The 57671-nt window shown below is 30.9% G+C and carries 49 protein-coding genes and 1 pseudogene (1 of these 50 cut by a window edge); 39 read left to right on the top strand and 11 right to left on the bottom strand.

What is annotated here, in order from left to right:
* The 8 genes and pseudogenes from HMPREF2930_RS05665 to HMPREF2930_RS05700 all read left to right on the top strand — a co-directional run.
* A pseudogene (locus HMPREF2930_RS05665) lies at nucleotides 1-471 on the top strand (glucose-6-phosphate isomerase); the annotation flags it as partial.
* Nucleotides 472-839: 368 nt separating this feature from the next.
* The gene (locus HMPREF2930_RS05670; RefSeq protein WP_029376805.1) at nucleotides 840-1415 is read left to right on the top strand and encodes a TVP38/TMEM64 family protein; all 576 of its coding nucleotides are present in this window, start codon (nucleotides 840-842) and stop codon (nucleotides 1413-1415) included.
* A 4-nt stretch (nucleotides 1416-1419) separates the two neighbouring features.
* Nucleotides 1420-1944: a signal peptidase I gene (lepB, locus tag HMPREF2930_RS05675; RefSeq protein ID WP_017175840.1), complete on the top strand. Its 525-nt coding sequence runs from the start codon at nucleotides 1420-1422 to the stop codon at nucleotides 1942-1944.
* A 14-nt stretch (nucleotides 1945-1958) separates the two neighbouring features.
* Entirely contained in the window at nucleotides 1959-2525 is a 567-nt protein-coding gene (gene lepB, locus HMPREF2930_RS05680; RefSeq protein ID WP_017175839.1) for a signal peptidase I, read from the top strand.
* A 128-nt stretch (nucleotides 2526-2653) separates the two neighbouring features.
* Nucleotides 2654-6142: a helicase-exonuclease AddAB subunit AddB gene (gene addB / locus HMPREF2930_RS05685; RefSeq protein WP_017175838.1), complete on the top strand. Its 3489-nt coding sequence runs from the start codon at nucleotides 2654-2656 to the stop codon at nucleotides 6140-6142.
* On the top strand, nucleotides 6135-9800 hold the full coding sequence (gene addA / locus HMPREF2930_RS05690) for a helicase-exonuclease AddAB subunit AddA (protein ID WP_017175837.1): 3666 nt from the start codon (nucleotides 6135-6137) through the stop codon (nucleotides 9798-9800). The genes addB and addA overlap by 8 nt, the downstream gene beginning before the upstream one ends.
* 126 nt (nucleotides 9801-9926) lie before the next feature.
* Entirely contained in the window at nucleotides 9927-10829 is a 903-nt protein-coding gene (locus HMPREF2930_RS05695; RefSeq protein WP_017175836.1) for a fumarylacetoacetate hydrolase family protein, read from the top strand.
* 129 nt (nucleotides 10830-10958) lie between these two features.
* Complete coding sequence (locus HMPREF2930_RS05700; RefSeq protein WP_017175835.1) at nucleotides 10959-11360, top strand: YisL family protein; 402 nt, start codon at nucleotides 10959-10961, stop codon at nucleotides 11358-11360.
* Nucleotides 11361-11400: 40 nt separating this feature from the next.
* Here HMPREF2930_RS05700 and HMPREF2930_RS05705 read toward each other — a convergent pair whose 3' ends face one another.
* Together HMPREF2930_RS05705 and HMPREF2930_RS05710 are read right to left on the bottom strand one after the other, a co-directional pair.
* Nucleotides 11401-12723: a CoA-disulfide reductase gene (locus HMPREF2930_RS05705; protein WP_017175834.1), complete on the bottom strand. Its 1323-nt coding sequence runs from the start codon at nucleotides 12721-12723 to the stop codon at nucleotides 11401-11403.
* Between the two features lie 82 nt (nucleotides 12724-12805).
* Nucleotides 12806-13627: a Cof-type HAD-IIB family hydrolase gene (locus tag HMPREF2930_RS05710; protein WP_017175833.1), complete on the bottom strand. Its 822-nt coding sequence runs from the start codon at nucleotides 13625-13627 to the stop codon at nucleotides 12806-12808.
* A 119-nt stretch (nucleotides 13628-13746) separates the two neighbouring features.
* Between HMPREF2930_RS05710 and HMPREF2930_RS05715 the strand changes: the two genes are divergently transcribed.
* The 3 genes from HMPREF2930_RS05715 to clpB all read left to right on the top strand — a co-directional run bounded on the left by HMPREF2930_RS05715 (nucleotide 13747) and on the right by clpB (nucleotide 19256).
* Nucleotides 13747-14055 (top strand): metal-sulfur cluster assembly factor, encoded by a 309-nt coding sequence (locus HMPREF2930_RS05715; RefSeq protein WP_002448080.1) that lies wholly within the window; start codon nucleotides 13747-13749, stop codon nucleotides 14053-14055.
* 485 nt (nucleotides 14056-14540) lie between these two features.
* The gene (locus HMPREF2930_RS05720; protein ID WP_017175832.1) at nucleotides 14541-16355 is read left to right on the top strand and encodes an acyltransferase family protein; all 1815 of its coding nucleotides are present in this window, start codon (nucleotides 14541-14543) and stop codon (nucleotides 16353-16355) included.
* A gap of 291 nt (nucleotides 16356-16646) precedes the next feature.
* Nucleotides 16647-19256, top strand: coding sequence for an ATP-dependent chaperone ClpB (gene clpB / locus HMPREF2930_RS05725; RefSeq protein ID WP_017175831.1), 2610 nt, complete (start codon nucleotides 16647-16649; stop codon nucleotides 19254-19256).
* Nucleotides 19257-19357: 101 nt separating this feature from the next.
* Here clpB and HMPREF2930_RS05730 read toward each other — a convergent pair whose 3' ends face one another.
* Nucleotides 19358-19558, bottom strand: coding sequence for a DUF2929 family protein (locus tag HMPREF2930_RS05730; RefSeq protein WP_017175830.1), 201 nt, complete (start codon nucleotides 19556-19558; stop codon nucleotides 19358-19360).
* Between the two features lie 225 nt (nucleotides 19559-19783).
* Here HMPREF2930_RS05730 and HMPREF2930_RS05735 point away from each other — a divergent pair, with 225 nt between their 5' ends.
* Together HMPREF2930_RS05735 and fabF are read left to right on the top strand one after the other, a co-directional pair.
* Nucleotides 19784-20725: a beta-ketoacyl-ACP synthase III gene (locus tag HMPREF2930_RS05735; protein WP_017175829.1), complete on the top strand. Its 942-nt coding sequence runs from the start codon at nucleotides 19784-19786 to the stop codon at nucleotides 20723-20725.
* A 13-nt stretch (nucleotides 20726-20738) separates the two neighbouring features.
* A complete protein-coding gene (fabF, locus tag HMPREF2930_RS05740; RefSeq protein WP_017175828.1) occupies nucleotides 20739-21983 on the top strand; it encodes a beta-ketoacyl-ACP synthase II in 1245 nt (414 codons plus the stop codon).
* A 52-nt stretch (nucleotides 21984-22035) separates the two neighbouring features.
* On the opposite strand, the gene HMPREF2930_RS05745 is transcribed toward fabF, so the two are convergent.
* Nucleotides 22036-22413, bottom strand: a complete 378-nt coding sequence (locus tag HMPREF2930_RS05745) for a DUF3899 domain-containing protein (RefSeq protein ID WP_017175827.1) — start codon at nucleotides 22411-22413, stop codon at nucleotides 22036-22038.
* A 231-nt stretch (nucleotides 22414-22644) separates the two neighbouring features.
* Here HMPREF2930_RS05745 and opp3b point away from each other — a divergent pair, with 231 nt between their 5' ends.
* The 10 genes from opp3b (at nucleotide 22645) to opp4C (ending at nucleotide 34147) form a co-directional block, all read left to right on the top strand.
* Complete coding sequence (opp3b, locus tag HMPREF2930_RS05750; RefSeq protein ID WP_017175826.1) at nucleotides 22645-23571, top strand: oligopeptide ABC transporter permease; 927 nt, start codon at nucleotides 22645-22647, stop codon at nucleotides 23569-23571.
* Complete coding sequence (gene opp3C, locus HMPREF2930_RS05755; RefSeq protein WP_002448155.1) at nucleotides 23571-24635, top strand: oligopeptide ABC transporter permease; 1065 nt, start codon at nucleotides 23571-23573, stop codon at nucleotides 24633-24635. Before opp3b ends, opp3C begins: the two co-directional genes overlap by 1 nt.
* A gap of 17 nt (nucleotides 24636-24652) precedes the next feature.
* Nucleotides 24653-25738 (top strand): ABC transporter ATP-binding protein, encoded by a 1086-nt coding sequence (locus HMPREF2930_RS05760; RefSeq protein ID WP_017175825.1) that lies wholly within the window; start codon nucleotides 24653-24655, stop codon nucleotides 25736-25738.
* On the top strand, nucleotides 25725-26675 hold the full coding sequence (locus HMPREF2930_RS05765; RefSeq protein WP_017175824.1) for an ABC transporter ATP-binding protein: 951 nt from the start codon (nucleotides 25725-25727) through the stop codon (nucleotides 26673-26675). Before HMPREF2930_RS05760 ends, HMPREF2930_RS05765 begins: the two co-directional genes overlap by 14 nt.
* A 27-nt stretch (nucleotides 26676-26702) precedes the next feature.
* Nucleotides 26703-28370, top strand: a complete 1668-nt coding sequence (locus HMPREF2930_RS05770) for a peptide ABC transporter substrate-binding protein (protein ID WP_037541182.1) — start codon at nucleotides 26703-26705, stop codon at nucleotides 28368-28370.
* Between the two features lie 165 nt (nucleotides 28371-28535).
* Complete coding sequence (gene opp4A, locus HMPREF2930_RS05775; RefSeq protein ID WP_017175822.1) at nucleotides 28536-30248, top strand: oligopeptide ABC transporter substrate-binding protein; 1713 nt, start codon at nucleotides 28536-28538, stop codon at nucleotides 30246-30248.
* A gap of 48 nt (nucleotides 30249-30296) precedes the next feature.
* Nucleotides 30297-31268 (top strand): ABC transporter ATP-binding protein, encoded by a 972-nt coding sequence (locus HMPREF2930_RS05780; protein WP_017175821.1) that lies wholly within the window; start codon nucleotides 30297-30299, stop codon nucleotides 31266-31268.
* A 14-nt stretch (nucleotides 31269-31282) separates the two neighbouring features.
* Complete coding sequence (locus tag HMPREF2930_RS05785) at nucleotides 31283-32251, top strand: ABC transporter ATP-binding protein (RefSeq protein WP_017175820.1); 969 nt, start codon at nucleotides 31283-31285, stop codon at nucleotides 32249-32251.
* A 1-nt stretch (nucleotide 32252) separates the two neighbouring features.
* The gene (opp4B, locus tag HMPREF2930_RS05790) at nucleotides 32253-33215 is read left to right on the top strand and encodes an oligopeptide ABC transporter permease (protein ID WP_037541184.1); all 963 of its coding nucleotides are present in this window, start codon (nucleotides 32253-32255) and stop codon (nucleotides 33213-33215) included.
* A gap of 20 nt (nucleotides 33216-33235) precedes the next feature.
* Nucleotides 33236-34147, top strand: coding sequence for an oligopeptide ABC transporter permease (gene opp4C / locus HMPREF2930_RS05795; protein ID WP_017175818.1), 912 nt, complete (start codon nucleotides 33236-33238; stop codon nucleotides 34145-34147).
* 43 nt (nucleotides 34148-34190) lie between these two features.
* Here opp4C and trpS read toward each other — a convergent pair whose 3' ends face one another.
* Nucleotides 34191-35180 (bottom strand): tryptophan--tRNA ligase, encoded by a 990-nt coding sequence (gene trpS, locus HMPREF2930_RS05800; protein WP_017175817.1) that lies wholly within the window; start codon nucleotides 35178-35180, stop codon nucleotides 34191-34193.
* A gap of 268 nt (nucleotides 35181-35448) precedes the next feature.
* On the opposite strand from trpS, the gene spxA reads away from it, so the two are divergent.
* The 4 genes from spxA (at nucleotide 35449) to pepF (ending at nucleotide 39706) form a co-directional block, all read left to right on the top strand.
* A complete protein-coding gene (gene spxA / locus HMPREF2930_RS05805) occupies nucleotides 35449-35844 on the top strand; it encodes a transcriptional regulator SpxA (RefSeq protein WP_002448146.1) in 396 nt (131 codons plus the stop codon).
* Nucleotides 35845-36042: 198 nt separating this feature from the next.
* Nucleotides 36043-36762 (top strand): adaptor protein MecA, encoded by a 720-nt coding sequence (gene mecA, locus HMPREF2930_RS05810; RefSeq protein WP_002455531.1) that lies wholly within the window; start codon nucleotides 36043-36045, stop codon nucleotides 36760-36762.
* Nucleotides 36763-36874: 112 nt separating this feature from the next.
* Complete coding sequence (locus HMPREF2930_RS05815) at nucleotides 36875-37852, top strand: competence protein CoiA (RefSeq protein WP_037541188.1); 978 nt, start codon at nucleotides 36875-36877, stop codon at nucleotides 37850-37852.
* A gap of 45 nt (nucleotides 37853-37897) precedes the next feature.
* Nucleotides 37898-39706, top strand: coding sequence for an oligoendopeptidase F (gene pepF / locus HMPREF2930_RS05820; RefSeq protein ID WP_017175815.1), 1809 nt, complete (start codon nucleotides 37898-37900; stop codon nucleotides 39704-39706).
* Between the two features lie 267 nt (nucleotides 39707-39973).
* Here the strand turns inward: pepF and yjbH are convergent, their stop codons facing one another.
* From yjbH to HMPREF2930_RS05835, 3 genes are all read right to left on the bottom strand, one after another.
* Nucleotides 39974-40771, bottom strand: coding sequence for a protease adaptor protein YjbH (yjbH, locus tag HMPREF2930_RS05825; RefSeq protein WP_002488369.1), 798 nt, complete (start codon nucleotides 40769-40771; stop codon nucleotides 39974-39976).
* Between the two features lie 23 nt (nucleotides 40772-40794).
* Entirely contained in the window at nucleotides 40795-41148 is a 354-nt protein-coding gene (locus HMPREF2930_RS05830) for a truncated hemoglobin YjbI (RefSeq protein ID WP_070597281.1), read from the bottom strand.
* A gap of 93 nt (nucleotides 41149-41241) precedes the next feature.
* The gene (locus HMPREF2930_RS05835; RefSeq protein WP_019835657.1) at nucleotides 41242-41817 is read right to left on the bottom strand and encodes a CYTH domain-containing protein; all 576 of its coding nucleotides are present in this window, start codon (nucleotides 41815-41817) and stop codon (nucleotides 41242-41244) included.
* Between the two features lie 209 nt (nucleotides 41818-42026).
* Here HMPREF2930_RS05835 and HMPREF2930_RS05840 point away from each other — a divergent pair, with 209 nt between their 5' ends.
* The 7 genes from HMPREF2930_RS05840 (at nucleotide 42027) to fabI (ending at nucleotide 48941) form a co-directional block, all read left to right on the top strand.
* Nucleotides 42027-42374: a UPF0738 family protein gene (locus tag HMPREF2930_RS05840; RefSeq protein WP_002448177.1), complete on the top strand. Its 348-nt coding sequence runs from the start codon at nucleotides 42027-42029 to the stop codon at nucleotides 42372-42374.
* Between the two features lie 16 nt (nucleotides 42375-42390).
* The gene (locus HMPREF2930_RS05845; RefSeq protein WP_017175811.1) at nucleotides 42391-43020 is read left to right on the top strand and encodes a GTP diphosphokinase; all 630 of its coding nucleotides are present in this window, start codon (nucleotides 42391-42393) and stop codon (nucleotides 43018-43020) included.
* Between the two features lie 14 nt (nucleotides 43021-43034).
* Nucleotides 43035-43841, top strand: a complete 807-nt coding sequence (locus HMPREF2930_RS05850; protein ID WP_017175810.1) for an NAD kinase — start codon at nucleotides 43035-43037, stop codon at nucleotides 43839-43841.
* Entirely contained in the window at nucleotides 43841-44707 is an 867-nt protein-coding gene (locus HMPREF2930_RS05855) for an RluA family pseudouridine synthase (RefSeq protein WP_017175809.1), read from the top strand. Before HMPREF2930_RS05850 ends, HMPREF2930_RS05855 begins: the two co-directional genes overlap by 1 nt.
* A gap of 18 nt (nucleotides 44708-44725) precedes the next feature.
* Complete coding sequence (mgtE, locus tag HMPREF2930_RS05860) at nucleotides 44726-46111, top strand: magnesium transporter (protein WP_017175808.1); 1386 nt, start codon at nucleotides 44726-44728, stop codon at nucleotides 46109-46111.
* Nucleotides 46112-46120: 9 nt separating this feature from the next.
* On the top strand, nucleotides 46121-47965 hold the full coding sequence (locus tag HMPREF2930_RS05865; RefSeq protein WP_019835653.1) for a monovalent cation:proton antiporter family protein: 1845 nt from the start codon (nucleotides 46121-46123) through the stop codon (nucleotides 47963-47965).
* A 205-nt stretch (nucleotides 47966-48170) separates the two neighbouring features.
* A complete protein-coding gene (gene fabI, locus HMPREF2930_RS05870; protein WP_019835652.1) occupies nucleotides 48171-48941 on the top strand; it encodes an enoyl-ACP reductase FabI in 771 nt (256 codons plus the stop codon).
* Nucleotides 48942-49292: 351 nt separating this feature from the next.
* On the opposite strand, the gene cozEa is transcribed toward fabI, so the two are convergent.
* Nucleotides 49293-50378, bottom strand: a complete 1086-nt coding sequence (gene cozEa, locus HMPREF2930_RS05875; protein ID WP_017175806.1) for a lipoteichoic acid biosynthesis protein CozEa — start codon at nucleotides 50376-50378, stop codon at nucleotides 49293-49295.
* 270 nt (nucleotides 50379-50648) lie between these two features.
* Between cozEa and HMPREF2930_RS05880 the strand changes: the two genes are divergently transcribed.
* The gene (locus tag HMPREF2930_RS05880; protein ID WP_017175805.1) at nucleotides 50649-51392 is read left to right on the top strand and encodes an esterase family protein; all 744 of its coding nucleotides are present in this window, start codon (nucleotides 50649-50651) and stop codon (nucleotides 51390-51392) included.
* 122 nt (nucleotides 51393-51514) lie between these two features.
* The gene (locus tag HMPREF2930_RS05885; protein ID WP_017175804.1) at nucleotides 51515-52024 is read left to right on the top strand and encodes a 2'-5' RNA ligase family protein; all 510 of its coding nucleotides are present in this window, start codon (nucleotides 51515-51517) and stop codon (nucleotides 52022-52024) included.
* A gap of 49 nt (nucleotides 52025-52073) precedes the next feature.
* Here the strand turns inward: HMPREF2930_RS05885 and ltaA are convergent, their stop codons facing one another.
* Together ltaA and HMPREF2930_RS05895 are read right to left on the bottom strand one after the other, a co-directional pair.
* Entirely contained in the window at nucleotides 52074-53270 is a 1197-nt protein-coding gene (ltaA, locus tag HMPREF2930_RS05890) for a lipoteichoic acid biosynthesis MFS flippase LtaA (protein ID WP_017175803.1), read from the bottom strand.
* Nucleotides 53245-54423 carry a diglucosyl diacylglycerol synthase gene (locus tag HMPREF2930_RS05895; RefSeq protein ID WP_017175802.1) on the bottom strand — a complete coding sequence of 393 codons (1179 nt, stop codon included), beginning with the start codon at nucleotides 54421-54423 and terminating at the stop codon, nucleotides 53245-53247. The genes ltaA and HMPREF2930_RS05895 overlap by 26 nt, the downstream gene beginning before the upstream one ends.
* Nucleotides 54424-54803: 380 nt before the next feature.
* Here HMPREF2930_RS05895 and HMPREF2930_RS05900 point away from each other — a divergent pair, with 380 nt between their 5' ends.
* The 3 genes in view from HMPREF2930_RS05900 to HMPREF2930_RS05910 are tightly spaced (each overlapping or abutting the next) and all read left to right on the top strand, a layout consistent with a single transcriptional unit that may run on beyond the window.
* Nucleotides 54804-56288 (top strand): UDP-N-acetylmuramoyl-L-alanyl-D-glutamate--L-lysine ligase, encoded by a 1485-nt coding sequence (locus HMPREF2930_RS05900; protein WP_017175801.1) that lies wholly within the window; start codon nucleotides 54804-54806, stop codon nucleotides 56286-56288.
* Nucleotides 56278-56535 carry a YueH family protein gene (locus HMPREF2930_RS05905; protein ID WP_017175800.1) on the top strand — a complete coding sequence of 86 codons (258 nt, stop codon included), beginning with the start codon at nucleotides 56278-56280 and terminating at the stop codon, nucleotides 56533-56535. The genes HMPREF2930_RS05900 and HMPREF2930_RS05905 overlap by 11 nt, the downstream gene beginning before the upstream one ends.
* Nucleotides 56532-57671 carry the 5' portion of a peptide chain release factor 3 gene (locus tag HMPREF2930_RS05910; RefSeq protein WP_017175799.1) on the top strand. It continues 423 nt past the right edge of the window, so 1140 of the gene's 1563 nt are visible here — the first part of the coding sequence; the start codon lies at nucleotides 56532-56534; its stop codon lies beyond the right edge, outside the window. The genes HMPREF2930_RS05905 and HMPREF2930_RS05910 overlap by 4 nt, the downstream gene beginning before the upstream one ends.

Consider the following 57671-nt stretch of genomic DNA (forward strand, 5'->3'; position numbering starts at 1 on the left):
GGTAAAGACTTTAAAGGTATTTATCCTTCAAGCGCAAACTATACTACTGATTTACATTCATTAGGTCAGTACGTTCAAGAAGGACGCCGTTTCTTATTTGAAACTGTTGTAAAAGTAAATCAACCTAAACATGATATTACAATTGAAAAAGATGATGACGATTTAGATGGCTTAAATTATTTAGCTGGAAAAACAATCGATGAAGTTAATACAAAAGCATTTGAAGGTACGTTATTAGCTCATACTGATGGTGGCGTTCCTAATATCGTTGTGAATATCCCACGTTTAGATGAAGAAACATTCGGTTATGTTGTTTACTTCTTTGAATTAGCTTGTGCGATGAGTGGCTATCAATTAGGTGTTAATCCATTTAACCAACCTGGTGTAGAAGCTTATAAACAAAATATGTTTGCTTTACTTGGTAAACCAGGTTATGAAGATAAGAAAAAAGAATTAGAAGAACGTTTATAATATCAACATAAATTTAAATAAAATGATAGTTTAAAGCCTAGGACATGATGAGCTGTCTTAGGCATTTTTTATATATTGGCAGTCAATGACTCAATTGAATATATACTTATATCAATCTTTTTCAACATACTAGACTTTCATAAAAAGAAGTTTTTGTTTAACGTAAGATGGGGTCAAGAGAAGGAAACTGAATTCGTTTTGAATTCAGTCTCACTCTCTTTTAAATGATTAATATGACTAATGTTAAATCTGTTATCTAGTACTTGTGACTGATTTCTTATTGAATTAATAGTTTTTTTAAGAAAAGAGTGTAAAATAATTTTATACTCAATAGAGAATGATGAAATTTCAAGAAAGGATTTGATGATATAGTGTTTCATCAAATTGAACATTGGTTTAATGTGTTACAACAATTAGGATACTTTGCAGGTTTTATTATTCTCTATTTAAGAGCTATGATTCCTGTTTTTCCTTTAACTCTATATGTCATCTTAAATGTTCATGCTTATGGTTTTATTACAGGAACCATTATTAGTTGGTTAGGGATCGTCGCTGGGACATTTACTGTATTTTATTTTTTTAGGAAATTCGTTGATTCATCTTTTATGCAAAGAGTTAAAGCAAAAAAAGGTGTGAAAAAACTTACACATTTTATAGATAAACAAGGACTTGTTCCTATTTTTATATTAATGTGTTTTCCATTTACACCTAATACAGTAGTAAACTTTGTAGCTAGTTTTTCTCATATTAAAATGAAGAATTATTTTATTATTTTATTATTTTCAAAGTTTATTTCCATCTCATTTTTAGCAGTGATGGGTAGAGAAGTGACTACATTTTTAACCCATCCTATAAGAGCAATTATTTTAATTATTGTTACTATAGTCATATGGTTTATTGGAAAAAGAGTTGAAAAACATTTTATGGGAACACATGAGGAGTGACATTTTGCGTCGAATTATAAGTACGAGTATCTCCATTATTTTAGCAATTATTTTTGTGATATTTATCCAAAATTTTTTACTAAGAAGTGCAATTGTTCATACTAATGAGATGGCCCCCACTCTAAATAAAAATGATTATATAATGATTAATAAATTGAAAGTGACATTTAATTTATTAAATGAAGGCGATATTATTATGTATCGCCATCATGATCAAATTCATTTTAGCCGTATTATTGGGAAAGCAGGCGAATCGGTAGAAATAAGGCATGGTAAATTATATAAAGATGATAGACAAGTGAATAAATATTATGCTAAAAATAGAGATATTAATGATTTCGCATTACGAGATTTAGAAAATACTGATGGGGATATTATTCCACCTGACTCATTTTTAGTGTTGAATGATAATAGTAATACATTAACTGATTCGAGAAAATATGGATTAATTAAAAAAAGTGATGTTATAGGAAATGTATGTCTAAGGTATTATCCTTTTAGATCATTCAACTATGAGTTTAATAAATAGATGAGGTGTTATATTTGAAAAAAGAAATAACAGAATGGATTGTTGCGATAGCTGTAGGCTTATTGCTCGTATGGCTTGTAGTCACTTTTGTTGCCAAATCCTATACAATAAAAGGCGACTCTATGGATCCAACATTAAAAGATGGACAACATGTAATGGTTAACATTTTAGGTTATAAGGTAGGAAACATAAAAAAAGGAAATGTTATTGTTTTCCATGCTAATAAATCTGATGACTATGTTAAAAGAGTGATAGGCGTACCAGGAGATAGTGTGACATATAAAAAAGATCAGCTATATGTTAATGGAAAAAAAGTAAATGAGCCTTACTTAGACTATAATGAAAAACATAAACAAGGAGAGTACATTACAGGATCTTTTGAAACTAAGGATCTTCTTAATGCTCATCCTAAGTCTAACGTTATTCCTAAAAATAAATACTTAGTATTAGGAGATAATCGTGAAGTTAGTAAAGATAGTAGAGCGTTTGGATTAATAGATAAACAACAAATCGTCGGTAAAGTATCATTTAGATTTTGGCCACTAAATGATTTTAAATTTAATTTTAATCCAGATAAGTAGGATATCAATTTAAAAATGAAAGTAGAATGTCAATTCAGGTGAATTCACATTCTACTTTTATTTTATCTACTTTACTTTTTAAGAACGTATGTTCCGTGGTAAAATGAGTTTAAAGGAGTGTGTAGATAATGGAATTAAATACATATCTTGGAAGAGCTGGTACCGGTAAATCGTATCATATGATTAAAAATATTAAACAACAAATGAAAGAAAATCCTCTTGGAGATCCTATCATTTTGATTGCACCTACCCAAAGTACGTTTCAATTGGAGCAATCTTTCGTAAATGATCGAGAGTTAAACGGGAGTTTAAGAACGGAAGTTTTACATTTTGAACGTTTGAGCTATAGAATCTTTCAAGAACTCGGAGGATTAACTGAAACACGTTTAACTAAAGCAGCTATTGAAATGATGATATTCAATATCGTTCAACAACACAAATCAGAAATGAAATTATATCAATCTCAAGCAGATTATTATGGTTTTAGTGAAAAATTAAGTGAACAAATCCAAGATTTTAAGAAATATTCTGTAACACCTCATCAACTTGATTCATTTTTAGAAGATAATGAATTACAAACAAGAACCCGACATAAACTAGAAGATATTTCGCTTATTTATCATTATTTTGAAGAACGATTAAATGGAGAATTTATTACCGCTGAAGACAGTCTTAATTATTTTATTGAAATAATGCACAAATCTGAGTGGATTAAGCATGCTGATATTTATATAGATGGATTTTATAACTTTTCAACACTTGAATATCAAATTATTAAAGCATTAGTACAAAATGCTAAACAAGTTACTATATTATTAACTACAGATGGTAATGAAGATCACTTTAGTATGTTTAGAAAACCTTCTGACGTACTTATTCACTTAAAAGAAATTGCAAATGAATTACATATACCTTTAAATGAACATTATTTTACAACACCATATCGTTTCAAAAATAAAGATTTATTACAATTAGAACAACAATTTGACGCACTTCAAGTTAATCCAACTCAATCACATGGTTATATTGATTTACTTGAGTCATCGAATATGAGAGAAGAAGTTAATGAAATAGCACGACGTATTATTAAAGATACACGTGATAAACACTTTAGATATCAAGATATTGCAATTTTATATAGAGATGAAACATATGCCTATCTATTTGAATCTATTTTGCCACAATACGATATTCCTTATAATATTGATACTAAAAAATCGATGACACATCATCCTATAATGGAAATGATACGTTCTTTATTAGAAGTTATCCAAAGTAATATGGGGCTTAGTCCAATGATGAGACTATTTAAAACCAATATTTTATCTCATCAATTTAAAAATAGTAGTTACTTAATTGATCTATTAGAAAACTTTGTCATTGAACGAGGTATTTACGGTAAAAAATGGTTAGATGATAAATTGTTTAATATCGATAATTTTACAAAAATGGGACGTAAAGCGCATCAATTAACTGAAGAAGAAAAAGAAGCATTTGAAGACGTCGTACGCTTAAAGGATGATGTTGTAAATAAAATACTTCGTTTTGAACAAGCCATGCTTCACTCTAAAAATGTTAGAGATTATGCAACTGCATTTTATGAAACAATGGAAGCTTTTGATTTACCTAAATATTTAATGGCTCACCGTGATGAACTAGATTTAAAAGGGGACCATGAGAAAGCAGAAGAAATTGACCAATTATGGAATGGATTAATACAAATACTAGATGATTTAGTCACAGTATTTGAAGAAGAAGAAATGAGTATAAATCGATTCTTAGAAGTATTTGACATTGGACTTGAACAACTCGAATTTGTAATGATTCCTCAAACATTGGATCAAGTGAGCATAGGGACTATGGATTTAGCAAAAGTTGATAATAAAAAACACGTTTATATGGTTGGGATGAATGATGGAGTGATGCCACAGCCCATGTCATCTTCAAGCTTAATCACTGATGAAGAAAAACGTTTGTTAGAGGAACAGGGAAGTGTTGAATTAAGTCCAACCTCTGATATCTTACAAATGGATGAAGCATTTGTATGCTATATTGCTATGACACGTGCATGTGAACAAATGACTTTTTCATATAGTCTTATGGGGATGCAAGGAGATGAAAAAGAGAAAAGTCCATTTTTAAATCAGATTCAAGCATTGTTCAGTAATTTGGATATCCAAAATATTCATTATCTGCATCATGCTTATCCTCTTACATTAATGGAACATCCACATCAAACTAAAATTCATTTATTTGAAGCATTGAAATCGTGGTTGGAAGAAGAAGCGGTAGCAGATACGTGGCTTGATGCTTATAAAGTTATAAGTGAAAATGAAGAATTAAATGACAGTATAAACTATTTATCAACAGCATTAACATATGATAATGAAACCATTCAACTCACACCACAATTGTCAGAAGCATTATATGGAACGTCTATTAATGCTAGTGTTTCACGATTTGAAGGTTATAATGATTGCCCGTTCCAACATTATACTACTTACGGTCTTCGTTTAAATGAACGTACCAAATATCAACTTGAAAGTTTTGATTTAGGTAATATTTTTCATAATGCTTTAAAATATATTTCGGATAAAGTAAACGGAGAATTTAGTCAACTGGATAATCAGAAAATCCATGCACTTACAGAAGAAGCTCTACAACATGTTTTACCACAAGTGCAATTTAATTTAATGGATTCCAATGCATATTATCGTTATGTATCTAAACGTATAGGTGTCATTGTTGAAAGTACTTTAAAGGCACTTCGTTATCAAAATGAGAATACAAAATTTAGACCAAAACGTTTTGAAACTGCTTTTAGAAAGAAACCAAGAACTGAAGAAGAGTTGATTGCACATCCCTTAATGACGACACAAGGGGTTCCGATTCATATTCGTGGACAAATTGATCGTATCGATACTTATACAAAAAATAATACAAGTTTTGTAAATATTATTGATTATAAATCATCTAATCATAGCGCCAATTTAAATTTGAAAAAAGTTTATTATGGTAAACAGATGCAAATGATGACGTATATGGATATCGTATTACAAAATTCAGAGCGACTTGGTTTAAGTTCAGAGGTTAAACCAGGTGGATTGTTATATTTCCACATTCATGATGAACGTTTGAAATTTGAAAAATGGGGCGATTTAACTGAAGAGGCATTAAATAAGAAAAATATTCATCAAGCTATTCTAAAAGAATATAAATTAAAAGGATTAATCAATAGTGATGCTGAAGTTATCGATGCTATGGATATAAGACTTAACGAGATATCTAAATCAGATATTGTACCCGTGACATTAAAAAAAGATGGAGGTATTAGTGCACGGGGAAGCCAAGTTGCTGATGAAACAACGATTCATAAATTTATTCAACACAATAAAAATAATTTTATTGAGACTGCTTCAAATATTATGGATGGTCATACAGAAGTAGCTCCACTTAAATTTGAAGACAAATTACCATGTGAATTTTGTAGTTTCCAGTCAGTATGTCACGTAGATAGCCTTATTGATAGTAAACATTATCGCCATGTAGATGAATCGATTAATCCAATTCAAGCAATTCAAGAGGTCGAATTAGAAAGCGGTGAGGACAATGAATAATATTCCGATAAAACCTAAAGACGCACAATGGACGGATGCACAATGGAACAGTATATATGCAAAAGGACAAGATATACTAGTTGCAGCAGCTGCTGGCTCAGGAAAAACAGCTGTTCTAGTTGAACGTATTATTCAAAAAATCTTAAGAGATGAAGTAGATGTTGATAAATTACTTGTAGTAACATTTACGAACTTAAGTGCTAGAGAGATGAAACATCGTGTAGAACAACGTATTCAACAAGCTTCATTAGAGGATCCTAAGAATGAACACTTAAAAAGTCAACGTATAAAAATACATCAAGCTCAAATTTCTACACTGCATAGTTTTTGTTTAAAGGTGATTCAACAACATTATGATGTTATCCAACTAGACCCTAATTTTAGAACGATTAGTGAAGTAGAAAACGTACTTTTATTGGAGCAATCAATTGATGAAGTACTAGAACATCATTATGAAAATCCTGATATTGAATTTTTGACTTTAGTCGAACAACTATCAAATGATAGAAATGACGATGGATTTAGAGAAATGTTAAAGCGATTTTATTATTTTAGTATAGCTAATCCTTCACCATTTAAATGGTTAGATTCATTAGTTGATCCTTACGAGAATGATGAGAAGCAACAAGACTACCTTAAAGAATTAAAAATACTTGCAGAAATATATATGAAAGCAGCATTTGACTCACTTCTTGAAGCAGAAAATCTTTTATCCTATTGTAATGCTGTTGAAAAACATTTAGAAGTTGTCCAAAGAGAGAAAATGATATGTCAAAGCATATTAGAAGATGGTGTTTTGAATAGAGATGCACTTCTTAATCATACACCTGAAAAATTTCCACAAATGTCATCAAAAATAAAAAAAGAAAATGAAGATTTAGAGACACTTGAAGATATTAAATCTTTCTATAAAGAATATAATGAAACCATTCAAGATGTAAAAAATAAATATTTAATGCGGTCAGTAGATGAACTTAAAGACGATATGAAACAGTTAGCGCCTCGGATAAAATATTTAGTTCAAATCATTAAAGATATCATTAATGATTTTGCTAAGAAAAAACGTAGTAGAAATGTACTAGACTTTGCAGATTATGAACATTTTGCCTTACAAATATTAACAGATGAAAACGGGATGCCTTCTACTATCGCTAAAGATTATCGTCATCAATTTGAAGAAATACTTATTGATGAATATCAAGATACCAATCAGGTACAAGAGGCAATTATATCTACTATCAAACGTGGTGATGAATTAGATGGCAACTTATTTATGGTGGGAGACGTAAAGCAATCTATTTATAAGTTTAGACAAGCGGATCCTACATTGTTTATGAGTAAATATCATCGATTCACTAAAGAAGGGCAACAAACGGGACTTCGAATTGACTTATCTAATAACTTCCGCTCAAGAAAGGAAGTACTTTCAACGACTAATTATCTTTTTGATCATATGATGGATGAAGCGGTTGGAGAAATTAATTATGATGTCGATGCGCGTTTATATTTCGGCGCTCATTATTATCCAGAAAAACCAATGCCACTCGAATTACATGCGCTGATTAAATCTGAAAATGAGGACACAGACTTAGATAGACAGGAACAAGAAGCATATTATGTAGTTGAACAAGTAAAGCATATCCTTGATAATAAACTCGTTTACGATGCGAAAAACAATGCCTATCGTAAAGCAACTTATAAAGATATTGTTATTTTAGAACGTGGAATGAGTAATGCTAGACGTTTGCAAAAAGTATTTAAAGATAATAATATTCCGTTCCATGTTAATAGTAAGGAAGGTTATTTTGAACAAACGGAAGTACGACTAGTACTATCGTTTCTTAGAACGATTGATAACCCATTGCAAGATATTTATCTAGTTGGGTTAATGCGCTCTGTTATTTATCAATTTACTGAAGATGAACTTGCTGAAATTCGAGTAGTCAGTTCAAATGATGATTACTTTTATCAATCAATTTTACACTATATAAAATATGATCAAGCTAACACACAATTAGTTGATAAATTACGTCGTTTTATTGAAGATATACATTTATATCAAGATTATGGGCAAACACATCCTGTGTATCAGTTAATTGATAAGTTCTATAATGATCATTATGTCATTCAATATTTTAGCGGACTGATTGGTGGTAAAGGCAGACGTGCTAATCTTTTTGGATTGTTTAATAAAGCAATAGAATTTGAAAACTCTACGTTTAGAGGACTTTATCAATTTATAAGATTTATCGATGAATTGATAGAGCGTAAAAAAGATTTTGGTGAAGAAAATGTGATAGGACCTAATGATAATGTAGTTCGAATGATGACAATTCATAGTAGTAAAGGTTTAGAGTTTCCATATGTTATTTATTCTGGTCTTTCTAAGAATTTTAATAAAGAAGATATTCGGAAACCTTTAGTATTAAATCAAAAATATGGTTTAGGAATGGAGTACTATGATTTAACAGATAATATTTCTTATCCATCACTTTCATCTGTAGTTGTTAAATCGTTAACAGAAAAAGAATTGATTTCTGAAGAGATGCGTTTAATGTATGTGGCATTAACTCGTGCAAAAGAACAGCTCATTCTAATTGGAACGGTAGATAAAGAAGAAAAGTTAAGAAAGTATGAACGTTTGCCTATTTCAAATCAACTCATTGCACTTCATAAAAGATTATCAGTAGAACGACCTTTTAATCTGGTATATAGTATTTTAGCGAAACACTTATCTCAATCTATCACATCCGATTATCAATTTGAGACATCTATCAATCAATTAGATGACAGTTTGAAACCATATGTAGATTTGAAAATCATTCATTTTGATGAATTATCTTTAATAAGTGATTCAAATGAGACATTACATCGAACTATCAATGATATTGAAGAAGAGGCTCCGAATAATAAAGAAAACGAACAACAAATGATTCATCAATTAACGTTTAAGTATCCATTTATAAAAAATACTCAAAAGCCATCAAAACAATCTGTATCTGAATTAAAACGTCAATTAGAAACTAAAGAAGATGGAACAAGTTACGATAGAGTAAGACAATATCGCATTGGTGCTTATACTTATGAACGTCCTAAATTCTTAAGACAAGAAAGAAAACGTAAAGCTAATGAAATTGGTACATTGATGCATACCGTTATGCAGCATCTTCCATTTAGAGAACAACGATTAACTGAAATAGAGTTAGATGACTATATTCATATGTTAATTGATCAACACATTATTGAAGAAGACGCTAAAAAAGATATCCAATTTGAAAGAATTATGGAATTTATTCGTAGTGACTTATATATGAAAATTGCACAAGCTGATGAAGTATACAGAGAGCTACCATTTGTAGTTAATCAAGCACGTGTAGATGAAATACCAGATTTAGATGAAGATGTCTCCATTATCCAAGGTATGATTGATTTGATTTTTATTAAAGATAATCAATATTATTTTGTAGATTACAAAACAGATGCTTTTAATCGAAGAAGAGGGCTGACGGATCAAGAGATTGGAATACAATTACGTGATAAGTATAAAATTCAAATGAAATATTACAAAAACACCTTAGAAACAATACTAAATAAAAGAGTGAACGGCTATTTATATTTCTTCCAATTCGGTGAGATGAGCATTGAAGATGCTTTATAATATCAATCTTATTTTATTTTAGAAAAGATGCGTCAAATTTCTAAAATTTCAGACATATATATTTGTTATTTATTAATAATTAAAGTTATAATATGAAATAAGATATAGATGAGGAGTTGATAATGAATGAAATTTTTATCATTCAAATACAATAACGCTGAATCATATGGCGTTAAAGTAAAGCGTGAAGACGCTGTATGGGATTTAAAACAAATTTTTGCTGAATTTGGTGAAGGAGACTTCCATCCACAAACGCTACTTGAAGGTTTACAACAAAACCAAACACTTGATTTCCAAGAACAAGTACGTAAAGCAATAGTAGCTGTTGAAAATAGTGGAAAAGCAGATCAGTATAAATTCTCATTTAATGATATTGAATTTTTACCTCCTGTAACACCACCGAATAATGTTATTGCTTTTGGTCGTAACTATAAAGATCATGCCTCTGAGTTAAATCATGAAGTGCAACGTTTATATGTGTTCACTAAAGCAGCTTCTTCTTTAACTGGTGATAACGCAACAATTCCAAATCATAAAGATATTACAGATCAGTTAGATTACGAAGGTGAATTAGGAATTGTGATCGGTAAATATGGCGAAAAGATTCCTAAAGGCTTAGCATTAGATTATGTCTATGGCTATACTATCATTAATGATATTACAGACCGCACTGCTCAAAATGCACAAGATCAAGCATTCTTATCTAAAAGTTTAACAGGTGGTTGCCCAATGGGACCATATATTGTTACTAAAGATGAATTACCTACTCCAGAAAATGTTAATATTGTCACTAAAGTGAATAATGAAATTCGCCAAGATGGAAACACTAGTCAAATGATTAATAAAATTGATGACTTAATTCAAGAAATTTCTAAATATGTTGCTTTACATCCTGGTGATATCATTGCAACCGGTACTCCAGCGGGTGTAGGAGCTGGATTACAACCACCAAAATTCTTACAACCAGGTGATGAAGTTAAAGTAACTATTGATAACATTGGTACTTTGACAACTTATATTGCCAAATAATAATGCTAGTTATGTTTAAAAGGAGAGAAGCTAAGGCTTCTCTCCTTTTTAAATTTTAATACTTAAAAAGTGGAAATATGTTATGATAATTAAAAGAAAGTGATTATAAATATTGGAGGTAATCAAGTCTTGTTACATATGCATATTGTGAGTTGGGTTTTAACCATTGTGTTATATATTATTGCATTTTTACACATTTCAAAATCACAGGGGCCAACACCAACTTTTAAATCATTACATATGGGGCTTAGAGTCTTTATGCTCCTTACAATATTCTCAGGATTTTGGGAATTAATTGAAGAGTTTATGGCAGCGAGTCATGGTGAAGGTGGCAACCACATGCTTCTTACTTTAAAAATGTTATGTGGCTTAGGTGTTGTTGCTTTAATGGAAGTATCATTAGCTAAAAGAAAAAAACATGCACCTAGTCATGGCTTATTTTGGGCAACAATTATTTTAATTATTATTACTATGGCTCTTGGAATTATCTTACCATGGGGTCCATTATCTAAAATGTTCGGTTTAAGTTAAGTAAAAAGAATCGTTTGAGTGTCTACTCAAACGATTCTTTTTATATATTGCGTGCTTTGTAACCAATCATATTGATTAAATCTTTAGGATGACTATAAGGAGGCGCATAGGCAACTTCAAATTCAGCCAATTCATCTACTGTAAGTTGATTCATCATAGCCATTGATAAAATATCAATACGTTTATCGGCGCCTTGTTTTCCAACTGCTGCGGCGCGTATTAATTGTCTATTGTCTTTATTAAAATAGACACGTAAGTGTAGGGGTGTATTACCTGGGTAATATCCTGCGTGTGCACCAGACTTAATTTCAACCATCTCATAATTAAATAGACTTAATTCTTCAGGTTTTATTCCTACGCTCGCAAAAGTGTAGTCAAAAAATTTTACAATATTTGAACCAAGAAAACCTTTAAATGTAATATGTTTATTACCTGAGAGTTGTTCTGCTATAATACTTGCTGCACGATGAGCACCCCAAGCTAAAGGTACTTGAGCATTCATATTTACATGGCGATAATGTGAGGTGATGACATCACCTAGAGCATAAATATCAGGTATATTTGTTTTAAAGCAATCATCAACAGGAATAAAACCTTGTTTATCTATATGAATATTTGATGAACGTAAAAATGATGAATTAGGATGAGTTCCTATACCTTCAATAATGATATCGAAATCTTCATGTATACCAGATTTAAAATAAACAGTATGCGCTTGAATTGATTCAATTTCTTCATTTAATCTATATGAAATGTTTCTTTGATCAATTTCGCTAAAAATGGCTGCATTCATATCTTGGTCCATTAATTTATTGACTTTATCTGAACGATGAATCCATGTCACATCAAGACCACGTTGATAAAGGTTTTCTAATACTTCTAATGAAATGTAACCAGCACCGACAACTAATGCTCGCTTAGCTTTATGACGAGAAATATATTGATCGATTTGGTCCATATCTTCTGCATTTCTTAGAGTGAAAGTAAAATTATTAGTAAATCCAAGAGTATTCGCACTAGCGCCAGGACTTAAGATTAATTTGTCATAAGTTTCGTCGAATGTTTCGCCTGTTTGATGATTTAATACACGTACGACATGTTGTTGATCGTTTACTTCAATTACTTCATGATGTGTTTTAACTACAATATTTTTCTTCTCTTTAAAAATGTCTGGTGTAATAGGCAATATTTGATGACGATCAGAAACGAGATGTCCAATATAGTAAGGTAAACCACAATTAGCAAAACTCATATCTCGATCTTTTTCAAAAATGATAATGTCGCTTTCTTTATCTAAGCGACGAATTTGACTTGCACATGTTGCGCCTCCAGCAACAGCACCAACTATAATAATTTTAGCCATACATATCCTCCATAACTAAGAAGTAAACAAGTAAGATACAATTATAATTTTTAGAATCTTACTTTAAGTACTCTCATTTTTATTATTGATAAGGTATTTCTAGTTTGAAAAATTCATTTAGGTAACGCCCAATTCCATCTTCGTTATTGGAATAAGTGATATGATTAGCGATATGTTTTAAATCATCTAAACCATTGTCCATAGCAATTCCGTATTGAGCATATTTAATCATTTCTAAATCATTATCTTCATCTCCAAATGCAATAATATTAGAAGAATCTATATTTAAATATGATTTAACATAGTCAATGCCACGAGCTTTACTAATACCTCGTTTTACGATTTCAATAACAGGAAAAGGTGCACCCCAACGACGATGTTCAATATTTTCAGCATAAAAACGAGTTAACATTTGTTTAATACGTGTGATATTCACTTCTTCAGCTTCCACTAATATGGAAGTTGGAGATTCATCAAGTTTTTCTAATAAATTGCCTGTTTGGATTTTAGGATTGCCCATTGAAAAACCTTCAAATAATCGAGGATCATGGTCATTGATAAAGACACTGTCTCTCACTTCAGCAATAATGTTTGTAACATTAGCTTTTTGAAGTGCCTCTATCATACTTCTAGCGATGTCTACATCTAATACCTCATGTTTGGTTTCAAAGTCATCTGCTTTTGGATGATGAACATAGGCACCATTAAAATTAACAATAGGTGTATTCATGTTAAGTTCATGATAATATATTTGGCTTGCACGATAAGGACGTCCAGTTGCAATCATCAAGTAATGACCTTGTTTTTGTAAGGAAGTTAAAACTTTTTTTGTATAATCACTAATTTCTTTATTATCATTTAATAATGTTCCATCTAAATCTAAACAAATTAAATAAGGTTTCATAAATATCTCCTTGCATTACAGTTCATAAATATTAGTTTATTTGTATCATAGCATTTTATTGGCGTTTTGTCGGATATTTGATATATTAGTGTAAAGATAATTATTGAGAGGTGATACTAATGGAAGAAGCATTAAAAGATAGTATCCTTGGCGCTTTGGAAATGGTAATTGACCCTGAATTAGGTATAGACATTGTTAATTTAGGTTTAGTATATAAAGTAAATGTTGATGATGAAGGATTATGTACTGTAGAGATGACACTTACATCTATGGGCTGTCCACTTGGACCACAAATCATCGATCAAATTAAGACAGTATTAGCCGAAATTCCAGAGATTCAAGATACAGAAGTTAATATTGTTTGGAATCCGCCATGGAATAAAGATATGATGTCTAGATATGCAAAAATCGCATTAGGCGTTGGATAAATTTAAGTGAGCTCGACAGCATTAATTGTATGAAGCTCTTTATTATGAAGAGCTTCATACAATATTTAATAGAGAGTAGGGGATGAATTTTTCTTCTACTCTCTTTTTTAATATATAAGAATGTGACAATTTTATTTTTAAATGAGTAAAAAAGAAATGACACAATTGTAATATAAATTGAATTTACTTCTAGGTTATACTACAATACATAAGACTTATATCTTAAGAAAAGTATAATTTTCAACAATTAAGAATTAATCAATGAAAATGAATTTATATTTTATTTAATTGTATATCAAATTTTCAGTCAACTTAGTATAAAACACAGAATCATATTATACAGTATATTAAATTCATAGACTATAGAATGACCAATCATACATACAAATTTCTATAATTAACTTTATTGTTATTCTGATTTTAGTGCTTTTATATCTAATGAATTTATTGAAAATTTATTATTTAATAGGGAAAGAATGTGAACAATGAAACAAAATTTAGAAAAGGGCGTTCATGATAAAATAAAAATGCGCTATATGCCTGGTTTAGATGGTCTAAGAGCAATTGCCGTATTAGGCATCATTATATATCATTTGAATAGAAAGTGGCTAACTGGAGGTTTTATTGGCGTAGATACTTTCTTCGTCATTTCAGGATACTTAATTACAAGTTTACTTTTGAGAGAGTATGAAGAAAAAGGAATTATTAATCTTAAACAATTTTGGATTAGACGCATAAAACGTCTACTGCCAGCGGTGATAGCTTTATTAATAACAGTAGGTATTGCGACCTTATTATTTGAACCTCAACAAATTATTAGAGTTAAACATGATATTATTGCGGCGTTATTTTATGTTTCAAATTGGTGGTATATCGCTAAAGATGTTAACTATTTTGAACAATTTTCATTCATGCCTCTTAAACATTTATGGTCTCTTGCTATCGAAGAACAATTTTATTTATTTTTCCCATTCGTTTTAGTGATATTATTACTTACGATTAAAAAATATCGTAATGTGACACTTATATTTTGGATAGTATCATTGGCCTCTTTATTAGAAATGGTCATTATATCACAACCAAATGTGGGATATTCACGTGTTTATTTTGGTACAGATACTCGTTTACAAACATTATTATTAGGCGTCATATTAGCATTTGTTTGGCCACCATTTAAATTAAAAGCTAATCCACCACAACGATTACGTCGTGCAATAGATGGTATTGGTATAGGTAGCCTACTTATCTTAATTATTTTATTCTTTACAGTTAATGACGATAGTGATTGGATATACAATGGTGGGTTTTATTTGATATCTTTAGTGACATTATTTGTTATTGCAAGTGTCGTTCACCCATCTACAATGATTGCTAAATTTTTAGGACATCCTTTGTTAGTGTATATCGGAAAACGTTCATATAGTTTATACTTATGGCATTTCGCCGTCATTAGTTTTCTACATATACATTTTGTTGATGGTCAGTTACCAATATATGTATATATCTTAGATATACTATTAACTGTGGTGTTTGCGGAATTATCTTATCGTTATATTGAAACACCATTTAGACGTGAAGGATTAAGTGCATTTTCTTTTGACCGATTACGTAAACCTAAATTTATAAGAACAATCGTTACTATCATAGCTGTGATTCCATTGTTATTAATATTTATGGGTGCATTTGATCGATTTGGAAAAGATGAAATTGCAAATAAAGCAAACAGTTTTAATACAAGTACTGCTGATAAATATTTAGTCAAAATGATGCCCGGTGAAAATATTAAGTTAAATGGACAAACAAGTAAGAGTGAGAATAAAGATAAAGTTTACACAAATATCAGCCCATTACTTATTGGCGATTCAGTTATGGTAGATATTGGTGAAGAATTTAAATCTCAAGTTCCTAAAGCAACTATAGATGGTAAAGTAGGTCGTCATTTACAAGAAGCCCTGATAGTTGCAAATAATTATACTAATTATAATAAACCATCAAATCAAGTTGTATTAGAACTTGGTACAAATGGAGATTTTACTCAAGATGAGCTTGATCAACTTATTAGTAAATTTGGTAAAGCTAAAATATATTTAGTTAATACAAGGGTACCGAGAAGCTGGCAAGATAATGTAAATAAACAACTTTCAGACGCAGCTAAGCGACATAAAAATGTTGTTTTAGTAGACTGGTATAAACGTTCTGCCGGTCACACTGAATATTTTGCATCTGATGGTGTGCACTTAGAACATAGTGGGGTACAAGCATTATCGGATGAAATACTAAAAAATATGACTAAAAAATAAATAATTAAAAAGGATTAACTAGTTGAGGATGCTCACAAAGTTAATCCTTTTTTAGCATTTAAGAAAAAATTAAGGTAACAATGTTTAAATAGTAAGGTAATATGATAAGTAATGAATGAAACGTAAATGAATGCTTGATATGATAGGATTTATTGAATTGTTAAAAAGATGAGTAAAAGTGTTGATTAATTAGTAAAGAAGGTCTATAATGTAATTAAGGTCAAAGAAAGTCAAAGTCAAATGAAGAAGTATTTGACCATACTCTTATACAAAAAGTAGGGGTGAATACATTTGGATATCAATCAAATGACTTATAAAGTACAAGAAGCTTTGCAAAAAGCAATTGAATTAAGTAAAGAAAATGAATTACAAAATATTGAAATTGAAGCAATACTAAAAGGAACTTTAGAAGAAGACGAAAGCTTGTTTAAAAGTATTTTAGAACGTGCAAATATAGACACTGATCAATTAAATCAAGCGTATAGTGAAAAATTAAAACACTATCCATCAGTACAAGGTGATAATGTTCAATATGGACAATATATTGGCTCAAAAGCAAACGAATTATTAAATAAAGCTGAGTCATATATGAAAGAATATGAAGATGAATATATCTCAATGGAACATATTTTACGTGCTGCTATGGACATTGATGAAACAACACAACAATTTGTAGGAAATAAAGAAGAAGTAGTCAAAGAAATTATTACTAAAGTTAGAGGGGGAAATCATGTGACTTCACAAAATCCAGAAGTAAATTATGAAGCTTTAGAGAAATATGGTAGAGATTTAGTAGAAGAAGTTCGCCAAGGCAAAATGGATCCAGTTATTGGTAGAGATGAAGAAATCCGTAATACCATTCGAATTTTAAGCCGTAAAACTAAAAATAACCCAGTATTAATTGGAGAGCCTGGTGTAGGTAAAACTGCAATTGTAGAAGGATTAGCACAACGTATTGTACGTAAAGATGTGCCGGAATCATTGCTAGATAAAACTATTTTTGAATTAGATTTAAGTGCATTAGTTGCAGGTGCAAAATTTAGAGGCGAATTTGAAGAACGTCTTAAAGCAGTACTTAAAGAAGTGAAAGAATCAGATGGACGTATTATCCTATTTATCGATGAAATTCACATGTTAGTTGGTGCTGGTAAAACAGATGGTGCAATGGATGCTGGTAATATGTTAAAACCAATGTTAGCTCGTGGTGAATTGCATTGTATCGGTGCTACAACATTAAATGAATATAGAGAATATATTGAAAAAGATTCAGCCTTAGAACGTCGATTCCAAAAAGTAGGTGTAAGTGAACCTGACGTAGAAGATACAATTTCAATCTTACGTGGTTTAAAAGAACGCTATGAAGTTTATCATGGTGTGCGTATTCAAGACCGTGCTTTAGTAGCAGCAGCAGAATTATCAGATCGTTATATTACTGATCGATTTTTACCAGATAAAGCAATTGATTTAGTCGACCAAGCTTGTGCAACTATCCGAACAGAAATGGGATCAAATCCAACTGAATTAGACCAAGTTAATCGCCGTGTTATGCAATTAGAAATTGAAGAAAGTGCATTAAAAAATGAATCAGATAATGCAAGTAAACATCGATTAGAAGAATTACAAGAAGAACTTTCAAATGAAAAAGAAAAACAAGCGTCATTACAATCTCGTGTAGAACAAGAAAAAGAAAAAATCGCGAAAGTTCAAGAAAAACGTGCTGAATTAGATCGTAGTCGTCAAGCTTTAGAAGATGCGCAAACAGAAAGTAATTATGAAAAAGCAGCAGAATTACAATATGGTACGATTCCACAATTAGAAAAAGAATTAAAAGAATACGAAGAAGCTTTCCATGATGAACAAGGCGATAATGAACGCATGATTCGCGAAGTTGTTTCTGATGAGGAAATTGGAGATATTGTAAGCCAATGGACAGGTATTCCAGTTTCTAAATTAGTCGAAACAGAAAGAGAAAAATTATTAAACTTAAGTGATATCTTACATGAACGTGTCGTAGGGCAAGATAAAGCGGTTGATCTTGTGTCAGATGCTGTAGTGAGAGCGCGTGCAGGTATAAAAGATCCTAATCGTCCAATAGGTAGTTTCTTATTCTTAGGTCCAACTGGTGTAGGTAAAACAGAGTTAGCTAAATCACTCGCTTCATCATTATTCGACTCTGAAAAACATATGATTCGTATTGACATGAGTGAATATATGGAAAAACATTCTGTTTCTAGATTAATTGGTGCGCCTCCTGGTTATGTAGGCCATGATGAAGGTGGTCAATTAACTGAAGCGGTAAGACGTAACCCATATTCAGTTATTCTACTCGACGAAGTTGAAAAAGCACATAGTGATGTATTCAACGTGTTACTTCAAATTTTAGATGAAGGGCGTTTAACTGATTCTAAAGGTCGTAGCGTAGATTTCAAAAATACAATTATTATCATGACAAGTAATATTGGTTCACAAATATTATTAGAAAATGTTAAAGATTCTGGTGAAATTACTGAAAGCACTGAAAAAGCAGTTATGGATAGTTTACATGCATTCTTTAAACCAGAAATTTTAAACCGTATGGATGATATTGTATTATTTAAACCATTATCTATAAATGATATGAGTATGATTGTAGATAAAATTTTAACTCAATTAAATATTCGATTAATGGATCAACGTATTTCAATTGAAGTATCAGACGAAGCTAAAAAATGGTTAGGTGAAGAAGCATACGAACCACAATTTGGTGCTAGACCACTTAAACGTTTTGTACAACGTCAAATTGAAACACCACTTGCTCGTATGATGATTAAAGAAAATATGCCAGAAGGTACAAAAGTAAATGTTGATCTTAACGATAGTCAAGAATTAACATTTGATGTACAAAAATCTTCAGCTGAATAGTATATAAAAAGGCATTGGAAAGCAAAGCTTTCCAATGCCTTTTCTTATTATTAAACTTGTTAAGAGCGTTATATTACTCCAAACACGTAATACAATACCATTTAGACGTCTCTATTCCCTTTACGAGCGAAATCATTAGGTTTAATCATAGCACCTAAAATGGCAATAGCAATGGTAATGATGATTGCAATAATAATTGGTTTAATCACATCTAAACTGCCGCCACCATTTAAACTATTAAGTACAAAGTTAACCATTTGTGTTAAGATTAACGCCCAAATAAAAGTTACGAGGTATTTCATATATATGACCTCCAATTTATATATATTATCATTTTAAAGTAAAGTGAATTATTTGTATAGTATTAGTAGAGAATGTATAAAAATTTGTGCCATTTTTTATATGAATTATTGGCTCGTGACTGTTTAACAAAATCGTCTAATAAAGTGTAACTACTTGAGTTAGATTTAAAAAGTATGTTAAATTAATACCTGGTATTAAAAAATGAAGTGAGAAGGTGTACGTTCATGAACGTAGGTATAAAAGGTTTTGGTGCTTATGCACCTGAGAGAGTAGTCGATAACGCCTATTTTGAAGGTTTTTTAGATACGTCTGATGAATGGATTTCAAAAATGACTGGCATTAAAGAAAGACGTTGGTCTCGTGACGACCAAGATACGTCAGATTTAGCATATGAAGCAAGTAAGAAAGCAATTGAAGATGCTGGTATTAAACCGAATGATATAGATATGATTATTGTAGCTACAGCAACTGGAGATATGCCATTTCCATCTGTAGCTAATATACTACAAGAAAAATTAGGTACTGGTAAAGTGCCTACTATGGATCAACTTGCTGCATGCTCAGGTTTCATGTATTCAATGATTACTGCAAAACAATATGTTCAATCTGGAGACTATAAAAATATTTTAGTAGTGGGTGCGGATAAATTATCCAAAATCACTGACTTAACTGATCGTTCAACTGCTGTACTATTTGGAGACGGTGCAGGTGCAGTAGTAATTGGTGAAGTCTCAGAAGGACGAGGTATTATTAGCTATGAAATAGGCTCAGATGGGTCAGGTGGAAAATATTTATATTTAAATAAAGAGACTGGTAAACTAGTAATGAATGGACGCGAAGTTTTTAAATTCGCTGTAAGAATTATGGGCGAAGCGTCTACACGTGTAGTTGAAAAAGCGGGTTTAGAATCTGATGATATTGATATGTTTATACCACATCAAGCAAATATCAGAATTATGGAATCAGCACGTGAAAGATTGGGTATTGAAAGAGAAAAAATGAGTGTTTCAGTTAACCGTTTTGGAAACACGTCAGCTGCTTCGATTCCTTTAAGTATTCAACAAGAGTTAGAAAACGGAAGAATTAAAGATGATGACACTTTAGTACTCGTAGGTTTCGGTGGTGGCCTAACCTGGGGCGCTATGGTAATCAAATGGGGTAAATAGGAGGATTTAATGTATGACTGAAAACAAAAGAGTGGTAATTACTGGTATGGGTGCATTATCACCTATTGGAAACGATGCCCAAACAAATTGGGAAAATGCCTTAAAAGGTGTCAATGGAATTGATACAATTACACGCGTTGATACTGAAGAATATAACGTTCACTTAGCAGGTGAATTAAAAGACTTTAATATTGAAGATCATATTTCGAAAAAAGATGCGCGTCGCATGGATCGTTTTACACAATATGCAGTAGTAGCGGCAAGACAAGCTGTAGAAGATGCTAATTTAACTATCAATGATGATAATGCTAATCGTATCGGTGTTTGGATTGGTTCAGGTATTGGGGGAATGGAAACATTTGAAGTTGCACATACAATACTGAAGAATAAGGGACCAAGAAGAGTTAGTCCTTTCTTTGTTCCAATGCTTATTCCTGACATGGCTACTGGGCAAGTTTCAATTGATTTAGGTGCAAAAGGACCTAATGGTTCAACTGTTACTGCTTGCGCAACAGGTACAAATTCTATCGGTGAAGCATTTAAAATCATTCAAAGAGGTGCTGCTGATGCTATGATTACTGGTGGTACTGAAGCACCTATTACGCATATGGCACTTGCAGGATTCAGTGCAAGTCGTGCATTATCAACAAACGATGATAAAGAAACAGCATGTCGTCCTTTCCAAGAAGGACGTGACGGATTTATCATGGGTGAAGGCGCTGGTATCTTAGTCATTGAATCATTAGAATCAGCACAAGCACGTGGCGCACAAATTTACGCTGAAATTGTAGGATATGGTTCAACTGGAGATGCTTATCACATTACTGCACCAGCACCTGAAGGCGAAGGTGGTTCTCGTGCAATGCAAGCGGCTTTAGATGATGCAGGTATTGAAGCTAAAGATATTCAATACTTAAATGCACATGGTACAAGTACGCCAGTAGGTGACTTGTATGAAATTAAAGCGATTAAAAATACATTTGGAGATGCAGCTAAAAACTTAAAAATTAGCTCAACTAAATCGATGACAGGACATTTATTAGGTGCTACTGGGGGAATTGAAGCAATTTTCTCTGCATTATCTATTCGTGACTCTAAAGTTGCACCGACGGTTCATGCAGATTCACCAGATCCAGAATGTGACTTAGATATTGTTCCAAATGAAGCACAAGATTTAGAAATTGAATATGCAATGAGTAATAGTCTAGGTTTCGGTGGGCATAACGCAGTATTAGTATTTAAAAAGTTTAAAGATTAAAAATTAAGTTAAGAGTAGAAAACCATGCAATAAGATGCATGGTTTTCTTATATTATAGAAAAAGTGAAATGAGAATAGTCAAAATGAAGTAAAATGCACATAGTATTAGAGCAGGTAGTAACCATGTTGAAATGGTATAATGCTCTTTTTTTACTTGTTTTGGATTGAAAAAGTCATCGTTCTCTAAAGTTTTTTTCTTAGAGCGAGAAGCGAGTTGATAACGCATGCGTCTAAAACCAAAACTTGTAGCATCAAATATACCTTCTTGTACAAGGAGAATTAAAAATAACAATATAAATAATACAAGTGATATATAAAATAAGATATTAATAAATGAGACAAACGAATGTTGAGTTACGAACATCCAAAGTAAAAAAGTACATATGAGTGGCAAAAAGAGCCATATAAACCAAGTTTTAATATTGTTCATGTATACCTCCGACTTTTTTATCTATATAGTCTAATTTACTGTAAACTTACTATAAATAAAATCTAAAATTTATATTCTTTTAAATAATATATATAAAAATTACACTTATATTAAGAAAATGTAAAATTATATTGCAATTTTATGAAAATAGTATATATAATATGTATAAATATTTCTGAAAATTTTGAAGGGAATGTTAATTTTGAATATTTAGTAAAGGGGGACTATATGATGACGCGATATATATTAAAACGTTTGGGATATATGGTTTTATCGTTATTTATTATCATCACAATTACATTTTTCTTAATGAAAATGATGCCTGGATCACCATTTAATGATGCTAAATTAAGTGCTGAACAAAAAGCAATTTTAAACGAAAAATATGGATTAAATGATCCAGTAGCAGTGCAATATCTTCATTATTTAAAAAATGTAGTAACTGGAGATTTTGGCTATTCGTTCCAATATCATAATCAACCAGTTTGGTCATTAATTAAACCGAGATTGATTCCTTCTATGGAAATGGGTATTACTGCAATGATTATTGGAGTGATTTTAGGTTTAATTTTAGGCGTAGCTGCTGCTACGAAACAAAACACTTGGGTAGACTATACAACTACTGTTATTTCAGTTATAGCAGTATCAGTACCTTCATTCGTCTTAGCAGTACTATTACAATACGTTTTTGCAGTACGTTTAAGATGGTTTCCAGTGGCAGGATGGGAAGGATTTTCAACAGCAGTATTGCCTTCCTTAGCATTATCAGCAAGTGTAATGGCCACAGTAGCTCGTTATATTCGAGCTGAAATGATAGAGGTACTAAGTTCTGATTACATATTATTAGCAAGAGCTAAAGGTAACTCGCCGATAAGAGTCCTTTTTGGACATGCATTAAGAAATGCATTAATTCCTATTATTACAATTATTGTTCCAATGTTAGCCGGTATTTTAACAGGGACTTTAACTATTGAAAATATCTTTGGTGTACCTGGTTTAGGGGACCAATTCGTTAGATCGATTACAACAAATGATTTCTCAGTTATTATGGCTACTACAATTTTATTTAGTACATTATTTATCGTTTCAATTTTTATCGTAGATATTCTTTATGGTGTAATTGATCCAAGAATCCGTGTACAAGGAGGTAAAAAATAATGCCTGAAAATTTTAATAAACCATTTGATGACCATTCAAATGCAGCGATGTCACATACCTCTGAGGGAGCGGTTGGGACGGATTTTGTTATTAGAGAACTCGATTTAAATAAAGAACCAGAAATACAACGTGAAAGTAAAAACTTCTGGCAAGATGCTTGGACACAGTTGAAAAGAAATAAACTAGCTATTGTCGGTTTGATTGGACTCATTTTAATTGTCATTCTTGCATTTGTAGGACCAGCATTTAGTAAACATGATTATGCTGAACAAGATGTTACTAGACGAAATTTACCTGCTAAAATTCCAGTACTAGATCAAGTACACTTTTTACCTTTTGATGGAACAGGGGCAGATGGTAAGAGCGCTTATAAAGAAGCGGGCGTGAAAGAAAATTTTTGGTTTGGTACAGACCAATTAGGTCGTGATCTTTGGACTAGAACATGGAAAGGTGCTCAAATTTCATTATTTATTGGCATTGTAGCTGCTGCACTAGATATCTTTATAGGAGTCGTTTATGGTGCTATTTCAGGATTTTTTGGGGGACGTGTTGATAATGTGATGCAACGTATTTTAGAAATTATAGCATCTATTCCTAACCTTATTATTGTTATTTTATTTGTATTGATATTTGAACCATCTATTTGGACGATTATTTTAGCTATGTCTATCACCGGATGGTTAGGTATGAGTAGAGTAGTGCGTGGTGAATTTTTAAAACTAAAAAGTCAAGAATTTGTAATGGCTTCAAGAACATTAGGGGCTTCAAAATTTAAATTAATTTTTAAACATATTTTACCGAATACACTAGGTGCCATTGTAGTAACATCTATGTTTACTGTACCAAGTGCAATTTTCTTCGAAGCATTTTTAAGCTTTATTGGTATAGGGGTGCCTGCACCGAAAACATCACTTGGTTCACTCGTAAATGATGGACGAGCAATGTTGTTAATACACCCACACGAATTATTTATTCCAGCTACAGTATTAAGTTTATTAATTTTATTCTTTTACTTATTTAGTGACGGATTACGCGATGCATTTGATCCAAAAATGCGTAAATAACAAAGGAGGCAAAATCTATGTCAGAAAGAGTGTTAGAAGTCAACAACTTGCATGTTTCCTTTGATATTACTGCTGGGGAAGTGCAAGCGGTTAGAGGAGTAGATTTCTTTTTAAATAAAGGGGAAACATTAGCGATTGTCGGAGAATCAGGTTCTGGCAAATCTGTAACAACAAAAGCAATTACAAAATTGTTTCAGGGTGATACAGGGAGAATTAAAAAAGGGACAATTAATTTTTTAGGGGAAGATTTAGCAATTAAATCTGAAAAAGAATTAAACAAACTTCGTGGTAAAGATATTTCTATGATATTTCAAGATCCTATGACGTCATTAAATCCTACGATGCAAATTGGTAAGCAAGTTATGGAACCTTTAATAAAACATCGTCATTATAGTAAATCTGAAGCTAAAAAACGTGCACTTGAGATTTTAAATTTAGTAGGACTACCTAATGCAGAAAAAAGATTTAAAGCATATCCTCATCAATTCTCTGGGGGTCAACGTCAAAGAATTGTTATTGCAACTGCCTTGGCATGCGAACCTAAAATTTTAATTGCAGATGAACCAACGACAGCACTTGATGTAACAATGCAAGCACAGATTTTAGATTTAATGAAAGAATTACAACAAAAAATTGAAACATCTATTATTTTTATTACACATGACTTAGGGGTAGTAGCAAATGTGGCTGATAGAGTGGCTGTTATGTATGGAGGGCAAATGATTGAGACTGGAAATGTCGATGAAATCTTTTATGATCCAAAACATCCATATACATGGGGATTATTATCTTCAATGCCTAATTTAACAACAAGTAACGAGACAGAATTAATTGCAATTCCAGGTACTCCGCCTGATTTATTACATCCACCAAAGGGTGATGCATTTGCAAGACGTAGTCAATATGCACTAGACATTGACTTTAAAGAAGTTCCACCATGGTTTAAAATATCACCTACTCATTATGTAAAATCATGGTTATTAGACGAACGCGCTCCAAAAGTTGAACCGCCAGAGATGGTACAAAAGAGACAACGTCAAATGCCTAATAATTACGACAAGCCACGTCGAGTAGAAAGGGTGTCGTTCGATGGAGAAGAATAAAGAAATATTATTAGAAATTAAAAACTTAAAGCAGTATTTTAATGAAGGTAAACGTAATGAAGTTAGAGCAATAGAAGATATTTCATTTAATATTTATAAAGGGGAAACATTAGGATTAGTAGGAGAATCTGGATGTGGAAAATCTACGACTGGAAAAGCGATTATTAAATTAAATGATATTACTGATGGTGAAATTCTTTATGAAGGACAAGATATTCAGAAGATTGCTAAAAGAAAAGATTTATTAAAATTTAATAAGAAAATTCAAATGATTTTTCAAGATCCATATGCTTCTTTAAATCCTCGTCTAAAAGTCATGGATATTGTAGCAGAAGGTATTGATATTCATAAGTTAGCAAGTGATAAAAAAGATCGTAAACGTCGAGTATATGATTTGCTAGAAACAGTAGGTTTAAGTAAAGAACATGCGAACCGTTACCCTCACGAGTTCTCTGGTGGACAACGTCAACGTATAGGAATTGCTCGTGCTTTAGCTGTAGAACCTGAGTTTATTATTGCAGATGAGCCAATTTCTGCATTAGATGTTTCTATTCAAGCTCAAGTAGTAAATTTAATGCTGAAATTACAAAAAGAACGAGGTATTACTTTCTTATTTATTGCCCATGATTTATCAATGGTCAAATATATTTCTGATCGTATAGCAGTAATGCATTTTGGAAAAATTGTAGAATTAGGATCGTCTGACGAAATTTATTATCATCCTTTACATGATTATACTAAATCACTATTATCTGCTATCCCTCAACCTGATCCTGATAGTGAAAGAACAAGAAAACGAATTGTGTATGAAGAAGATGAATCTAAAAATGCAGAACGTAGACTGCAAGAAATTAGACCTAATCATTACGTTTTTGTAACAGATGAAGAAGCAGTACGTTTAAAAGAACAAGATCAAATTCATCTTCAACATAATTAAGTCTGAGGAAGGGAGGACAAGATTAAGATGAAAAAGATAAATTTTAAAGTGATTTTAGGATTAATCGTGACAACTTTGCTACTTAGTGCATGTGGGAAAGGTGGCGGATTATATGATGATAGTGGTCAGACTTATCGAGTAGCAACATCATCAGATATGAATACTTTGGATACCGTTTTAGCAACTGATACCGTTTCTTTTACAATTTATAATCAAGTTTTCGAAGGATTATATACATTAAATGGAAAAGATGAAGCAATTCCAGGAATAGCTAAAGGTGATCCAAAAGAATCTAATAATGGAAAAACATTAACGATTAAATTACGTAAAAATGCAAAATGGTCAAATGGAGATCCAGTTACAGCACATGATTTTGTATTTGCTTGGAGAAAAGCTGTAGATCCAAAAACGGCTTCAGAATATGCATACATAATGTATGATATTAAAAATGCAGAAGATATTAATTTAGGTAAACACGGAAAAAAACCAAAGGATCTAGGTATTAAAGCCTTAGATGATTACACATTAAAAATTGATCTTACTAAACCTATTCCATATTTTAAACAAATGCTAGCATTTGGTACATTTATGCCACAAAATGAAAAAGCAGTTAAAAAATATGGTGATAAATATGGAACAACTGCTGAAAAAGTAGTATATAATGGTCCGTTTAAAGTGAGTAAATGGGCAGTAGAAGATAAAATTATGCTGACCAAAAATGATAATTATTGGGATAAAAAGGCTGTTAAATTAGATAGAGTAAATTATAAAATTTTAAAAGATACTCAAGCTGGGGCATCACTATATGATACCAATTCGGTAGATAGTGCAGGTATCACGTCTGAACAAGTCGATAAATATAAAGATGATCCAGGTCTATTCAAACGTTTAATAGCATCTACTTTCTTCTTGAAAATGAATGAAAAACAGCAACCAGAGTTCAAAAATAGAGATATGCGTTTAGCAATCGCACAATCTGTAAATAAAAGAGATTATGTTAATGAAGTTCTAGGAACAGGTGCTAAACCTTTTGATGGTTTCACTGCACGAGATACTGTTAAAACACCTGAAGGAAAAGATTATGCGAGTACTGTTAAATCACCTTTAAAATTTAACCCTAAAGAAGCCAAACAACATCTGAATAAGGCGAAAAAAGCTTTAGGAAAAGATAAATTCACTTTTACTTTAAATACTGAAGATACACCAGATTCAAAAATTTCTGCAGAATTTATTAAATCTCAAATTGAATCTAATTTACCAGGTGTAACAGTTAAAATTAAACAATTACCATTCAAACAAAGAGTAGAAGCAGAGTTATCAATGAATTATTCAATGTCATTATCAGGTTGGGGTCCTGACTATCCAGATCCAACTACATTTTTAGATACAATGACTACTGGCAATGCCCAAAATAATACTGGATGGGGAAGTAAAGAGTACGATAATTTATTAAAAAAAGCGAATGGAGAATTATTGCAAAAACCTAAAGAACGTTTTGCGACGATGAGACAAGCTGAGGAGCTATTTTTAAACGATGCACCCGTAGCTCCAATTTATCAAAAAGGAACAGCTACATTAAGAAATCCACAAGTAAAAGGTATAGAATATCATCAAATCGGTGGAGATTATTCACTTAAACATGTATATATCGATAAATCAATTGATCGTGAAACAGGAAAAAAGAAAGATAACTAATTAAATATTCAAAAAAGTAATCTCAAGTTATAATACTTGGGGTTATTTTTATTTAAAAATTTAAATAATATAATTATCAGAAAATTCTTAAAATATATTTGTTAAATTTTATTTTAGAAGTAAAATAAGAAAAACATCATAGAATATACAGGAGGCTTGATATTAATGAAAGTAATTGGAAAGTATTTAATTCTTTTATTAGTAGCAATATTAGTATTGAGTGGATGTGGAAAAGGCGGAGGAAATTCTAAAGACGCTACTACATCTAAAACCGAAACATCTAATCATAAGGGTGGAGTATTAAATGTAGCTCTAAATGCTGCACCTTCAGGAACTTTATCATCTTTATTAAGTTCTGACGCTTCGGACTCATCAGTAGAAAATTATTTTAATGAGGTACTTATTAAACTTGATAAAAATTTAAAACCTAAGCCATATATTGCATCTTGGAAAGACATTGATCCAGGCAAAAAAATTAAATTTTCAATTAAAAAGGGAATTAAATGGCATGATGGTAATGAATTAACGATTGACGATTGGATTTATTCTTTAAATGTGTTAGCAGATAAAGATTATAATGGAAATTATTATCCAGTAGTTGAAAATATCGAGGGATCTAAAGAAAAACATGAAGGCCAAGCAGATTCAATTAGTGGTATTAAAAAAGTAGATAAATACACTATGGAAGTGACTTTCAAAGATAAAAAAGTTAATTATCTAGAAAGTTTCTTTGCTGGACCTTTATTAAGTAAGAAATATTTAAGTGATGTTCCTGTAAAAGACCTAGCTAAGTCAGATAAGGTTAGAAAACATCCAATAGGTATTGGACCATACAAAGTTAAAAAGGTAGTTCAAGGTGAAGCGGTACAATTGGAAAAATTTAATGACTACTGGCAAGGAAAACCAGGGTTAGACAAAATAAATTTAAAAGTAATTGATCAAACACAAATCGTTAAAGCTATGAAAAATGGTGAAATCGATATGACTGATAGTACTACTGGTAGTATTGCTCAAGAAGCTAAAAAATCAGGAGATGGAAAACTTAAAGTATTGTCAACTCCAGGCACAGATTATGCAGTAATAGGATTTGTATCTCATGATTATGATAAAGATAAAAATAAAACTGGAGCAGAACGTCCAAAATATAAAGAAAAAGAGCTTAGACAAGCAATGTTATATGCAATTGATAGAAAAAAATGGATAAAAGCGTTTTATCAAGGATATGGTAAAGAACTAAATAGCTTTGTACCATCAATTCATTGGATTGCAGCTAATCAAAAAGATTTAAATGACTATAACTATGATCCAGAAAAAGCTAAAAAAATATTAGATAAATTAGGATATAAAGATAGAAATGGTGATGGGTTCAGAGAAGACCCTAATGGTAAACCATTTGAAATTAATTTAAAACACTATTCTGGATCAAATCCAACATTTGAACCTAGAACTGCAGCAATTAAAGATTTCTGGGAAAAAGTCGGTTTGAAAACGAATGTGAAAATGGTGGAATTTGGTAAATATAATGATGACTTAGCTCAAGCTTCTAAAGATATGGAAGTTTACTTTAGAACATGGACAGGTGGTTCTGATCCAGATCCTTCTGATTTATATCATTCTGATAGACCACAAAATGAAATGCGTACTACAGATAAAACTTCTGATAAATTATTAGATGATGCATTGGATTTCTCAAAAGTAGGAAATAATGATAAAAAACGTAAAAAAATATATCTAGAATGGCAAAAACATACTAATGATACACTACCAGCATTACCTATTGTTCAATTAGACACTCTAACTGTCGTTAATGACAAAGTGAAAAATGTGGACATTAAAATAGGATCAGATATGGATTTATATAAATTAACCAAAGAATGATTAGGATAAACCTCGACTTTAGTCGGGGTTTATTGATTGGAGTAAGCGATGGATAAATATTTATTAGAAATTAAAGATTTAGAAACTTCGATTAAAATTGAAAATAAATGGTATCCGACAATTGATCAGATATCTTTAAACTTAGAAAAAAATGAAATATTAGGTGTTGTGGGGGAATCGGGTTGTGGAAAATCTATACTTAATAAATCGGTTATTAGATTATTGCCTGATAGAATTTCAAAAATAACAAATGGAAAAGTCATATTTGATAGTAAAGATTTAACGAAAATAACAGAAAAAGAATATCAAAATATTCGTGGCAAAGAAATAGGTATGATCTTTCAGGAACCAATGACTGCATTAAACCCAGTTTTTAAAATTAAGGAACAAATTATTGAACCTATAATTTTACATTTAAAAAAGAATAAAAAAGAAGCATATCAATTAGCAAAACAGTTATTAGAAGACGTTGGTATAGCAAGAGTAGAAGAAGTATTAAATAGTTATCCCCATCAACTATCAGGTGGAATGCGTCAAAGAGTGATGATTGCTATTGCAATTTCATGTAATCCTAAATTATTAATTGCAGATGAACCTACAACTGCCTTAGATGTTACGGTTCAAGCACAAATTCTAGATTTACTGAAGAAATTACAACGAAAAAATAAAATGTCTATTATTTTAGTAACTCATGATTTAAGTGTTGTATCTGAATTTTGTGATTCAGTCATGGTCATGTATGCTGGCCAAATTGTTGAATATGGAAATTTGAAAGACGTAATAGTAAATTCTAAACATCCATATACAAAAAAATTATTAAATACAATTCCAAAATTAGATGAAGATACTGAATATCTTGAAGTTATAGAGGGACTAGTTCCAAATATAACAGAATTTAATAATAAGCAATGTCGTTTTGTTAATAGATGCCCTAAAAAAATGAATATCTGTAGTCAATGCGAACCTAAGCTTCTAAATATAAATAATAGTAAGGTACGTTGTCATCTATTTAATGATTAGAAAGGAAAAGAAATATGGATTACATCTTAGAAATACAGAATTTAAAAACTTACTATTCTATTAAAAATGGTCTTTTTAAAAAGAATCAATATGTAAAAGCGGTAGATAATATCACATTAAAAATAAAAAAAGGACAAACATTTGGTTTAGTAGGTGAATCAGGTTGTGGGAAATCTACTCTTGGTAAGTCTGTTGTACGCTTAGAAAATATAACATCTGGCGATATTAAAATATGCGGTAGAAGTATTACTAAACTTAAAGGTAAAGAATTAAGAAATGCACGCAAAGATTTTCAGATGATTTTTCAAGATCCTTATGCATCTTTAAACCCTATGCAAATGGTTGGTGATATTGTAGGTGAGCCCTTACTAAATTATCATCTTGTAGATAAAAAGAATTTGAAAGATGAAGTACTATACTTATTAAAATGTGTAGGTATGAGCGAAGAAGCATATTATAAATATGCTCATCAATTTTCAGGAGGACAGCGTCAAAGAATTGGAATTGCTAGAGCTTTAGCAATACGACCTAAGTTAATTGTTGCAGATGAACCTGTAAGTGCATTAGATGTATCAGTACAATCACAAGTTTTGAATCTATTGAAAGATTTACAGAAAGAATTTAGTCTCAGTTATCTCTTTATAGCACATGACTTAAGCGTTGTGAAACATATTAGTGATGTCATAGGCGTAATGTATCTAGGTCATTTGGTTGAAATAGCGGATAGCCATGAACTATATACTCATGCTTATCATCCATATACTAAAGCACTTATATCTTCAATACCACAATTTAATAAACAAAAATCAAATAGAGTTATTTTAAATGGAGAATTACCTTCTCCAAGTAATCCACCACAAGGATGTCCGTTTCACACTAGGTGTCCAATAGCAAAAAAAATATGTTCAGAAAAAAGACCTAAATTAAAAGAAATTAAGCCTAATCATTATGTTGCTTGTTTCTATAGCGAAGGAGGAGAGTGAAGTGCTAAGACTTATAATAAAAAGATTTTTATTAATGATTCCTTTACTGTTTTTGATATCTATAGTGGTATTTAGTTTAGCAATCATTCAACCTGGTGATCCATTTACAGGACAATATAATCCTCATATTAAACAAGAGGCAATTGAAGCTCAAAAAGAAAAATTAGGTCTTAATGACTCAATTCCTATACAATATATTAGATGGGTAGATAATGTGACTCATGGTAATCTAGGAGAATCAATTAAATATAAACGACCAGTACTTGAATTAATAAGTGAACGTATACCTAATACAATATTATTAGGGACAGTTTCGTTAATCATTACATACATATTATCTTTTATATTAGGGATTATATCTGGTAGATATGCCTATACACTAAGTGATTATACAATTCAAATATTCAACTATATTATGCTAGCTATTCCTTCATTTATAGCAGGTGTTTTTGCAATATATTTATTCGCATTTCAAATTCCAATATTTCCTTTTCAAGGTTCTGTTGATATTAATTTAGAAGAAGGAACGTTTAGTTACTATATAAGTAAAATATATCATACGTTATTACCTGCTTTAACATTAGGTTTGTTATCTACTGCTGGTTATATTCAATACCTTAGAAATGATATTATTGATAATTCAAATAAAGATTATGTTCTAACAGCGAAAGCTAAGGGTTTATCAACTAATAAAATTTATAATAAGCATATTTTACGAAATTCACTTATTCCTATAATTACATTTTTAGGGGCAGATATTGTAAGTATTTTAGGTGGCGCAGTAATAACTGAAACTATTTTTTCATTTAATGGTATAGGAAAATTATTTTTAGAATCAGTAACAGGCCAAGATTATCCATTAATGATGGCTTTAACACTTTTCTTTTCATTCTTAGGTCTATTTGGCAATCTTATCTCTGATGTTACATATAATTTTATAGATCCAAGAATTCACAGTAATTAAATAAAAGAGGCAAGAGTATTATGAAAAAAGAACGAAGCAGTAAAAAAAATTCTACTAAAAAAATTTATTCTCCAACACAATTAGCTTTAAAAAAGTTTTTAAAAAATAAAATTGCAATGGTATCCTTAATATTTTTATTTTTCTTAGCTATTATTTCTATTATTGCACCGTTATTAGCTCCTCTACCAATTAATCAACAAGATCTTTTAAATATTAAAGGTGATATGTCTTCACATAATATTTTAGGCACTGATTCTGGAGGAAGAGACAATTTTAGCAGATTATTATATGCAGGGAGAGTTTCGTTAACGATTGGACTAACTTCGACTATTGGTATGTTGATCATTGGAATTACAATTGGAGTAATATCAGGTTATTTTGGAGGTATAACTGACACAATATTAATGAGAATTACAGAATTTGTGATGTTATTTCCATTTTTAATTTTTGCAATTGTTCTAAATGCAGCATTAGGAGATAAAATTAAAAATCCATACGGTTCTGCATTGATTTTAATAGTGGTTATTATCATTTTAAGTTGGGGTGGGATAGCGAGACTTATAAGAGGTAAAGTGATGCAAGAAAAAGAAAATGAGTATTTCTTAGCAGCTAAATCCATAGGAACTCCTACACATAAAATTATCTTAAAACACTTATTACCTAATATTATTAGTGTTGTTATTGTTCAAACGACATTAACCTTTGCTGGTATGATTGTAGTTGAATCAGGACTAAGTTTTTTAGGATTTGGTATTAGTAAGTCTATTCCTTCATGGGGAAATATGTTAAGCGATGCTCAAGAAGGTGATGTAATTAGTTCTAAACCATGGATTTGGATGCCTCCTGCATTAATGATTATGTTTACTATATTAAGTATTAATTTTGTTGGTGAAGGTTTAAAAGATGCGTTTAATCCAAAAGATAGAAGATAATGATAAAAAAGCGACTGATCAATATTGATCAATCGCTTTTAATTTATCTCTTACGTCCTAAGCCCATTGCACGTTCCATTTTTTTCAGTGTTTTAAAAGAAGCTTTTTGAGCTTTGTCACGCCCTTGATCTAAGATGTCATCCAATCTATCTGAATTATAAAATTCGTTATATTTTTCTTGGAAATGTACTAAAAAGTCTTTAACTACTTCTGATAAGTCTGTTTTGAATGTTCCGTATCCTTCATTCTCGTATTGTGTTTCAAGCTCTTTAATAGATTTATTAGTTAAACTTGAATAAATTGTAAGTAGGTTAGAAATTCCTGGTTTATTGTCTTTATCAAACTTGATAATACCATCTGAATCAGTTACAGCGCTTTTAATTTTTTTCGCTGCAACATTTGGTTCGTCAAGTAATGAGATAAAGTTTTTTTGATTATCATCACTTTTACTCATTTTCTTTGTTGGATCCTGTAAACTCATTACACGTCCCCCAACTTTTGGCATACGAATTTCTGGTTTAACTAATATATCGTTATAACGACTATTAAAACGTTCTACTAAATTTCTAGTAAGTTCCATATGTTGTTTTTGGTCTTCACCTACGGGCACAATATTTGTATTATAAATAACAATATCAGCTGCCATTAAAGGTGGATAAGTTAATAAACCAGCTGGAATACCATCTGTACGTTTTTGCGCTTTATCTTTATATTGCGTCATACGTTCAAGCTCGCCAACACTTGAAATGGTCGTTAACATCCAACCGGCTTGAACATGTGCTGGAACTTCTGATTGAATAAATAATGTTGATTTATCTGGATCAATACCTGAAGCTAAATAAATTGCTGCTAACTGACGAATTTGTTTACGCAATTTGATTTTATCTTGTGGGACAGTAATCGCATGTTGGTCTACAATACAAAAGTAACAGTTGTAATCGTTCTGTACGTCTGAAAATTGTTTTAATGCACCAATATAGTTACCTAATGTAGGTATCCCACTTGGCTGTATTCCTGAAAATAATGTCTCCATATAGATGCCTACTTTCTTTAAAAATAATTCATTTTAACTAGATTATAACAGTATTTTTTTAAATTGTAAGTTATGTTATAATAGAGATACACATAAGAAATTAGATTTTGTAGAGAAATTTTTAGAAAATTTGAAATTTCTCAGAAAAATTAGGATTTTCTCATTTAATTTTAATGTTAGCATATTATACTTATAATATAAGCTTAAGACAAATTAGCATAATTATTAATATAATGAATAATATTTATTCAATAGGAGAGTGAGATGTATGGTAACATTATTTACATCACCAAGTTGCACATCTTGCCGTAAAGCGAAAGCATGGTTACAAGAACATGATATTCCGTATACGGAGCGTAACATTTTTTCTGAACATTTAACAATTGATGAAATTAAACAAATTTTAAAAATGACTGAAGATGGAACAGATGAAATTATTTCAACTCGTTCTAAAACTTATCAAAAATTAAACGTAGATATTGATTCTTTACCACTGCAAGATTTATATACGATTATTCAAGATAATCCTGGACTATTACGTCGTCCAATTATTTTAGACGAAAAACGCTTGCAAGTTGGATATAACGAAGATGAAATTAGACGTTTCTTACCTAGAAAGGTTCGTACTTTCCAATTACAAGAAGCGCAACGTTTAGTCGACTAATATTTAAAATTTAAGAACCTATTATTTAACAGCACTGGCTTAGCTATAGTGCTGTTTTTTATAATAAAAAAAGGGAATATAATATGATATAGTGTCCTATTTAAAATAGTGAAATTTAATCAAACAAATAAATTGTAATTTAACTTACGTTCTAATACAATATGGTTACTATTCATCGACTGTAAGGAGTGAGATGATATGAGAATAGAACGCGTTGACGACACAACTGTGAAATTATTTATCACTTATGGTGATATTGAAGCAAGAGGATTTAGTCGTGAAGATTTATGGACAAATCGTAAGCGTGGTGAAGAATTCTTTTGGTCAATGATGGACGAGATTAATGAAGAAGAAGATTTTGTGGTTGAAGGACCTCTTTGGATTCAAGTACATGCATTTGAAAAAGGTGTGGAAGTCACAATCTCTAAATCTAAAAATGAAGAAGCAATGAACATGTCAGATGATCATGCAAATGAGCAATTTGAGGAACAAGTGAATGAATTGCTAGCTAATACATTAGAACAAGAAGAAAGTATTGAAGATTTATTTGAACAACGTGCACAACAAAAACAAGCACATAAATCTAAACGTAAACCATCACAACAACGTTCTAGTTTAAGAACAATTATTGTGAAATTTGAAGACTTAGAAGAAGTCATTCATTACGCTTATCATCATAATCTATCTACAGATGAGTTTGAAGATTTATTGTATATGAGTGATTCACATTACTACTATGCAATTCACTTCGATAGTACTGTTAGCCAAGAGACAATTAATGATAGCTACAGTCAATTACTTGAATTCGCTTATCCTAGTGATAAGACAGAAGTGTATTTAAATGATTACGCTAAAATTATTATGAGTCATAATGTTACTTCACAAGTACGTCGTTATTTTACTGATTCAGTAGAATAATATATAACGATTAATTGAGAGTAGAAAAGAAATTTAAAATAAATTTCTTTTCTACTCTCTTTTTTAAAAGTAAATGGATCATCTTAAACGTTTAATAGTATGAGGTGAATGCATGTTAGTAGCGATTAATCGTAATAATGAAACCGTATATGCTCATCAAGCCATCATTACTGAAGAATACCGATGTCCATATTGCAAAGAAAAACTTCTTTTAAAAAAAGGGTTAAAAAAGATTCCACATTTTGCCCATGTTTCTCAAGTTAAAAGAAGATGCATGAAAAATGAAACAGAAAAACATTACTACGTTAAATTTTTTATTGCTCAACGTTTAAAACAATATCACTTTAATGTTGAAATAGAACCTTATTTTTCTAAAATTATGCAGTATCCTGATATTCTTGTGGATGCTAAAGTAGCTATAGAAGTTCAATTTTCAAGAATAAGTATAAAAGAGGTTAAATCTCGATCAAGAGGATTTGAACAAATTGGAGTTGCAGTTATTTGGCTTATCGAACAATTACAATATCGTAAGGGTTATTTATACTTGAACACGTTTCAAGCTTATTTCATTAATCCGATTGATAGAACGTTATATAGTTGGGAGCATGAAAAACAACTGATAGTAAAGTATGTCAATATACAACATATTGGTGGCCGAAAATTTATTGCGCATAGACGAATTATTCAAATTTCTGAATTATTATCATTCAATGAAAAAAAGAATGAGTCATATTGTTATAAATTGTCAAATAGACATATCAGTCGTTATATTTTTAATTGTAGAAAAAAACGTTCGGTGTTAGAACCGTCTTTAAGTGCTATGTATCAATTACAAATAACTGACGATGAGGTATGTAGAGATACAGGTTATATTTTTTCGTATCAAATTTTTATTGAAAATCATCCAGTACAATGGCAACTCAAGCTTAAGTTGTTGTTAAAACATAACCTTCCCAAGCATTATTTAATGTCGTATTTGAAATTCAGACAATTTTATCTACAGGATATTAATAAAGAAGAAATTACTTTAAAGTTAATAGATGATTATATTCAACAAGTAAGTGGGAGTTTAAACGTGCAAAATAAATAAAATAATGAGAAAATTATAACATTAATTCATTTAGGAGGTACATGTATGAGTCAACAACTTACTAGAGAAGAGCAAGAACGAAAATATCCAAATGAAACTTGGGATTTAACAACTATTTTTGAAAGCGATGAAGCTTTTGAAAAAGCATTAAAAGAGGTAGAAAGTTACCTAGGTAAAGAAGAACAATTTAAAGGACATCTAGGAGATAGTGCTAAAACTTTATATAATGCTTTAGCTTTAGAAGATGAGATTGGAACACAATTAGAAAAGGTGTATGTTTATGCACATTTAAAACAAGACCAAGATACATCTAACGATAAATATACTGGTTTTGAATCTCGTGCGCATCAACTCATCATAAAAATTAGCTCAGCATGGAGTTTCTTAGTTCCAGAGATTTTGCAAATTGATGAAGAGAAATTAGAATCTTTTATTAAGAGTAACGATGATTTAAAACGTTATGCATTTGACTTGAAATTAATTAATGAAAAACGTCCACATATTTTAGATGCTGATAAAGAAAAATTATTAACCCAAGCGCAAGATGCATTATCAACTCCAGAAAATGTCTATGGCATGTTTAGTAATGCTGATTTAGAATTTAAAGATGCAGTAGATAAAGATGGAAAAAAACATCCTTTAACACAAGGTACATTTATTAAATATTTAGAATCAGATGATCGTGAATTACGTCAGTCAGCTTATAACAACTTATATGAAGCGTATGGTGCATATAACAATACATTAGGCTCAACTTTAGCTGGTGAAGTTAAGAAAAATATTTTCAATGCTCGTGCGCATAACTATAAAACGGCACGTGAACGCGCTTTAAGTAATAACCATATTCCTGAAGAAGTATATGATAATTTAGTTGCAACAGTTCATAAATATCTTCCATTGTTGCATAAATACACTCAATTGAGAAAAGAACTTTTGGGTATTGATGATTTGAAAATGTATGACATTTATACTCCATTAGTTAAAGATGTTAAATTTGAAATGCCATATGACGAAGCTAAAGAATGGATGCTAAAAGCGCTAGAACCAATGGGAAAAGAATATTTAGATGTAGTTAAAGAAGGTTTAAATCATCGTTGGGTAGATGTTTATGAGAATAAAGGAAAACGCTCAGGTGCTTATTCTTCAGGCGCACATTTAACTAATCCATTTATTTTATTAAATTGGTCTGATACAATCTCTGATTTATATACACTTGTGCATGAATTTGGACATTCTGCACATAGTTACTTTAGTCGTAAAAATCAACCATCAAACTCTAGTGATTATTCTATCTTTGTAGCTGAAGTTGCTTCAACATGTAATGAAGCTCTACTAAGTGATTATATGGATAAACATTTAGATGATGATCGACGTCTATTATTACTAAACCAAGAACTTGAGCGTTTCAGAGCAACATTATTCCGTCAAACTATGTTTGCTGAATTTGAACATAAAATTCATCAAATTGAGGAAGCGGGAGAGCCATTAACATCAACTCGTATGAATGAAGAGTACGCTAAATTAAATAGACTATACTTTGGTGATGTGGTAGAAACAGATGATCATATTAGTAAAGAGTGGTCTCGTATTCCACACTTCTATATGAATTATTATGTGTACCAATATGCAACTGGATACAGTGCAGCTCAAAGTTTAAGTCATCAAATTTTAACAGAAGGACAACCTGCTGTTGAAAGATATATAAATGAATTCTTGAAAAAAGGTAGTTCTAATTACCCAATTGAGATTCTTAAGAATGCAGGTGTAGATATGACTACACCAGAACCTATAGAGCAAGCGTGTGAAGTTTTTGAACAAAAATTAGAAGCATTTGAAAAATTAATGAAGCACTAAAAATAGTGTATTCGTTTTCAATGTGTCTAATTTGTGACATTTCGGATGGAAATGTAGTTTAATATTGAAACGACGTTTTGAGCGTGTTATATTATATACATGAAATTAATCACATAACAAACATACCCCTTTGTTTGAAGTGAAAAATTTCTCCCATCCCCTTTGTTTAGCGTCGTGTAATCAGACACGGCGTTTTTTTTATGCTTAATTATTAAATCAATTTAATATAAAAAGAGCGATACACTTCATATAAGTGATCGCTCTTTGTTATTTCTTAGGCATTTTAGATTGCCAAAATTCGCCGTCAGGATAATTTAGTTTTTCAACTTTTTGTTGTAAAGCTAATTTTTTTAATTCTTTTACGAGTAACTTTTCTGGCCACTCATAAATAGTAAGCAGTTCTTCCATCGTTACTAATTGTTTGGATTGAATATAAGTTTCGAGATTTGGAGGTAATTCTTTTTCGATAGGGCATCCCATTAATTCATTAATAATATAAGTATAAATATGGTAAGGATAAAGACCTTCGACTTTCAAACCTTCTTCATGCACATCTTCACTAAAAAATACAAGTGAAGGCGCTTGTTCAATTTCCATTTCTCTTGCAATATGCAAATCTATTTTTAAACTTTCGGTAAGTTTATTTTTTTGTAAGTCTTCTTTGAAAACATCATAATCTAAACCAGCATTTTTAATACAATTACAAATCATTTCTTCAGTGATAATATCTTTTTTTGGTATAATTTCGTTCTGCATTAAATGAATAAAACGTTCCGCTCTTAATCTACCTTGTAATTCAGCAGCTTTATATGCTAAAGCAATATTATCAAAATCTGAAGTACTTTGAGCTTGACATTTAGTCAAAACCTTTAATGAAGGATTCAAAATATGTCTGATTCGAATATATTGATTATACTCAATTCTTAATTTAGAAATAATTGCGGATAATTTAAAACAATCTTTATTAAAGGGATCAAAGAATGAATAAATTTCTATTTTATTTACAGGTGACAGATTAGTGCTTTCACGACTCGCATTATCTACAATTTTAAGTTCTTCAGCCATGTTTAACTCACCTTCAATTATATTTAGGAATTCACCATATGGTTAGCAGTTAAACACAATCTTTCATACAAGTATTCGCCAACTCCTGCTGGAAATTGAGCTTTATACATATTTTCTAACCATGCATCTCTTTCATAAGTAGTAATTCTAAATGCCATATGTCTCTTTTTTAACATTGGGTGACCATGTTCTTGAGTGTATAAATCAGGACCTCCTAGAAATTGTGTTAAGAATTGCTTTTGCTTTCTACTTGTTTCTTTAAAATCTCCAGGAAATAAATGGTTGATTCTTTGATCATTCTCTACAAGAAAGTAAAAATAATCAATCATATCATACAAAGCTTTTTCTCCTATTACATCATAAGGTGTTGTAGTCATAGTATCACCCATTTCTATTAATGTATTTCTAATATAACATGAATTTTTACATTTAAAAGTAATTTGACTTTTCACAAGTTTATCTCACATCTATTATAATTGAGCTTGATATTCAAAAAAGCGTTGAACTTTATTTTTAGGGGGCTCATGAACTAGGTCAAATTGTTTTAATAAATTTTGAAATTTTTCAAAGCCTATTTGATAATCATTGACTTCAAATTCTAGTTCATAGTCTGTTTTATCAAAGTATTGACTTTTATCTAATACTAATAGTTCATTTTGAAATTCAACTTCTAATCTTTCAGTTGTCAATGCACCTAAAACACTTAATTCGTTTTCTTCAATATCAAATTCAGTAAGAATTTTTTGAATATCGTTAGGTAATGTTGATTTGACAATTGTTTGTCCAATATGAGGCTTAATATCGATTGGATGATTATATTCTATCAAGCCAACTTTAGCTGGTACTTTTAGTGTGATTTCAAATGTGTTTTGTTTAACACGTATTCTTAAAGCAGAACGATGATCACGTAGTTTGAAACTAGGTGATTCAATATAATAATTTGTTTGAGTGAATGGTGTGAGTTGTTTAAAGTAAGAATCTTTAATCGCGTTATATGTATTGAAATCAATTAATTGCTTAAATTCAATTTCATTATTAGTACTCATAATTACACCTCATTAGAAAATCTTTAGTATATTATTGTAGTTCATTATGACGGACATTTGTAAAAAATTAAAGTAATAACAATACTAAAAATAAAATATATGGAGCTAAATATTTAATCGTTTAGGGCATACTTGAACTATGGTACTCTAATGTGTGTTTGAAAGTTAAATTATGTTAAACTAATAAGGAATAATAAGGAGGAACAAGCATGCGTATATATGTAAATGAAATTAAAATCAAAGATGATAGCATTTATTGCTACTCAGAAGATCCAACTGATGGATTAGATGAAGTAGGACAAATGCTTGTAGATAGTGATAATTTTAGTTTTGCTTATTTATTAGATGATGGCTCGTCGTATTCATATTTGATTTTTGTACAAGAGACGTGGTCAATGTTACATAATAATAGAGATAAAAAAGTAATTATTAACGATGAATTAGAATTAGAACATTTTCAAGATGAATTAAGTTATATCCTAGAAAATGTTGAAGGAAATAATAACTATGGTAAGGAGTTTGTTTCAGCAGTTGAAGAAACTTTCGAACTAAAGTGAAACGGAGTGGAACCATATGAATCAATGGGAGCAATTTTTAACACCATATAAACAAGCAGTCGATGAATTAAAGGTGAAATTAAAAGGCTTACGTAAGCAATATGAAGTTGGAGACAACGCCTCACCCATTGAATTTGTAACTGGTCGTGTAAAGCCTATTACAAGTATCATTGATAAAGCGAATAAAAGGGGAATTCCTTTTGATCGATTACGTGAAGAAATGTACGACATAGCTGGTTTAAGGATGATGTGTCAATTCGTTGATGATATTGATGTAGTTGTTAACATGCTTAGACAACGACAAGATTTTAAAGTTGTAGAAGAAAGAGATTATATTAACAATACAAAACAAAGTGGTTATCGTTCATATCATGTAATTATCGAGTATCCAATTGAAACATTAAGTGGTCAAAAAATGATATTAGCTGAAATTCAAATTCGAACATTAGCAATGAATTTTTGGGCTACAATCGAACATACATTAAGATATAAATATGATGGAGATTATCCTGCTGAGATACAACATCGTCTAGAAAGAGCTGCTGAAGCGGCTTACTTATTAGATGAAGAGATGTCTGAAATTAAAGAGGAAATACAAGAAGCTCAAAAATATTATACTCAAAAACGTGCAAAAAAACATGACTGATGAGGTGTCAATACATGCGTTATACGATTTTATCTAAAGGTGACTCTAAATCAAACACGCTTAAACATAAAATGATGAATCAAATGAACTCTTTTCATATGATGGAGGATACAGAAAATCCAGAAATAGTAATATCTGTCGGTGGAGATGGAACACTTTTGCAAGCTTTTCATCAGTATAGTCATATGTTATCAAATGTAGCATTCGTTGGAGTACATACTGGTCATTTAGGTTTTTACGCAGACTGGTTACCTCATGAAGTTGAAAAATTGATTGATGAAATTCATCATTCTGAATTTCAAGTGATTGAATATCCATTACTTGAAATTATTGTTAAATATAACAATACTAAGAATGAAACACGCTATCTAGCACTCAATGAAGCAACTATGAAAACTGAAAATGGATCAACATTAGTAGCAGATGTCGCAATTAGAGGTAAACATTTTGAACGATTTAGAGGGGATGGTCTATGTATTTCTACACCTTCTGGGTCGACGGCTTATAATAAAGCACTAGGTGGTGCACTGATTCATCCTTCTCTTGAAGCCATGCAAATTGCTGAAATTGCATCTATTAATAATAGAGTATTTAGAACGGTAGGTTCACCATTAGTATTACCTAAGCATCATACATGTTTGATTACACCTGTAAATCATAATACAATTAGAACAACAATTGACCATGTCAGTCTAAAACATAAAAATGTGAGCGACATTCAATTTAGGGTCGCAAATGAAAAAGTTCGTTTTGCTAGGTTTAGACCATTTCCTTTTTGGAAAAGAGTTCATGATTCGTTTATTGAAAGTGAAGATGATTGATGAAATTTGTATACCATATTCATAGCGAAGAAATGCTTAAGACATTTTTACAACGTCATAATTATTCAAAGAAAACAATTAGCGCCATTAAACGTGATGGCGCTTTAATTATTAATAGGCAACCTGTGACAGTTAGATATATGTTGAAAAAAGATGATCAACTTATTGTTAAACTGCCGGAAGAAGTTCCAAGTACATATCTTCGTCCTTCAAACAAACATATTGAAATATTATATGAAGATACATATTTAATTATCGTTTCAAAACCGGTGCATTTAAATTGTGCACCTTCAAGAGAACATCCTCATGATAGTTTAATTGAGCGCGTGATGTATTATTTAAATCATTCTACAAATAAAGTACAATATGTAGTACCTCATATTGTTACAAGATTAGATCGTAATACGACGGGCATCGTTATCTTTACTAAACATGGTCATCTTCATCACCTTATGTCGACATTTGAAATAGATAAGCGATATATATGTGTGTGTTACGGTAAAACTAAAGAACAATCTATGATAGAGGCACCTATTGGTAGAAACAAAGATAGTATTATTACTCGGTGTATTACGCCATCTGGTAAACATGCAAAAACTGAATATAAAACGTTGAGTAGTCATCACAGTGCAAGTTTATGTGAAGTTAAATTACATACTGGACGAACACACCAAATTAGAGTTCATTTTAAGCATATTGGTCATCCACTTATTGGGGATGACTTATATGATGGTTTTCATCCTCGGATTCAAACACAATCTTTACAGTGTTATAAAGTAAAATTTAGACATCCAATATATAATAAAGAAATCGAGATTATTTTAGACTATAAAAACTTAGAAAAAATATATCAAAGTGTAAATTAAAATTAGGAGGTACATTTGATGTCATTAAATACAGAAACAACTGACATACAACATAATAAAGTATACAATCAAAAACTACTAGATGACAGTTTAAACCGCAATGATATAGATCAATTCAGAAAAGAATTTCTAACTATACATCAATATGAACAAAGTGAATATTTTGAAAATACAACGAATCAGAATAGACAAAGAATATTCGAATTTTTATCGCCTCAAGAAGTGAGTAGATTTTTTAATCAATTAGATATTGAGGGGAAAGAATATGAAATATTATTTGATTCAATGCATGCACATTATGCAAGTGAAGTATTAGAAAATATGTCTACAGATAACGCAGTTGATATTCTAAATGAATTATCTAACTCAAAAGTTGCCAGTTTATTAGCTTTGATGGATAACAGAGTCACAGATAAAATCAAAAAGTTATTACATTATGAAGAAGATACTGCTGGCGGTATCATGACTACTGAATATATTTCATTGGATATTGGTACATTTGTAAAAGAGGCACTCATGCTAGTTAAAAGTCAAGCACCTGACGCAGAAACGATATATGTGATTTATGTCGTTGATACTGCCGGTCAACTCGTAGGTGTTCTATCTTTGAAAGATTTAATTGTAGCAAATATTGATGCTCATGTTGAAGAAGTAATGATTCGACGTGTTGTAAGTGTAAATGTAGAAGAAGATCAAGAACGTGTTGCTCAAAAAATGAAAGATTATGACTTTATTGCTATGCCTGTGATCGACTATCAACATCATTTAGTAGGGATTATCACAATAGATGATATTTTAGATGTTGTAAATGAAGAAGCAGATGAAGATTATTCACGTTTAGCGGGGGTTTCTGATACTAAGTCTACTGATCAATCAGTATTTAAGAAAGCATTGAAGAGATTACCGTGGCTTATTATTTTAACATTTTTAGGTATGATAACAGCAACGATTCTGGGTGGTTTTGAAGATACCTTGTCGCAAGTTGCATTATTAGCAGCATTTATCCCTATTATAAGTGGGATGTCAGGAAATTCAGGAACACAATCATTAGCAGTGTCTGTTCGTAATATTTCTAATGGTGATATTAAAGAAAAAAGTAAACTTAAAATAGCTTTAAAAGAAGCAGGTAGTGGGTTAATCACTGGTTTTGTATGTGCAGTGATTTTATTCTTAATTATTGTCATTATTTATCGTCAACCATTCTTGGCACTGATTGTAGGTGCAAGTTTAACTATTGCCATGACAGTAGGTACGTTAGTAGGATCAATGATTCCAATCTTAATGAATAAAATTCATATCGATCCTGCTGTCGCAAGTGGACCATTTATTACAACTATCAATGATATTGTAAGTATGTTAATTTATTTTGGACTTGCAACAACATTTATGTCATATCTAACATAGGGGGATGAAATGGAATTTTTTTCTTTGGTCATAGTCGTCGTCGCAGCATTTCTTACACCGATTATTGTTAATCGATTAAACGTCACTTTTTTACCTGTTGTCGTAGCTGAAATATTAATGGGAATTATTATAGGAAACTCATTTTTAGGACTTGTCCACAAAGATGAAATGTTAAATATTCTGTCAACATTAGGTTTTATCTTTTTAATGTTTTTAAGTGGACTAGAAATTGATTTCAGCGCATTTAAAAAAGACACAAGAAAGAGACAGGGTATTGATAAAAATGAAAAGAATTTACCAAGTCATTTACAATTAGCACTTACAGTTTTTTCATTAATAATGGTACTTTCAATCATTTTAGCATTTGCATTTAAATGGTTAGGCTTTGTAGATGATGTATTATTAATGGTCATTATTATTTCAACTATTTCATTGGGTGTAGTTGTGCCAACACTTAAAGAAATGAATATCATGCGCACAACAATAGGACAATTTATATTATTAGTAGCAGTATTAGCAGATTTATTTACGATGGTTTTATTAACTATTTATGGTGGAATCAATGGTGAAGGCGGAGGGTCAATTTGGCTATCTGCAATTTTAATCGTGTTTACTGCAATATTTTATTTGTTAGGTTCTGTATTTAAACGGTTAAATTTTATGCAACGCTTAATGGGTGGTACAACACAAATTGGTATACGGGCCATTTTTGCATTAATCATTTTACTGGTTGCTCTTGCTGAGGGTGTTGGTGCTGAATATATATTAGGTGCTTTTTTAGCTGGTGTAGTTGTATCACTGTTAAAACCTGATGAAGAAATCATTCATACTTTAGATTCATTTGGATACGGATTCTTTATACCGATATTCTTTATTATGGTCGGTGTAGATTTAGATATACCATCTTTAATTAAAGAACCCTCTTTACTTATTATAATTCCGATACTTATATTGTCCTTTATCGTTTCTAAGTTGATTCCTGTCTTATTTATTCGAAGATGGTTTGATACTAAAACAACTATTGCATCAGCATTTTTATTAACATCAACACTTTCGCTTGTTATTGCTGCAGCAAAAATTGCTGAAGAATTAAAAGCAATTACTTCTGAAATGTCAGGAATATTAATATTAAGTGCAATTATTACATGTGTATTTGTACCTGTTGTATTTAAAAAATTATTCCCAATTCCAGATGAAGTGAACCGGAAAATTGATATTGCGTTAATTGGTAAAAATCAATTGACTATTCCAATTGTTCAAAATCTGACTTCACAGTTATATAATATAACGTTGTTTTACCGTAAAGATTTAGGTGATCAGCGTAATTTACCTGACAATGTGACTGTTATTGAAATTAGTGAATATGAAGAAAGTTTATTAGAGAGACTTGGCTTATTTAATCAAGATATTGTCGTATGTTCTGCTAATGATGATGGCTTAAATAAAATGATAGCAAAATTAGCTAAATCTCATGGTGTAAACAGAGTTATTTGTCGACTAGAAAATAGTGGTGATGATGAAGAGTTAAAAACAGATGGTATTGAAGTATTTAGTAATTTTATTAGTAATAAAATTTTCTTAAAAGGTTTAATTGAAACACCAAATATGCTAAATATTTTAAGTAACGTTGAAACTTCACTATATGAAATTGAAATGTTAAATTATAAATACGAAAATATTCTATTGCGTAATTTCCCATTTGGTGGGGACATCATATTTGTACGTATTGTTAGAAATAATGAATCCATTGTACCACATGGAGATACGCAACTTAGATATAAAGACCGTTTAATTGTAACAGGTTCTAAAGAATATGTAGATGAACTCAAATCTGAATTAGAATTTTATTATTAATCTATTTAAAAGAGAGGACAAAATAAAGGGTATCTTTGAAAAATAACATAAAAAGATACATTACTTTATGTACCTCTCTTTTTATTGAGATGATTTGAAAATTTATTATTACTTTATTAAATATTATTAACAATGGTAAAATATGTATGTTAAAAACGTTTATAATGAACGGATTAATATAAAGTAATATAAGGAGATAATTTATATGATTAATTTAGAAAATAAAACCTTTGTCATTATGGGTATCGCTAATAAACGTAGTATTGGTTTTGGCGTAGCTAAAGTATTAGACGAATTAGGTGCTCATCTCGTATTTACATATCGTAAAGAGCGCAGTAAAAAAGAATTAGAAAAATTATTAGGCCAATTAAATCAAAAAGAGCATCATTTGTATCAAATAGATGTTCAAAAAGATGAAGATGTCATTAATGGCTTTGCGAAAATTGGTGAAGAAGTTGGAACTATTGATGGCGTCTATCATTCAATTGCATTTGCTAATATGGAAGATTTACGTGGTCGTTTTTCTGAAACATCTCGTGAAGGATTCCTACTTGCACAAGACATTAGTTCATATTCATTAACAATTGTAGCTCATGAAGCGAAAAAAATTATGCCGAATGGGGGTAGTATTGTAGCTACAACTTATTTAGGCGGAGAATTTGCAATTCAAAACTATAATGTGATGGGTGTTGCAAAAGCAAGTCTTGAAGCAAATGTTAAATATTTAGCATATGATTTAGGCCCAGATAATATTCGAGTCAATGCAATTTCTGCTGGACCAATTCGTACATTAAGTGCTAAAGGTGTAGGTGGTTTGAACTTAATTCTTAAAGAAGTTGAAGAACGTGCACCGTTAAGACGTAATGTAGATCAAGAAGAAGTGGGCAGAACTGCTGCTTATTTATTAAGTGATTTTTCAAGTGGTGTGACTGGAGAAAATATCCACGTAGATAGTGGTTTCCACGCAATTAAATAAGTTTAAATTGAAAAATAGATATAAGATATATGATAAATCCAAGAGTCTGAGACAATGAGTTGTCTTAGACTTTTTTAATAAATTGACAGTTGATGACTGAGTTGAAAATGCATTTGTATCAAGCTTTATTCAATTTCACTTCCAAGGCTAGAACATAGAGACTTTTAATAAGAACATCTATATTCAACGCAAATTGGAGAGGCATAGGCATTGATGATGTAGAACGACGACTTAAAAATGAATTTTATCCCTCTTCTAGCTTTATATTATTTAATGTGATATGACATAAAAAAACTGCGAATAGAATATGTTCTATCCGCAGTAAGTAATTAAAAAGCATTAATAATTAAATTAATCTTTAACATCGCTATTTGCTTTATCAATGATACGTTGACGATACTTAAATACATTTCTTGCTACTGTTTTTAATACTGCATAAAGTGGAACAGCAATTAAAATAAGTGTGAATCCTCCTAAATCACCCGCTGCTAAGATAACAACAATGATTGTAAGTGGATGAATACTTAATGATTTACCCATGACGTTAGGTGTGATGACATTACCTTCAAGTTGCTGTGCAATTAATGTAACAACACAAACCCAAATAAATGTTGATGGACCATCGATAATTCCTAATATTGCAGCAGGCGCAAATGATAACCATGGTCCTAAAAATGGGATTAAGTTTGCTACACCAGCGAATAATACAAGCAATGGAGTATAAGGTAACCCAATAAGGGTATAACCAATATAAAGAATAATACCTAAGATGAAACTAACAGTAACTTGACCTTGAATATACGATTTTAACGTATAATTTAAATCTTTAAGTAAATCAACAACAAAAACTTTACGTTCTCCTTTGAAAAATTTACCAATTGCTGGAATAAATTTTTCATGATCTTTTAACATATAAATCAAGAAGAACGGTACCATAATCAATAAGAAGATGGTTGAAATAAGAGATGTGATATAAGTGATTGAATTTGCTAATATACCAGTTAAACTATCACTGATTGATTTCATTGTTGAATTAATTTTCGCTGTTACATCACTTGGTAATTTATCCATTTGATTTAATGAGAAATTAACCACTTGCTCTGCATCACGTTGTAAAGTTGGTGTTGCTTTGATTAAATTATTAACATTAGAAATAATAATAGGCGCAATGAAAGCTACTACGATAGCGATAATAGCGATTAATACGATAAAGATAGTTAAAATACTTGCCCAACGTGGGAAACCCCATTTTTCCAAAAGTGTTTGAAAAGGTAAGCAGATATAAAATAAAAATCCACTTAACAAGAATGGAAGAAACACTGAACCAATAATAGTTGCTATAGGTGTAAATACACTATGCACTTCCATAAATAACTTTATAAGTACGAACAGGATGATTAAGAAAATCCCAGTTCGAAACCATACTTTATTAAGCATAGACTTACTTCCTCCTAAAGTAATGAATTCATTAGTAATAAGTATATCTTAAATAAGAGATGTTAAAAAGGAAAAGTTGATTAACTAAAAAAGAATTATATTATAATATTTAGTTGTATAAAAATAGATGAGCTTAATTAAACAATTCCTAATTTTCTTAAAAAAGTATATAAAATCTAAAATAAAAAAGCTTATTATAAACGTTTATATCACTGTCACTAATAAATAAAATTGATACAATATGAATATATATGAAGGAGAGAAGATAACATGGGAGAATTTAAAGCTGGAAAAATTAATAAATATATTTTGAGTAGTGACATTCTAGAAAGAGATATCACATTGTCGATTTATCTTCCAGAAGATTTTACTGAATTATTTAAGTCTCAGGTGATTATTTGTTTTGATGGATTGGATTTTTTCCGATTTGGAAGGATTCAGCGTGAATATGAACGTCTAAGAAAAGAGGAACATATTGAACGTGCTATTATTGTTGGATTTCATTATGAAGATGTTGAGAAACGTAGAGAAGAGTTTCATCCTCAAGGTAGTCGTAGTCAAAAGACGATTCAGTCAGTAGTTAAAGAGCTTTTACCTTTCATTGATCAAACGTTCCCTACATATAAGGTGGGAAATTCTAGATTATTAATAGGAGATAGTTTAGCTGGAAGTATTGCCTTTCTTACTTCATTGACTTATCCTTCAATATTTAGTCAAATAGCTATGTTTAGTCCGCACTCAGATCATACTGTTCTTGAAAAATTTGAGACATGTAAGCAACGTAATCGATTAACGATTTGGCATGCGATTGGTAAAGATGAAGTCGATTTTAAATTACCAACGACTGGTGAGCAAGCGGATTTTTTAACTCCAAATAGAAAGCTAGCAAACCTTATTGAACAAGATGAGCGTGTCACTTACGTATACAATGAATTTAATGGTAGTCATAATTGGAAATCATGGAAACCTATGCTCGGAGATATTCTCTATTATTTTTTAAATAATAATAAATAATAGTACATATTAATAGTTTACAAATCTTTTTTTGAAAGCCTTTTCAAAAAATGTTGTATCTAATAACGTATTAAATAGAATTTTGATATAATAGAAGTATGTTAAACAAAGGAGGAATTTCAATGAAGATAGGATTAGCACTTATTCCGTCACAATCATTTCAAAATGAAGTAGATGGCTATCGTAAGCGTTATGATACTGAGTATGCACGTATTATGCCACATATTACGATTAAACCTCACTTTGAACTTAAAGAAACAGAATTAGATTCATTTAAAGACGAAGTTAAACAAACATTAGATGGATTTAAACCTGTAGAGGTCCACGTGACAAAAGCTTCAAGCTTTAAACCGACAAATAATGTTATTTATTTTAAAGTAGAAAAAACAGAAGAATTAGAAAATTTATTTAATACATTTAATACCGAATCATTTTATGGTAAAGCTGAACATCCATTCGTTCCTCATTTTACGATTGCTCAAGGCTTAACGAGTCAAGAATTTGAAGATATATTTGGTCAAGTGAAGCTTGCAGGGGTAGACCATAGAGAAACCATCGATGAACTTTCATTGTTACATTACAATGAAGATGAAGATAGATGGAACATTGTTGATAGTTTTAAACTAGCATAATATGTATATAAAAAAAGAAGTCAAAACATTTTAGTTTTGACTTCTTTTTTTAAGAATATTTTTGATGCTTTCTACTTTTGATAAAATAAATGCCATAAAAAATAGCGAGTAATAGAAAAATCAAAGCTGAGACATAGAATGTATTATTTAATCCATTTGAGAATTGAGCGATAAGGCCTCCGAAAAGAGGACCAATCATTGAACCAAAGCCTTGGACGCTATTAAATACACCCCAAGTTTCTTCTTGTTCAGATGGATCGATATGTCCAGCCATAAAAGTATTCCAAGCAGGTAATAAAATGCCATACATTAAACCTATAAAGGCGGCAACTATCCAAACAACAATAATATTGTTAACTAGTGAGAGACCAAAAATAAATAGCGTAAACAATATGAATCCTACAAAAATAACGGTATACATAAAGCCAGTGCTATTTTTATCGATCATTTTAGATAAAAATAACATTGATATTGCACAACCAATACCACCAATAGCGATAGCAGCAGTATATTCAATAGTTGTTACCCCCACAACTTTTGTAGCATACGTCGGCAATATTGGAAGCAAAGCTGATATTGAAGCACCTTGCAACAAAATACCTGGGAATAAAATCATATGACGTTTCATTACCTCTACGATTTGACCTAATTGTTCTTTCACAGGTTTAGTATTATAATTTGTGAGTTTTACATCTACAAAATAATAAAGTATCCATGCAATGATAACGACAAGAGACATCGCAAATGCAAATCGCGTTGGATGTATTTTGACTAGAACATTCATAAACGCCCAGCCTACAAGCAAACCTAATAACCATGAAAAGTATACATAACCCATTTGTTTGCCACGTTGACTTTCTTCCACACTAGATAACATGATTACCCATATTGGACTTACTGCAATCCCTAGCATAATTGCACTAATAATGATAATGATGGGATTAGCTGGAAAGAAAATAATTAGAAACAAGCTTAAAAAAGCTAATAAAAAACCTAAATTAAGGACGATTTTAGTCCCGAATTTCTTTAATAAAAATCCAATCACAAAGTTTGTAGCTGCATCTGAAATAAAATGAATAGATAGTGCTACTGAAGTCACAGCTACAGCGATAGAGGTTACAGTAGGTAAATAGTTAACATAACTTAATACATACATTCCTCTAGCAAATTCCATTAAAAATAAAATAACGAGCATTATTTTAAAGTTTTTACTTACGCTTTTATTGTTTGACAAAGAACTTGGCATATAATGGCACCTTTCCATAAATTTCTTGCTGTTGAGATGAATGATCGAGCATATTCAATAAATCGATACAAAGTCGATGGGTTGAATAATCTACTCTATCTTGACGCATTGTATTTATCATTAGAGTTAATTTGTTCGAATCATGTGTTAATTCAGAGACAATGTCAATTGCATCTTCAGGAGTATCAGCAATTCTACCATACCCTTTTTCTTGGAAATAATACGCATTTTCTAGTTCTTGTCCTGGAGCAGGATTTAAGAAAATCATTGGGATACTTCTTGTCAAACCTTCGGATATCGTAATCCCACCTGGTTTAGTAATCATTAATTGACTTGAAGCCATCCATTCATTCATATGTTTTGTATATCCTAAAATGAGAACGTTGTCGTAAGATTTAAATCTAGCTTCCAAATTACGTTTAAGTCCTTTACTTCTACCACAAATCATAACGACTTGAGAATGAGGACTTTTTTCTAAGATACGTTCTATCATATGTTCAAAACCTTTTGATACTCCAAAAGCACCTGCAGACATAAGAATAGTAGTTTTTTTAGGGTCTAAATGATATTTTTTTAGCCAAGCCTGTTGATCAATATCCGCTTCAAATTTATCAGAAATAGGGATACCTGTGACTTTAATTAAAGATGCCGGTACACCAACGTTTACAAAGTCTTCTTTTGTATCTTCAGTAGCCACATAATATCTATGAGAATTTGGAGTAATCCAGTTCTTTTGTAGACGATAATCCGTCATGACTGTTGCGATAGGAATACGCATGTTAAATTGTTCAGTTAATACTGACATCACGGGCGTTGGAAAAGTCATTAAAATCAAGTCAGGCTTTTCTTTTAAAAGTAGGTTAATTAATTTATTTAAACCATAGTATTTATAAAAACATTTATCTAATTCATCTGGTCGACTATAATAAAAGTTTTTATACATATTTCTAAAATATTTAAAGCTATTGATATACCATTTTTTACAAATAGACGTAAGGATGGGATGTGCTTCCATAAATAAATCATGCTCAATAACAGAAATATGAGATAGATTCATGTCATTCAATTGATTGACAATACTTTGTGTCACTTGTAAATGACCATTTCCAAATGATCCAGTGATAATCAATATCTTTTTATTTTGAGTAACCATTAATAGTCACCCTCCAATAATTTAAGTTTAATCCATCGAATAATGTATTACAGTAAAAAATACATACGGGTATAAATAATATGTATTTTATTCAAGAAAGTCATAAAATTCATTTATAGTGAATTATAGCATATTCGAACAATGATTACTTTAACTTTATACCCTTATCCTAGCACTAATAAAGTGAAATGTATGGGACTTACACTAAGATAAGAAAAAATTTATAAATAATTAACTTGGAATTAATATTAATAATATAGAAGATACAAAAATGATTTGATTTTGAGTAGTTCAGAATTTACTTTTTTAGGTGAGAATAAATTTATCAACAACTTTAAAATGTGTATAATAGAGATATTGAAAAAAAGGAGCGATACATTTTGAATGCGAATGAGTTGTTCAATAAAATAAGAGTTAAACAAGTTATAGGAACTTTAGATATAGATATCACTGATATTACTACAGATTCTCGAACTGCTAGTGGAGAAAGTATCTTTGTAGCCTCTAAAGGATATACTGTAGATAGTCATAGATTTTGTCAAAACGTCATTGACCAAGGAACTAAAATTATAGTTGTAAACCGTAAGCAAGAAGTTAAAGGAGAAGTCACACAAGTTATTGTACCTGATACTTTAAGAGTAGCCAGTATATTAGCGCATACATTATTTGATTATCCAAGTCAACAACTCACTACCTTTGGCGTCACTGGTACAAATGGTAAAACTTCAATCGCGACAATGATTCACTTAATTTATAGAGGATTAGACAAAAATAGTGCGTATTTAGGTACGAATGGATTTCAAATTAATGAAGAAAAAACAAAAGGGGCAAATACTACTCCTGAAACTGTATTGCTTACTAAGAAAATTAAGCAAGCTGTAGATAGTAAAGCTGAAGCAATGACTATGGAAGTCTCAAGTCATGGATTAGCTCTAGGACGATTAAGAGGGGTAGAATTTGATGTAGCTATTTTTTCAAATTTAACCCAAGATCATTTAGACTTTCATGGCACAATGGAAGCTTATGGACATGCTAAATCTTTACTATTTAGTCAATTAGGTGAAGATTTATCAAAAGAAAAGTATGTGGTATTAAATAATGATGATGATTTCTCTAAATATTTAGAAACGGTAACACCATTTGAAATATTGACATATGGTATAGATAATGAAGCACAGTTTATGCCTCAAAATATCAAAGAATCTTTACAAGGTGTACAATTTGATTTTGCTACTCCATTTGGCACGTATCATGTTTCATCACCCTATGTAGGTAAATTTAATATCTCAAATCTTATGGCAGCTATGATAGCAGTGTGGAGTAAAGGAGTCGATTTCAAAGATATCGTAGAAGTGGTGAAATCTTTAGAACCTGTTGAAGGGCGTCTAGAGGTTTTAGATCCATCACTTCCAATCGATTTAATTATTGATTATGCACATACTGCTGATGGTATGAATAAACTGATTGACGCAGTGCAACCTTTTGTTAAACAAAAGCTCATCTTTTTAGTAGGCATGGCTGGCGAACGTGATTTAACAAAAACGCCTGAAATGGGCGCTGTTGCATGTCGAGCAGACTATGTTATTTTTACACCTGACAATCCAGCAGATGACGACCCTAAAATGTTGACTGCAGAACTTGCTAAAGGGGCAACACATAATAACTATGTAGAATTTGAAGATCGAGCTGAAGGCATTAAACATGCTATCGAAGTCGCGAATCCAGGTGATACAGTTGTACTTGCTTCTAAAGGTAGAGAACCTTATCAAATTATGCCAGGACACGTGAAAGTGCCACATCGTGACGATTTAATTGGTTTAGAAGCTGCGTATAAAAAGTTTGGAAAATCCAACTATGATCATTAAGCAACTTTCTGAACAAAATGAAATAATCAATGTATATCTATATGAAAATGTGGATCATTCTTATTATATGATAGCTATTCCAGATATGTTTTGGTCTGTAGAATTAAATGTACAACTCAATGAACAGGAAATAAATGAAGAGTTAATAATGCAATTATTTACATTTAAAGAAGAAAGTGAAGCATTGCGTATAGCTTCTCAGTTATCTAAGTGGATAATAAAGGATTTAAAGGAGAATAATGAATGAGTTTAAAAGAAGAAATAGAATCAAGAAAGACGTTTGCTATTATCTCACACCCGGATGCTGGTAAAACGACGCTAACTGAAAAATTATTATATTTTAGTGGTGCTATTCGTGAAGCGGGTACTGTAAAAGGGAAAAAAACAGGGAAATTTGCAACCAGTGACTGGATGAAAGTGGAACAAGAACGTGGTATTTCTGTAACCAGTTCAGTCATGCAATTTGATTATGATGATTATAAAATTAATATTCTAGATACACCAGGACACGAAGACTTTTCTGAAGATACATACCGAACATTAATGGCGGTTGATAGTGCAGTAATGGTTATCGATTGTGCGAAAGGGATCGAACCCCAAACATTAAAATTATTTAAAGTATGTAAAATGAGAGGCATTCCTATCTTTACTTTTATCAACAAATTAGACCGTGTAGGTAAAGAACCATTTGAACTATTAGAAGAAATTGAAGAAACATTAAATATTGACACCTATCCAATGAATTGGCCAATAGGAATGGGTCAAAACTTTTTTGGTATTATCGATCGTGAGTCTAAAACTATTGAACCTTTTAGAGATGAAGAGAATGTATTACATTTAAATGATGAGTATGAACTTAAAGAAGAACACACTATTAGCAATGATAGTGCTTTCGAACAAGCGATTGAAGAATTTATGTTAGTTGAAGAAGCTGGCGAAAAATTTGATAATGAAGCATTATTAAATGGTGATTTAACTCCTGTATTTTTTGGCTCAGCATTGGCTAATTTCGGGGTTCAAAATTTCTTGAATGCATATGTAGATTATGCGCCTATGCCTAATGCTCGTCAGACGAATGAAGAAGTTGAAGTTAGCCCGTTTGATGACGAGTTCTCGGGTTTTATATTTAAAATTCAAGCGAATATGGATCCAAAACATAGAGATAGAATTGCATTTATGAGAGTAGTCAGTGGCGCGTTTGAAAGAGGTATGGATGTGACCTTGCAACGTACCAATAAAAAACAAAAAATCACACGCTCTACCTCTTTTATGGCAGATGATAAAGAAACCGTCAATCACGCTGTAGCTGGAGATATTATTGGATTATACGATACAGGTAACTACCAAATTGGTGATACATTAGTTGGAGGTAAACAAAAATTT

Origin of the sequence: Staphylococcus sp. HMSC068C09, from assembly GCF_001813735.1 — a bacterium.
Lineage (GTDB): Bacteria > Bacillota > Bacilli > Staphylococcales > Staphylococcaceae > Staphylococcus > Staphylococcus hominis.

Bases quoted from the DNA above. Each gene is read 5' to 3' on its own strand.
- HMPREF2930_RS05695 (WP_017175836.1), top strand. From the start codon at position 9,927: ATGAAATTTTTATCATTCAAATACAATAACGCTGAATCATATGGCGTT.
- spxA (WP_002448146.1), top strand. From the start codon at position 35,449: ATGGTAACATTATTTACATCACCAAGTTGCACATCTTGCCGTAAAGCG.
- HMPREF2930_RS05845 (WP_017175811.1), top strand. From the start codon at position 42,391: ATGAATCAATGGGAGCAATTTTTAACACCATATAAACAAGCAGTCGAT.
- HMPREF2930_RS05705 (WP_017175834.1), bottom strand. From the start codon at position 12,723: ATGGCTAAAATTATTATAGTTGGTGCTGTTGCTGGAGGCGCAACATGT.
- HMPREF2930_RS05785 (WP_017175820.1), top strand. From the start codon at position 31,283: ATGGATTACATCTTAGAAATACAGAATTTAAAAACTTACTATTCTATT.
- HMPREF2930_RS05745 (WP_017175827.1), bottom strand. From the start codon at position 22,413: ATGAACAATATTAAAACTTGGTTTATATGGCTCTTTTTGCCACTCATA.
- trpS (WP_017175817.1), bottom strand. From the start codon at position 35,180: ATGGAGACATTATTTTCAGGAATACAGCCAAGTGGGATACCTACATTA.
- HMPREF2930_RS05780 (WP_017175821.1), top strand. From the start codon at position 30,297: ATGGATAAATATTTATTAGAAATTAAAGATTTAGAAACTTCGATTAAA.
- HMPREF2930_RS05760 (WP_017175825.1), top strand. From the start codon at position 24,653: ATGTCAGAAAGAGTGTTAGAAGTCAACAACTTGCATGTTTCCTTTGAT.
- addA (WP_017175837.1), top strand. From the start codon at position 6,135: ATGAATAATATTCCGATAAAACCTAAAGACGCACAATGGACGGATGCA.
- HMPREF2930_RS05770 (WP_037541182.1), top strand. From the start codon at position 26,703: ATGAAAAAGATAAATTTTAAAGTGATTTTAGGATTAATCGTGACAACT.
- mgtE (WP_017175808.1), top strand. From the start codon at position 44,726: ATGTCATTAAATACAGAAACAACTGACATACAACATAATAAAGTATAC.
- opp3C (WP_002448155.1), top strand. From the start codon at position 23,571: ATGCCTGAAAATTTTAATAAACCATTTGATGACCATTCAAATGCAGCG.
- mecA (WP_002455531.1), top strand. From the start codon at position 36,043: ATGAGAATAGAACGCGTTGACGACACAACTGTGAAATTATTTATCACT.
- opp4A (WP_017175822.1), top strand. From the start codon at position 28,536: ATGAAAGTAATTGGAAAGTATTTAATTCTTTTATTAGTAGCAATATTA.
- addB (WP_017175838.1), top strand. From the start codon at position 2,654: ATGGAATTAAATACATATCTTGGAAGAGCTGGTACCGGTAAATCGTAT.
- HMPREF2930_RS05895 (WP_017175802.1), bottom strand. From the start codon at position 54,423: ATGGTTACTCAAAATAAAAAGATATTGATTATCACTGGATCATTTGGA.
- HMPREF2930_RS05720 (WP_017175832.1), top strand. From the start codon at position 14,541: ATGAAACAAAATTTAGAAAAGGGCGTTCATGATAAAATAAAAATGCGC.
- fabI (WP_019835652.1), top strand. From the start codon at position 48,171: ATGATTAATTTAGAAAATAAAACCTTTGTCATTATGGGTATCGCTAAT.
- HMPREF2930_RS05855 (WP_017175809.1), top strand. From the start codon at position 43,841: ATGAAATTTGTATACCATATTCATAGCGAAGAAATGCTTAAGACATTT.
- HMPREF2930_RS05865 (WP_019835653.1), top strand. From the start codon at position 46,121: ATGGAATTTTTTTCTTTGGTCATAGTCGTCGTCGCAGCATTTCTTACA.
- HMPREF2930_RS05885 (WP_017175804.1), top strand. From the start codon at position 51,515: ATGAAGATAGGATTAGCACTTATTCCGTCACAATCATTTCAAAATGAA.
- HMPREF2930_RS05840 (WP_002448177.1), top strand. From the start codon at position 42,027: ATGCGTATATATGTAAATGAAATTAAAATCAAAGATGATAGCATTTAT.
- HMPREF2930_RS05815 (WP_037541188.1), top strand. From the start codon at position 36,875: ATGTTAGTAGCGATTAATCGTAATAATGAAACCGTATATGCTCATCAA.
- cozEa (WP_017175806.1), bottom strand. From the start codon at position 50,378: ATGCTTAATAAAGTATGGTTTCGAACTGGGATTTTCTTAATCATCCTG.
- HMPREF2930_RS05710 (WP_017175833.1), bottom strand. From the start codon at position 13,627: ATGAAACCTTATTTAATTTGTTTAGATTTAGATGGAACATTATTAAAT.
- yjbH (WP_002488369.1), bottom strand. From the start codon at position 40,771: ATGGCTGAAGAACTTAAAATTGTAGATAATGCGAGTCGTGAAAGCACT.
- HMPREF2930_RS05830 (WP_070597281.1), bottom strand. From the start codon at position 41,148: ATGACTACAACACCTTATGATGTAATAGGAGAAAAAGCTTTGTATGAT.
- HMPREF2930_RS05715 (WP_002448080.1), top strand. From the start codon at position 13,747: ATGGAAGAAGCATTAAAAGATAGTATCCTTGGCGCTTTGGAAATGGTA.
- pepF (WP_017175815.1), top strand. From the start codon at position 37,898: ATGAGTCAACAACTTACTAGAGAAGAGCAAGAACGAAAATATCCAAAT.
- opp3b (WP_017175826.1), top strand. From the start codon at position 22,645: ATGACGCGATATATATTAAAACGTTTGGGATATATGGTTTTATCGTTA.
- HMPREF2930_RS05905 (WP_017175800.1), top strand. From the start codon at position 56,278: ATGATCATTAAGCAACTTTCTGAACAAAATGAAATAATCAATGTATAT.
- ltaA (WP_017175803.1), bottom strand. From the start codon at position 53,270: ATGCCAAGTTCTTTGTCAAACAATAAAAGCGTAAGTAAAAACTTTAAA.
- HMPREF2930_RS05850 (WP_017175810.1), top strand. From the start codon at position 43,035: ATGCGTTATACGATTTTATCTAAAGGTGACTCTAAATCAAACACGCTT.
- HMPREF2930_RS05880 (WP_017175805.1), top strand. From the start codon at position 50,649: ATGGGAGAATTTAAAGCTGGAAAAATTAATAAATATATTTTGAGTAGT.
- opp4C (WP_017175818.1), top strand. From the start codon at position 33,236: ATGAAAAAAGAACGAAGCAGTAAAAAAAATTCTACTAAAAAAATTTAT.
- HMPREF2930_RS05735 (WP_017175829.1), top strand. From the start codon at position 19,784: ATGAACGTAGGTATAAAAGGTTTTGGTGCTTATGCACCTGAGAGAGTA.
- HMPREF2930_RS05835 (WP_019835657.1), bottom strand. From the start codon at position 41,817: ATGAGTACTAATAATGAAATTGAATTTAAGCAATTAATTGATTTCAAT.
- fabF (WP_017175828.1), top strand. From the start codon at position 20,739: ATGACTGAAAACAAAAGAGTGGTAATTACTGGTATGGGTGCATTATCA.
- HMPREF2930_RS05765 (WP_017175824.1), top strand. From the start codon at position 25,725: ATGGAGAAGAATAAAGAAATATTATTAGAAATTAAAAACTTAAAGCAG.
- HMPREF2930_RS05730 (WP_017175830.1), bottom strand. From the start codon at position 19,558: ATGAAATACCTCGTAACTTTTATTTGGGCGTTAATCTTAACACAAATG.